The organism is Massilia sp. IC2-476, from assembly GCF_020707295.1.
GTDB lineage: Bacteria > Pseudomonadota > Gammaproteobacteria > Burkholderiales > Burkholderiaceae_D > Telluria.
In genome coordinates, this window is record NZ_JAJFER010000010.1 from 1 (window position 1) to 57,671 (window position 57,671).

General features: G+C 66.5%; 39 protein-coding genes, 3 tRNA genes, 1 pseudogene and 1 riboswitch (1 of these 44 running past the window's edge). Of the genes and pseudogenes, 17 read left to right on the forward strand and 26 right to left on the reverse strand.

Annotated features, from left to right (window positions below; genetic code table 11):
- From LK539_RS21915 to LK539_RS21950, 8 genes are all read right to left on the reverse strand, one after another.
- On the reverse strand, window positions 1–124 hold a 124-nt coding region (locus LK539_RS21915; protein ID WP_227803300.1), incomplete at its 3' end, for a GTP-binding protein.
- Between the two features lie 86 nt (window positions 125–210).
- A tRNA-Thr gene (locus tag LK539_RS21920) sits at window positions 211–285 on the reverse strand.
- A 35-nt stretch (window positions 286–320) separates the two neighbouring features.
- Window positions 321–394 (reverse strand) — tRNA-Gly (locus tag LK539_RS21925).
- Window positions 395–428: 34 nt separating this feature from the next.
- A tRNA-Tyr gene (locus tag LK539_RS21930) sits at window positions 429–513 on the reverse strand.
- A 264-nt stretch (window positions 514–777) separates the two neighbouring features.
- Complete coding sequence (locus LK539_RS21935; RefSeq protein WP_307729129.1) at window positions 778–2,334, reverse strand: HDOD domain-containing protein; 1,557 nt, start codon at window positions 2,332–2,334, stop codon at window positions 778–780.
- 15 nt (window positions 2,335–2,349) lie between these two features.
- Window positions 2,350–4,002, reverse strand: coding sequence for a response regulator (locus LK539_RS21940; protein ID WP_227803193.1), 1,653 nt, complete (start codon window positions 4,000–4,002; stop codon window positions 2,350–2,352).
- A gap of 150 nt (window positions 4,003–4,152) precedes the next feature.
- A complete protein-coding gene (locus LK539_RS21945; RefSeq protein WP_227803194.1) occupies window positions 4,153–5,142 on the reverse strand; it encodes a J domain-containing protein in 990 nt (329 codons plus the stop codon).
- A gap of 90 nt (window positions 5,143–5,232) precedes the next feature.
- On the reverse strand, window positions 5,233–6,381 hold the full coding sequence (locus LK539_RS21950) for a class I SAM-dependent methyltransferase (protein ID WP_227803196.1): 1,149 nt from the start codon (window positions 6,379–6,381) through the stop codon (window positions 5,233–5,235).
- Window positions 6,382–6,427: 46 nt separating this feature from the next.
- On the opposite strand from LK539_RS21950, the gene LK539_RS21955 reads away from it, so the two are divergent.
- From LK539_RS21955 to LK539_RS21980, 6 genes are all read left to right on the forward strand, one after another.
- Entirely contained in the window at window positions 6,428–7,216 is a 789-nt protein-coding gene (locus LK539_RS21955; RefSeq protein ID WP_227803199.1) for an SDR family oxidoreductase, read from the forward strand.
- Between the two features lie 14 nt (window positions 7,217–7,230).
- Window positions 7,231–7,629 carry a dihydroneopterin aldolase gene (locus LK539_RS21960; protein ID WP_227803200.1) on the forward strand — a complete coding sequence of 133 codons (399 nt, stop codon included), beginning with the start codon at window positions 7,231–7,233 and terminating at the stop codon, window positions 7,627–7,629.
- Entirely contained in the window at window positions 7,626–8,549 is a 924-nt protein-coding gene (gene ttcA, locus LK539_RS21965) for a tRNA 2-thiocytidine(32) synthetase TtcA (RefSeq protein WP_227803201.1), read from the forward strand. Before LK539_RS21960 ends, ttcA begins: the two co-directional genes overlap by 4 nt.
- Before the next feature lie 98 nt (window positions 8,550–8,647).
- Window positions 8,648–9,157: a histidine phosphatase family protein gene (locus tag LK539_RS21970; RefSeq protein ID WP_227803202.1), complete on the forward strand. Its 510-nt coding sequence runs from the start codon at window positions 8,648–8,650 to the stop codon at window positions 9,155–9,157.
- 122 nt (window positions 9,158–9,279) lie between these two features.
- Window positions 9,280–10,494: a helix-turn-helix transcriptional regulator gene (locus LK539_RS21975; RefSeq protein WP_227803203.1), complete on the forward strand. Its 1,215-nt coding sequence runs from the start codon at window positions 9,280–9,282 to the stop codon at window positions 10,492–10,494.
- Window positions 10,494–11,456, forward strand: a complete 963-nt coding sequence (locus LK539_RS21980; RefSeq protein ID WP_227803204.1) for a GlcNAc-transferase family protein — start codon at window positions 10,494–10,496, stop codon at window positions 11,454–11,456. Before LK539_RS21975 ends, LK539_RS21980 begins: the two co-directional genes overlap by 1 nt.
- A 78-nt stretch (window positions 11,457–11,534) precedes the next feature.
- Here LK539_RS21980 and LK539_RS21985 read toward each other — a convergent pair whose 3' ends face one another.
- The 5 genes from LK539_RS21985 to LK539_RS22005 all read right to left on the reverse strand — a co-directional run bounded on the left by LK539_RS21985 (window position 11,535) and on the right by LK539_RS22005 (window position 34,063).
- Complete coding sequence (locus LK539_RS21985; protein ID WP_227803205.1) at window positions 11,535–24,842, reverse strand: hypothetical protein; 13,308 nt, start codon at window positions 24,840–24,842, stop codon at window positions 11,535–11,537.
- A gap of 151 nt (window positions 24,843–24,993) precedes the next feature.
- Complete coding sequence (locus LK539_RS21990; RefSeq protein WP_227803206.1) at window positions 24,994–26,583, reverse strand: hypothetical protein; 1,590 nt, start codon at window positions 26,581–26,583, stop codon at window positions 24,994–24,996.
- A 330-nt stretch (window positions 26,584–26,913) separates the two neighbouring features.
- Window positions 26,914–28,674, reverse strand: a complete 1,761-nt coding sequence (locus LK539_RS21995; protein ID WP_227803207.1) for a M14 family metallopeptidase — start codon at window positions 28,672–28,674, stop codon at window positions 26,914–26,916.
- A 104-nt stretch (window positions 28,675–28,778) separates the two neighbouring features.
- Window positions 28,779–30,386, reverse strand: coding sequence for a S41 family peptidase (locus tag LK539_RS22000; RefSeq protein WP_227803208.1), 1,608 nt, complete (start codon window positions 30,384–30,386; stop codon window positions 28,779–28,781).
- A 122-nt stretch (window positions 30,387–30,508) separates the two neighbouring features.
- Window positions 30,509–34,063 carry an indolepyruvate ferredoxin oxidoreductase family protein gene (locus LK539_RS22005; protein WP_227803209.1) on the reverse strand — a complete coding sequence of 1,185 codons (3,555 nt, stop codon included), beginning with the start codon at window positions 34,061–34,063 and terminating at the stop codon, window positions 30,509–30,511.
- A 192-nt stretch (window positions 34,064–34,255) separates the two neighbouring features.
- Here LK539_RS22005 and LK539_RS22010 point away from each other — a divergent pair, with 192 nt between their 5' ends.
- Entirely contained in the window at window positions 34,256–34,771 is a 516-nt protein-coding gene (locus LK539_RS22010; RefSeq protein WP_227803210.1) for an Lrp/AsnC family transcriptional regulator, read from the forward strand.
- Between the two features lie 191 nt (window positions 34,772–34,962).
- Here LK539_RS22010 and LK539_RS22015 read toward each other — a convergent pair whose 3' ends face one another.
- The 6 genes and pseudogenes from LK539_RS22015 to LK539_RS22040 all read right to left on the reverse strand — a co-directional run bounded on the left by LK539_RS22015 (window position 34,963) and on the right by LK539_RS22040 (window position 42,342).
- On the reverse strand, window positions 34,963–35,610 hold the full coding sequence (locus LK539_RS22015; protein ID WP_227803211.1) for a GNAT family N-acetyltransferase: 648 nt from the start codon (window positions 35,608–35,610) through the stop codon (window positions 34,963–34,965).
- A 52-nt stretch (window positions 35,611–35,662) separates the two neighbouring features.
- Window positions 35,663–37,210, reverse strand: a complete 1,548-nt coding sequence (locus tag LK539_RS22020) for a diguanylate cyclase (protein ID WP_227803212.1) — start codon at window positions 37,208–37,210, stop codon at window positions 35,663–35,665.
- A 135-nt stretch (window positions 37,211–37,345) separates the two neighbouring features.
- Window positions 37,346–38,578, reverse strand: coding sequence for a multifunctional CCA addition/repair protein (locus LK539_RS22025; RefSeq protein ID WP_227803302.1), 1,233 nt, complete (start codon window positions 38,576–38,578; stop codon window positions 37,346–37,348).
- Between the two features lie 14 nt (window positions 38,579–38,592).
- Window positions 38,593–39,312 (reverse strand): glutathione S-transferase family protein, encoded by a 720-nt coding sequence (locus LK539_RS22030; RefSeq protein ID WP_227803213.1) that lies wholly within the window; start codon window positions 39,310–39,312, stop codon window positions 38,593–38,595.
- Window positions 39,313–39,330: 18 nt separating this feature from the next.
- Window positions 39,331–40,292, reverse strand: a pseudogene (locus tag LK539_RS22035) (complex I NDUFA9 subunit family protein).
- A gap of 28 nt (window positions 40,293–40,320) precedes the next feature.
- Window positions 40,321–42,342, reverse strand: coding sequence for a lytic transglycosylase domain-containing protein (locus tag LK539_RS22040; RefSeq protein ID WP_227803214.1), 2,022 nt, complete (start codon window positions 42,340–42,342; stop codon window positions 40,321–40,323).
- Between the two features lie 110 nt (window positions 42,343–42,452).
- Here LK539_RS22040 and LK539_RS22045 point away from each other — a divergent pair, with 110 nt between their 5' ends.
- Window positions 42,453–42,989 carry a 5-formyltetrahydrofolate cyclo-ligase gene (locus tag LK539_RS22045; protein ID WP_227803215.1) on the forward strand — a complete coding sequence of 179 codons (537 nt, stop codon included), beginning with the start codon at window positions 42,453–42,455 and terminating at the stop codon, window positions 42,987–42,989.
- Between the two features lie 106 nt (window positions 42,990–43,095).
- Here the strand turns inward: LK539_RS22045 and metF are convergent, their stop codons facing one another.
- From metF to metK, 4 genes are all read right to left on the reverse strand, one after another.
- Window positions 43,096–43,926, reverse strand: a complete 831-nt coding sequence (gene metF / locus LK539_RS22050) for a methylenetetrahydrofolate reductase [NAD(P)H] (RefSeq protein WP_227803216.1) — start codon at window positions 43,924–43,926, stop codon at window positions 43,096–43,098.
- Window positions 43,913–44,269, reverse strand: a complete 357-nt coding sequence (locus LK539_RS22055) for a phage holin family protein (RefSeq protein WP_227803217.1) — start codon at window positions 44,267–44,269, stop codon at window positions 43,913–43,915. Before LK539_RS22055 ends, metF begins: the two co-directional genes overlap by 14 nt.
- 119 nt (window positions 44,270–44,388) lie before the next feature.
- A complete protein-coding gene (gene ahcY / locus LK539_RS22060; RefSeq protein WP_227803218.1) occupies window positions 44,389–45,804 on the reverse strand; it encodes an adenosylhomocysteinase in 1,416 nt (471 codons plus the stop codon).
- Window positions 45,805–45,832: 28 nt separating this feature from the next.
- Window positions 45,833–45,905, reverse strand: a riboswitch (S-adenosyl-L-homocysteine riboswitch).
- Window positions 45,906–46,104: 199 nt separating this feature from the next.
- On the reverse strand, window positions 46,105–47,271 hold the full coding sequence (gene metK / locus LK539_RS22065) for a methionine adenosyltransferase (protein WP_227803219.1): 1,167 nt from the start codon (window positions 47,269–47,271) through the stop codon (window positions 46,105–46,107).
- 189 nt (window positions 47,272–47,460) lie between these two features.
- On the opposite strand from metK, the gene LK539_RS22070 reads away from it, so the two are divergent.
- The 4 genes from LK539_RS22070 to lpxD all read left to right on the forward strand — a co-directional run bounded on the left by LK539_RS22070 (window position 47,461) and on the right by lpxD (window position 51,235).
- Window positions 47,461–48,312, forward strand: a complete 852-nt coding sequence (locus LK539_RS22070) for a lysophospholipid acyltransferase family protein (protein WP_227803220.1) — start codon at window positions 47,461–47,463, stop codon at window positions 48,310–48,312.
- Window positions 48,309–49,172 carry a lipid A biosynthesis acyltransferase gene (locus LK539_RS22075; RefSeq protein ID WP_227803221.1) on the forward strand — a complete coding sequence of 288 codons (864 nt, stop codon included), beginning with the start codon at window positions 48,309–48,311 and terminating at the stop codon, window positions 49,170–49,172. Before LK539_RS22070 ends, LK539_RS22075 begins: the two co-directional genes overlap by 4 nt.
- A gap of 51 nt (window positions 49,173–49,223) precedes the next feature.
- The gene (gene dapF, locus LK539_RS22080) at window positions 49,224–50,075 is read left to right on the forward strand and encodes a diaminopimelate epimerase (protein ID WP_227803222.1); all 852 of its coding nucleotides are present in this window, start codon (window positions 49,224–49,226) and stop codon (window positions 50,073–50,075) included.
- Window positions 50,076–50,176: 101 nt separating this feature from the next.
- The gene (gene lpxD, locus LK539_RS22085; RefSeq protein ID WP_227803223.1) at window positions 50,177–51,235 is read left to right on the forward strand and encodes a UDP-3-O-(3-hydroxymyristoyl)glucosamine N-acyltransferase; all 1,059 of its coding nucleotides are present in this window, start codon (window positions 50,177–50,179) and stop codon (window positions 51,233–51,235) included.
- On the opposite strand, the gene LK539_RS22090 is transcribed toward lpxD, so the two are convergent.
- Window positions 51,232–52,083 (reverse strand): oxygenase MpaB family protein, encoded by an 852-nt coding sequence (locus LK539_RS22090; RefSeq protein ID WP_227803224.1) that lies wholly within the window; start codon window positions 52,081–52,083, stop codon window positions 51,232–51,234. The genes lpxD and LK539_RS22090 overlap by 4 nt on opposite strands.
- Window positions 52,084–52,351: 268 nt before the next feature.
- The gene (locus LK539_RS22095; protein ID WP_227803225.1) at window positions 52,352–52,489 is read right to left on the reverse strand and encodes a hypothetical protein; all 138 of its coding nucleotides are present in this window, start codon (window positions 52,487–52,489) and stop codon (window positions 52,352–52,354) included.
- 9 nt (window positions 52,490–52,498) lie between these two features.
- Here LK539_RS22095 and LK539_RS22100 point away from each other — a divergent pair, with 9 nt between their 5' ends.
- The 3 genes from LK539_RS22100 to LK539_RS22110 are packed head-to-tail and all read left to right on the forward strand — an operon-like array spanning window position 52,499 to window position 54,160.
- Window positions 52,499–53,257: a substrate binding domain-containing protein gene (locus LK539_RS22100; RefSeq protein ID WP_227803226.1), complete on the forward strand. Its 759-nt coding sequence runs from the start codon at window positions 52,499–52,501 to the stop codon at window positions 53,255–53,257.
- Between the two features lie 9 nt (window positions 53,258–53,266).
- Complete coding sequence (locus tag LK539_RS22105; RefSeq protein WP_227803227.1) at window positions 53,267–53,731, forward strand: hypothetical protein; 465 nt, start codon at window positions 53,267–53,269, stop codon at window positions 53,729–53,731.
- A 27-nt stretch (window positions 53,732–53,758) separates the two neighbouring features.
- Window positions 53,759–54,160, forward strand: a complete 402-nt coding sequence (locus LK539_RS22110; RefSeq protein WP_227803228.1) for a hypothetical protein — start codon at window positions 53,759–53,761, stop codon at window positions 54,158–54,160.
- A gap of 24 nt (window positions 54,161–54,184) precedes the next feature.
- Here LK539_RS22110 and LK539_RS22115 read toward each other — a convergent pair whose 3' ends face one another.
- Complete coding sequence (locus LK539_RS22115) at window positions 54,185–55,768, reverse strand: hypothetical protein (protein WP_227803229.1); 1,584 nt, start codon at window positions 55,766–55,768, stop codon at window positions 54,185–54,187.
- A 472-nt stretch (window positions 55,769–56,240) separates the two neighbouring features.
- Between LK539_RS22115 and LK539_RS22120 the strand changes: the two genes are divergently transcribed.
- Both LK539_RS22120 and LK539_RS22125 read left to right on the forward strand, forming a co-directional pair.
- Complete coding sequence (locus LK539_RS22120; protein ID WP_227803230.1) at window positions 56,241–57,293, forward strand: porin; 1,053 nt, start codon at window positions 56,241–56,243, stop codon at window positions 57,291–57,293.
- A 220-nt stretch (window positions 57,294–57,513) separates the two neighbouring features.
- Window positions 57,514–57,671, forward strand: partial view of a porin gene (locus LK539_RS22125; protein WP_227803231.1) — the 5' portion only. The gene runs 1,123 nt beyond the window's last position; only the first 158 of its 1,281 coding nucleotides appear in the window; its start codon is at window positions 57,514–57,516; its stop codon lies off the right edge, out of view.

Consider the following 57,671-nt stretch of genomic DNA (forward strand, 5'->3'; position numbering starts at 1 on the left):
CGCCGAACTTCTTCGACAGAACGGTTGCGATTGCAGCCGTCAGGGTGGTTTTGCCGTGGTCAACGTGACCGATGGTGCCGACGTTGACGTGCGGCTTGGTCCGTTCGAATTTTTCCTTTGCCATTTCAGACTCCTAAGATCTAACGATTTTTTTGAGAATTACCAGGCACACCTGACGGACGAGTGCTACGCGACTGCCGTACAAAATTCTGGTGCCCTTGACGTGGATTGAACACGTGGCCTCTCCCTTACCAAGGGAGTGCTCTACCACTGAGCTACAAGGGCTTATTTTTGCGGTTGAAAACTACACCGCACTTAACTGGAGCGGGTGAAGGGAATCGAACCCTCGTCGTAAGCTTGGAAGGCTTCTGCTCTACCATTGAGCTACACCCGCGAGGTACAAATTCAATTCCTTCGACTCTTCTTTTTGGTGGTGGGGGCTGGATTCGAACCAGCGTACTCAGAGAGGGCAGATTTACAGTCTGCTGCCTTTAACCACTCGGCCACCCCACCGCGAAGAACCGCAGAGTATGAAGCAAGCTCAACGTACTGTCAACTAAGTTTCGGCAGACTTTGTCCGCTTCGCATAGCAGCGTTGCTTCGGGGCGTGATTGTAACGGGCGGGATGCAAAACCACAAGGGTGATTTGCTGGGATTTATGGAGATCTGTTTTTCGTAGGGTGGGCGGGTCCACCGCCCACGCGGTCGACGGTTGCCGGCAATGCCACGAACACTCAAATTTCGCCTATCACCGCGTGGGCGGGGAACCCGCCCACCCTACGGGGCCAACGCTGCCAATACCTGCCCTTTGAGCGCCTTGATAAGCGCCGTCTCATCTGGCGGCACGCCCTCTTCCGCGGTTGCGCTGCGGTCCGCATAGAACAGCCCCAGCTGCACCTTGCCCACCACCAGCGGCAGCACGATGAAGCTCCTGGCGTCCGGCAGCAGCTTGCGGTGCCACTCGGGCAGCAGGTCGCGGATCTTGGGGCTGCCGGCGTCCGAGATCATCAGGTCAGCGTCGTTCTCCATCGCCAGGTGGAACAGGTCGCGGTGTGGGGCCAGGGGGAAGGCGAAGCCGGCCTGCAGGCGGGCGCTGTCTTCGCCCAGCGCCACGCGCGCCCGGTACTGGCCGCTCTTCGCGTCCTTCAGGCACACGGTCGCGAAGCGGAACCCAAGCGCGCTGTACAGGGTCTCGAGCACGGCCAGCACCACGTCGTTGACCTTGCCCTGGCCGGAGGCGCGCAGCAGGGTCACGTCCTGCACGCCGGCCAGCAGCAGGTCGCGCGCATTCTTCGGCTTGCCGCTCGGGTGGCTGCCTTCCTGCTCTTCCTCGCCGGCATCCAAGGTGGCCAGCAGCAAGACGTTCGGCAGGCCGCTGCCTTCATCCTTCGGCTCGCTCTTGGGCGTCGGCTGCATGTTCATGCTCTCGAGCAGGCCGCGCATGCCTTCCTGTACCGAGGACATCAGGTCCAGCATGCGTTCCCGGTCGAGGTCGAGCGCTTCGCCATAGCGCGCCAGCAGCGCCTGCGCTTCCAGCGAATTGGCCGGCTCGTGGGTCCGGCCCAGGAGGCGCGCCACGTCCAGGCCGAAGGAGGCCACCTGGCGCATCCATTCGCCGCGGTTGGCGGCCACCCGCACGCCGCCTGGCGGCAGCGCGGCCTGGGCGCGCACGATCAGGTCCGGGATCTTCCATTCGCCCAGCACCGCCTGCGACAGCGCGTCGTAGCTGCAGCCCAGGATCATCTGCGAGGCCTGCCCCACCGTGTGCTTGCCGCCCGCGACCAGGGCGCTGATCTCGCGGTAGCGGTCGTGTTCGTGGCTGGCCACCAGCAGCGGCGCCACGTTCTTGAACAGCGCGCAGATCGCGGCTTCCTCGGCGCCCTGGAAAAAGCTGTGGCGCGCCATCTCGCGGCCGACCAGGCTGGCGCACAGGGAGGCTTCCAGTTCGACGCGCACGCTGGCGGCATGCTCGCTGCTGGCGAGGGCGTCGACCAGCAGCATCGCCAGCGCGGTGGTCTTCACGTTGTCGAAGCCGAGCAGCGAGATCGCGCGCGAGATCGTGGTCACCGGCGTGCTCGCCACGGGGCGGTACTGGATGGTGTTCGACAGGCGCAGGATGCGCTGGGTGAGCGCAGGGTCGGAGACCACGTAATAGGCCAGGTCGTGGGTGCCCTGGTCGTCGCTCGAGGCCATCTCGACCACGCGGGCGATCGAGGCGCCCAGGGCGAACATCTCTTCGTCGCCGCAGACCTTGTGCATCAGGGCCGCGCGCACGCGGCGGGTCGCGGTTTCCGGCGGAACCGAATTTGTCAGTGCGTCAAGCATTGCGGCCATGGCCTTGTGTCTTTCTTATGCGGTCTTCCGGGCCGGCTTGAGCTGGCGCCCCTGCGCGTTGCGTTCGTATTTCTTCAGGATCTGGTGGTGCAGCGCCGACAGCGCGCCCAGCTTCGGGTTGCCCGGATCGAGCTTGCGCACGTTGCCGATCAGGCCCACCACTTGCAGGCCGAGCTTGTCGTCCCAGCCGTCGTGCTCGAGGCAGCGCAGGGTCGCCAGCGCGGCATTGAAGGCCACCGACGGGTTGTTCGGCAGCTTGATCGCCGCTTCCTGCATCAGGCTGACGGCGCCCTTGTAGTCGCCGCTCTTGGCGCGGGCAGCGCCGTCGGCCACCAGGTCGACCACGTGCTGGCGGCTTTCCTGCGCCAGCGTGCGCGCCAGGTCGGGGAAGCCCGCCTGCTCCAGCACGCCCATGGCGCGCGCCATGCCGGCGTCGTTCGAGACGTTGCGCATCACCTCGCGCACCAGCTCGGCACCGCCCTCTTCCATGTTGTTTTCCAGGCAGCTGCGCGCCAGCTCGAGCTTCAGGTCGCTCGAGAGCGAGGGCATGTCCTGGCAGGCTTCCAGCGCGGTGGCGAGCGATTCATTGAGCCGGGTTTCGTTGCCCGTGTATTCATGCAGCAGGGCCGAGGAGATCGCGCTGCACAGGGCGGTGGCGGGACGTCCGCCCATCGAGCGGTCGAGGTCGCGGATGACCGACGCGGCCGCCACCGGATCGCCCTTCTTGACCAGGGTGCGCACCAGCTTAACGTGGTCTTCGGGGTCGCGGAATTCCGAATACTTGGCCTTGGCCACCACCTGCTTGAGCGCCTTTTCGGCGGCTTCCGTGTCGCCCGCCTCGAAGGCGGTCTCGCCCAGGGTGCGCAGGCGCCGCACGGCATGCGGCGACACCGCCACCGCCTCCGTGAGCACCGCCTGCGACTTTCCCAGGTCGCCCACCGCCGCATGGGTGCGCGCCAGCCAGTCGTAGGCGTCGACGAAGTTGCGGTTGTCGTCGACCAGCTCTTCCAGCATCCCTTTCGCATCCTCGTACTGCTTGCGCAGGAACAGGGTCTTGGCCAGGCCCAGGCGCGCCCAGGCGATGGTCTTGGCCTCGATGAGCTGGCGGTAGATCGGTTCGGCCTGGTCCGGCTCGCCCAGGAACACGTGCAGCTCGGCGCGCAGGCGCAGGAAGTCGACCGCGTAGCGCGGGTGCAGGCGCTCGCCCTCGATGCAGGCGTCGACCGCTTCACGCTGGTCGCCCGCCTCCATCAGGGTGTAGACCGGCATGAAGGCGCTGCGCTTGTCGAGGGCGCGCGCGATGCGGTCCAGCAGGCGGTCGGCGGTGAAGGGTTTCAGGATGTAGTCGGTAGGCGCCAGCTCGGCGGCGCTGACCACCTTGCTGTGGTTGCCTTCCGCGGTGACCATGAAGAACATGGTCGACAGCGACATCAGCTTGTGGTGGCGCAGGTCCTCGAGCAGCTGCTGGCCATCCTGGCCGCCCTCGAGGTCATATTCGCACAGCACCATGTCGAAACTGCGCAGGCCGAGGTGCTTGACCGCCAGGTTGGAGGAACTGGCGTGTTCGATACGCGTCAGGCCACACATGTTGAGCATGCTGTGGACATTGGCGCGCATGCCCGCGTGGGGCTCGATGATCAGGGCCGTAAGGCCTTCCAGTTCGTTCATGAAGTTCCGTAAGCCTGCGTTGGGCGTGGGGGCGGCCGCTGCATGGGCGGCCGTATGCACGGTCCAGTATATTACGGCAGGGAACTAAAATAGTTGAATTGGGTAAAGTCTCAGCGCAAAGATTGGTCGTTGCGCGGAAAAAACCACAATTCAAGGACTAGAGCTGAAGGCGGCGGCCTGGCGCAGCGGGACGCGGCGCCCGTTCAGGCACTCGGTCTTGCCGTCGTTGACGACGATGTTCTGGTAGCGCACCTCGTATTTTCCAACGCTGAGCTTATCGATCAGGAAACTCGCGCGTGGCTGCACGTAGGCGTGGCGCACGTTCGAGCGGCGGTCGAGGTCGTAGAGCTTGACGAATACCGGCGAGGCATTGGCGCTGTTGTCGACCAGGACCTGCATCTCGTTGCCGGTATTGCCGACCGGGTAACCCGGCAGGTAGCCGGAGCTTTCCGGCCATGGATCGCCGCTGGGGGCGACCAGGGTCTGCAGGTCGGTGCCGCAGTCGGGCGCGGAGGCCGGCACCACCAGCTGGGTCACGCCCAGGGCCTTGATCTGGGGCGGCTCCTTGCCCTCGCCGCCGGAGCGGCGCGCCCAGCCTTCGGTACTGGCGTCGGCGCCCAGTTCGTCGGGGCGGTCGGCTGCCGGCACGTGGGCTGGAGCCGGATCCGCCTTGCCGACCCAGGCCAGCGCCGCCGGCAGTTTTGCGCGCGGCTGCTCGCCCAGGTACCAGGCCGCAGCCGCGCCGGCCACGAAGCAGGTCGCCAGACCCAGCCACCAGCGCGGGTCGCGCATCAGGCGCGGCCGGGGACGGGCCGTGGTTTCCGGGACGCGCGGTTCCCAGTTGTCGGGGCGGGAACGGTTGCCCGCCGCCGGATTGTCTTCGGCGCCGGTGCTTTCCAGCCACTCTACTTCCCACTCTTCCGAAGCGATCCACTCGTCGTGCTCCTTGCGGCGCACTGGGTCGGACAGGGTGTTGTAGGCGGTATTGACGATCGCCATGATCCGGGCGGCTTTTTCGTCGCCCGGGTTTTTGTCAGGATGGTATTTCTGGCTGAGGGCCTTGTACGCCGCACGAATGACTTCCGCCGGCGCGCCGCGCGCGACCTTCAGGTTGTCATAGTGGGTGTGGATTCTGGCCATGTTCTCGAGAATGCGCCTGTTCCGCCATGGGAACAAACCGGTGGTACAGCTTAGCCGGATTTGTGTCTCTAGCGCAAGATGTCAAAAATTCTACAGGCGGTGGGTCTTGTCCGCCCGCACGATTGCTTCCGGCAAGTCTACATCCCTGCCGACCACCAGCACCTTGAACAGTTCGCCCATCTCGGCCGGCGATACCAGCTTCTGCACTGCCTTCGATTGCGGCAGGAAGCGCAGCGTGTCCTCGGGGTCGGTTTCCATCAGGAGTTCGCCAATGCCGCAGGCCAGCAGGAAGGAGGACTGGTTCATGTACGCCAGCACCGGCAGCCCCGCTTCCTGCGAAGCCAGCGCCATCGCAGTAAAGTCGACGTGGGCGGTGATGTCCTGCAGACCCGGCAGGTAGAAGGGATCCGGGTGCGCGTGGTGGCGGTAGTGGCACATCAGGGTGCCGCCCATGCGCTGGTCGAGGTAGTACTCGTGCGCCGGGAAGCCGTAGTCGAACAGGAAAGCCGCGCCGCGTCCGCCCTCCATCATGCGGGCGAGCGAGGCCATGAAGCCTTCGGCCACCGGGTGGATCTCGGTGAGATAGCCGTCCGGCAGGGAGTCGGCGTCCGGGATCTGGCGCGTCACCTGCGCCGCCAGCGCGTCGGGCAAGGGCTGCTGGACGAAAGCGAAGGCGCCGTTCTCCACGGTGACCATCTGGCGCATCCAGCGCCCGTCCTTGCGGATCACCAGTTCGACCGGCATCGCGTCGAGCACCTCGTTGGCCAGCACCACGCCGCTGAAGCGCTCCGGCATGCCGTCCAGCCAGCGCACCTGCGGCAGATCCTTCAGGGCTTCCTGCTGGCGCGCGCGCAGCTCGCCCGAGAGTTCGATGATGGTGTACGAGTTCACCCCCACGCCCAGCCCGTCCAGCGCGCCGAGCACGTCGCGCGCCAGCTTGCCGGTGCCGGCGCCGAATTCGATGATGTCGGGCGCGCTTTGGGCGATAATAGCGGCTGCCGCGCGCGCCACGCTGGCCCCGAACAGCGGCGAGATTTCGGGCGCGGTGGTGAAATCGCCGCTTGCCCCCAGCTTGGAGGCGCCGCCGCTGTAATACCCGAGCCGCGGCGCGTACAGCGCCAGTTCCATGAACCGTGAAAACGCTATCGCTCCGCCGAGCTGTTCGATCTCGGTGGCGATCAGTTGTTGCAGGGATTGGGACGCGGCGAGGGCGTCGGGAGCAGGTAGAGGCAGTGACATGCCCGCATTGTAGCGAAACGGAGCCAACACGAATGTGTTTAACGATATGACCGCTTCCACGACTGTGCACAAGCTGGCGCTGGTCACCGGCGCAGGCCGCCGCCTGGGCCGCGCGATCGCGCTCGGCCTGGCTGCCGCCGGCTGGGACATCGCCGTGCATTACCGCCATTCCGAGCGCGAAGCGCAAGAGACCGCCGAGGCCATCCAGGCCCTCGGCCGCCGCGCCGCGCTGTTCCAGTGCGAGCTGCTGGACCAGGATGCGGTGCGCGCCCTGCCAGGTCGCGTGGCGGCGGAACTGGGCCTGATCAACTGCGTGGTCAACAATGCGTCGTTGTTTGAATACGACAGTGCGACCACGTTTTCGCCGGGCCTGCTGGCCACCCACATGGGCGCCAATGTGACGGCGCCGCTGCTGCTGGCGCAAGCCCTGCATGCCGCCACGCCGGCGGGATCGCAGTCGGTGGTCATCAACCTGCTGGACCAGAAACTGTACAATCTCAACCCGGATTTTCTGTCGTACACGCTGTCGAAAGCGGCGCTGCACGCGGCCACCACGATGCTGGCCCAGGCGCTGGCGCCTACCGTGCGGGTGGTCGGCGTGGCGCCCGGCATCACGATGGTGTCGGGCGAGCAGACCGAGGAAGGCTTCGCCCAGGCGCACCGCATGACGCCGCTGGGCCGTTCCTCGACCCCGCAGGACATCGCCGACGCGGTCGTGTATGCCGCCGGCGCCCGCGCCCTGACCGGCACCACCCTGCTGGTCGATGGCGGCCAGCATTTGGCGCCATCCAACCGCGACGTGATGTTCCTGACCGAACCTACCAACCATTCATAAATAAGGTTTACCCCATGTTATCCGCCCTGATTCACCCGAGCTTGCGCGACTGCCGCCGGCTGTTCCTGCGCAATTACGAAGTGATGATCAACATCGGCGTGCATGACTTCGAGAAGAAGGCGGAACAGCGTGTCCTGATCAACGTCGACCTGTACATCCCGCTCGAGCAGTCCACCCCGAAGGCCGACCAGCTGTCGGAAGTGGTCGACTACGACTTCATGCGCGAGACCATCGCCAAGCGCATCTCGAAGGGCCACATCCACCTGCAGGAAACCCTGTGCGACGACGTGGTCAAGGCGATGCTGACCCACCCGCGCGTGCGCGCCGCGCGCGTGTCGACCATGAAGCCGGACGTCTACCCCGATTGCGAAGGCGTGGGCGTCGAAGTGTTCCAAGTGAAGGAAGAAGCATGAGCGAAGCGGATCTCGACCAACTGAACCCGGACGCGAACGCCAAGAAACTCGAGAAAATCGCGTACGAGAACAACAAGCTGCACAAGCGCCTGTGCCGCCTGGTGGGCCAGGCCATCGGCGACTTCAACATGATCGAGGACGGCGACAAGGTGATGGTCTGCCTGTCCGGCGGCAAGGACAGCTACGCCCTGCTCGACATCCTGATGACCCTGCGCGAGCGCGCGCCGATCCACTTCGACATCGTCGCGGTCAACCTCGACCAGAAGCAGCCGAACTTCCCGGCCGAGGTGCTCCCAGCCTACCTCGAGAAGCTGGGCGTGCCCTTCCACATCGAGAACCAGGACACCTACAGCATCGTCAAGCGCCTGGTCCCGGAGGGTAAAACCACCTGCTCGCTGTGCTCGCGCCTGCGCCGCGGCATCCTGTACCGCGTGGCCGATGAACTGGGCTGCAACAAGATCGCCCTCGGCCACCACCGCGACGACATCCTCGAGACCTTCTTCCTGAATATGTTCTTCGGCGGGAAGCTGAAGGGCATGCCGGCCAAGCTGGTGTCGGACGACGGCAAGCACATGGTGATCCGCCCGCTGGCCTACGTGAAGGAAGCCGATACCGAGCGCTATGCGGAAGTAAAGGGCTTCCCGATCATCCCGTGCGACCTGTGCGGCTCGCAGGAAAACCTTCAGCGCAAGCAGATCAAGGCCATGCTGCGCGACTGGGAAAAGAAGCATCCGGGCCGTGTGGAGAACGTGTTCTCCTCGCTGTCCACCGTGGTGCCCTCGCACCTGCAGGACCGTAACCTGTTCGGCTTCGTCGACCTCAAGACGGATGGCGTGCCGAACCCGCTGGGCGACATCGCCTTCGATGAAGAGCCATGCTCGACGCCGGCGGCGAATACCATCTCGCTCACCCAACTGTAGGGTGTTCGGCTTCGCCGACCACCTTACAACGGCAGCGTTAACAGAAAGGCAGGGGCATGCTACCCTGCCTTTTTTTCGTCCCTACCAAAGAGGATCCCATGAGCCTGCCCGCCCGCCTGTTCCGCTGCCTGTCCCTCAGCCTGGCCATCCTTGCGCCCGGCGTGGCCCTGGCCGAGCCCAGCGCCATCTACCTGGTGCGCCATGGCGAAAAGGCGGCCGTGGGACAGGATCCGGAACTGACTCCGCAGGGCCAGGCGCGGGCGCAGGCAATCGCCACCATCCTGGCGCGCACCGGTATCACGAGCATCCACAGCACGCCGACCCAGCGCACCCGCCAGACCGCCCAGCCGCTGGCCCAGCGCCTCGGGCTCGACGTACAGCTGTACGACCCGCGTGCGCCCAAGGCCCTGGTCGAGAAAGTGAAGGGCCTGTCCGGGCCGGTGCTGGTGGTGGGACACTCGAACACCCTGCCGGAACTGGTGCGCCTGTTCGGCGGCGCGCCCGGCAGCGACATCGGCGACGAGGAATACGACCGCCTGTACCAGCTCACCCCCATGTCCGGCGGCGCGGTACGGACGGTCCTGTTCAGCACACCATCGGCACCATGACAACCGCTCCGGCGTTAGCATCATTGCCACATTGAAACATTGTCGTGGCGGGCTAACAACCAGTAGTTCCAATGCTTGTCCTCATCAGTTACGATGCATGGAATTATTGAACGGAGTTAATTTTGAACCTCTCGCAGGCGCAGTTCGATCGCGCCGTCAACCTCATCTACGATACGCTCGACAACCGCGCCGCCTGGCGCAGCGTACTCGAATGCATGCACGAAGCGGTCGGCGGGCGCGCCATCCATTTGCTCGCCTTCGACGCCGAGCATGGCGCCCTGTCGTACAGCGAAGGCGCCGACATGGCGCCGCAGATCGACCTGGAATACATCCAGAAATTCCAGTTCATCGATCCGCGCGTGACCCTGATGCGCACCGAGTGGCAGGGCGACTGGCTGCACTGCCACGAGCATTTCGCCGAAGACTTCGTTGCCAATGATCCGTTCTACCAGGAGTTCCTGATCCCGCACGGCGCGCGCTACCTGACGGCCTGCAAGCTGGTGGAGAACGGCGAGGCGACCGTGCTGCTGGCCTGCCTGCGCCGCCCCGGCGAAGGACCGATGCCGCCTGACGCCCAGGCCTTCCTCGAGCGCCTGCGCCCGCACCTGCAGCGCGCCGTGCGCATGGGCCTGACCCAGTTCGTGTACTCGGCCCAGGCCCTGGTCGGCCACGCGCTGGTCGACAGGCTGCGCCAGCCGGTGATGCTCCTGACCACGGGCGGCGAGCTGGTACTGGCCAACGAAGCGGCGCGCTGCCTGCTCGGCTCGACCAGCCTGGTGCAGGTGGTCGACAACCGCGTCGTGCTGCCCCAGGCCTACCGGCGCGCCTTCCTCGAACAATGTGCAGAACTCGAACACCAGGTGCGCAGCGGCGTCGGTTCCGCCGAAGCCAACGGCAAGGCCTTCCGCTCCCTGCACATGGCGAGCAGCCCGGGCGCGGCGCCCGACGTGCTGTACGGCTTCTTCACCATGCTGGTACCGGAGCGCACCATGGGCAGCTTCGGCCTGCGCCCGCTGGTCATGCTGTTCTTCTACCACCCGACCTCGGCCCAGGAAATCGACTCGGCGCTGCTCACGGCGGCCTTCGGCCTGTCGCATGCCGAATGCCGCGTCGCTTCGCTGCTGGCCGACGGCATGCCGCTCAAAAACATCGCCGACACCCTGGGCGTGCAGTACGACACGGTGCGCAAGCAGCTGATGTCGATCTACCAGAAGACCTCCACCAACCGCCAGCCGGAACTGGTGCGCCTGTTGATGAACCTCCCCGCATCGGCCGTGCAGCGCGCGCTGAAGGCCGACGGCACCCCCTTCGGAAACCTCAGCGCTCCACCACGATAATGTCCCCTACCGCGCCGCCGACCATCTTCCTCAGCATCGCCTCCTACCTGGACCCGATGCTGTTCTTCACCCTGAACGACGCGGTGGCCAAGGCCACCCGGCCGGAGCTGATCTCGCTCGGCGTGGTCGACCAGCACATCGAGGACCAGCGCGGCGCGATCGCCGCCCTGCCCTTCGCGCGCCAGGTGCGCTACGTGCACCTGCACCCGCAGGACACGCTGGGCGTGAGCTGGGCGCGCAGCACCGCCTTCTCGCTGTACGACGGCGAAGCCTTCCTGCTGCAGGTCGATTCGCATACCCTGTTCGAGCCGGGCTGGGACGAGCAGCTGCGCAAGCTGCATGCGCAACTCCGGGAACGCTCGGCCAAGCCGATCGTCAGCACCTATCCCTACCGCTTCGACATGGTCGATGGCGTCCCGCAGTACACCCCGAGCGAGGGCCGCACCGCGCTGGTGCTGCGCCCGCACCCGGAAAAGAACCTGGCGCCGGATGACGCCGTGCTGCGCTTCATGGCGCGCCACCTGTTCACCACCGAGCCGGTGATGGGCTGCCACATCTCGGCCGGCTTCCTGTTCGCGGCCGGCAGCTTTGTCGAGGAAGTGCCCTACGATCCCTACCTGTACTTCCACGGCGAGGAGCAGAGCCTGGCGGTGCGCGCCTTTACCCGCGGCTGGGACATCTTCCATCCGCTCACCACCCCGGTCTACCACCTGTACAAGACCGAGGGCACGCCCTACGAGAGCCACCATTGGCACGGCGAGGCGGATGCGAAACGCGCCTTCCAGTCGGCCTACCTGACCGAGCGCGCCAAGCAGCGCCTGAACCGGCTCCTGATGGGCGACGGCCTGCCCGGCGCCTATGGCCTGGGCAGCGCGCGCACGATGGCGCAGTATCGCGAGCTGAGCGGGATCGACTACGCCAACCAGACCATCAGCGATCCCTTCGGCGGACAGCTCTGCTGACCGCATCTCCGCCGCACGCATGAAAAAACGGCGCCGCAGCTTTCGCTGCAGCGCCGTTTTGCATGGCGCCGCGCCGACTCAACCCTGCGGCATGCCGATCACCACGATGCCCTGGGCGTCCAGATCCGGCGTCACCCAGATCTGCTCCGAGATCTCGTTGTCTTCGCGCTGGCCGTTGCCGTTGGCGTCGTTCCAGACGTTGAGCGCCAGCTGCTCGACATTGACCACGTAGTCGATCTGGTCCTGCGCCACCACCTTGAACTTGAAGCCCTCGGCGTAGGCGTGGGCGTCCTCGCCGCTCATGCCGGCGGTCAGCACCTGGTAGGTGATGGCCTGGCGCTGGGCCAGGGTGGCGACGTTGATTTCGAGGACGTCGATGGCCGCATTGCCGTTCGGCGCCGTGCCCAGGTTGGTGCCGCCGTCCACCCAGTTCAGCCCCTTGCCGACATTGATGTTGTCGCCGTAGATGGTGGCGGCGACCACGTCGTTGCCGTCGCCGAGGTTGACCCAGGCGCCGCGCCCGTACTGGTTCATCAGCTGCAGCTCGCTGCTGCTCAAGCGATGCTCGACGATGACCCAGTCGTCGCCCTTGAAGCCGCTGGCCCAGGCGAAGTGCCACTGGTCCGCCAGCACCTGGCCGTTGACGTCCGTGGGCGCCCCCGGAGCGCTGACCTGCCTGCCCGAGACGTGGGTGCGGAACTGGATGTTATGCAGGTAGGTCCCCTCGACGCCATCCACGATGCCGTTGCCGTTGGTGTCGGTCCACAGATGCACCGATACCTGCTCGACGTTGCGGATGTAATCGACCTGGCTGCCGCTGACGATCTTCGCTTCGTAGCCGTCCAGGTAAGCCTGGGCATCGGCGCCGGTGGACAAGGGCGTCAGCATGTTCGCCGTGACCGCGTCGGCCGCGGCCTGGTTCGGCACGTAGACGATCAGGGTGTCTTCGCCGGGGCCGCTGCCGTAAGGCGAGCTGCCGGCATTGGCGCCGCCGTCCACATGGTTGACGCCATTACCCAGGATGAACTCGTCGCTGAAGCCGGTGCCGGTCACGGTGTCGTCGCCGCCCATCATCTGGTAGGTGGCGCCGCGGCCGAATTCGGCCATCAGTTGCTTCACTTGCGGCGACAGGTCGCCCGCCGTGAAAGTATCGCTGTTGCGGGAGCCGGTTACGCTGGCAAAGAAGTCGAGGCTGGACAGCGGGCGATTGTCGTAGCTGAGTGATGGGTCTTGCCAGCTGCGCTTGACCTCGCTGGCAACCGCTGCGAATTCGACCGTGGTCTGGCCCTGGGCGACACCGATGCCGCCACCGCCCTGCCCCCTGTCGTCATTGCCGTCTTCGAAGCGCCAGCCGATCGTGACCGACGCCGGCGGAGTGGCCGTCTTGTTGGCGTAGGCGATGCCGTGCAGCGCGCGGTTGACCAGCCCCTGCGTAGCACTGTCGCTGAACTCCAGGCGCAGCCTGCCGGGCTCGATGACCACGGTCCCGATCACGACACCACCGACGGACAGCTGGCCGCCGCTGGCGCTGACTTCACCCGTCAGCGAGAACACGTCGTCGGTATTGCGGCCACCCTGGCGCTCGACAGTGAGCGACGCGCCGCCGTAGTTGCCGCGCTCGACCAGTTCGGCGTCGTAGATCATCGCATTATGGTCGAGAACCACCGGGATGGCGCCGCTGGCCTTGACCATGCCGCCCAAGGTATCGAACTGCCCCGGTGCGAAGCTGGTGTCCAGGCTGCCGTCCGCATTCAGGCGCGCCAGCAGCAGGCTGCTGTCGGCATCCGTGTTGAAGAAGGCCGGAATTTGCAGGACGATCTTGTCACCGTCGAGCACCGCCGCGGTTGCATAGTCGCGAATGCCCCGGATGCTCATGAGGAAGCGGCCACCGTCGGCGAAGCTGGTATCCAGCGAGCCGTCCGCGTTGTAGCGGGTCACCGCCAGCTGCTGGTCGTGTCCCCACTGTCCGACCACCACAATCTTTCCATCTGGCTGAATCAGGGTCGCACGCGCGCTGTCCGGCGTCGCGTCGGGTGCGTACACCTTGCCGTTATTGCCGAAGCCGCTCGCCAGGTTTCCGTTGGCGTCGAGCTTGACCAGGGCAAGCTGTTGGGCGCCGTTATGGTCGGCGTTCCCCGTCAGCAGGATGGCACCGCCCGGCAACACGTTGACCGCGGCGATGGCGTCGCTACCCGCGCCAATCGGCACAACGACCTTGCCGCCGTTGCCGAAACCGCTATCGAGCGTTCCATTGGTGTTCACCCGCACCACCGCAAAGTCATTGGTGGCGCTGGATGTGCCGCTGCGGGTGGTACCGCCGAGCACCAGCTTGCCGTCCGCCTGCAGTTCGGCGCTGGACACGGAGTCGACGTACTGCGACAGCGCGATGGTCAGCTTGCCGTTGCCATTGAAGCCGGTATCCAGGCTGCCGTTCGCGTTCATGCGCACCACGCCGAAATCATTGGAACTTCCGGCGACAGCCGTGCTGCCGGTGACCGTCACCGCACCATTCTGTCCGACCAGCACCCCGGTCGGTATGAAGGCGGAGGCGAAGCCGACCGTGGTGGCGCCGTCGGTGCCGAAGCTGGTGTCGAGGCTGCCGTCGGCGTGGTAACGCGTCACCTTGAGGCCCGAGGTCCCGGCGCCTGTCAGGCCTGTGGCGACGAGCAGCTTGCCGTCGGCTTGCACCTTCATGGAGATCCCGACGCCGGCAATGGAGTCGGCCGCCAGCGGCACGAAGCCGGCGCCATTGCCGAAGCTGGTGTCCACCGAGCCGTCGGCGTTGTGACGCGCCAGGAAGGGGACGTAGAATTCATCGTCCACCCCCGGGTCGTAGGAACCCATGATATAGAGCTTGCCGTCAGGGCCGCGCTCCATGTCGCCCGGCGTGAAATCCCAGCCGTGGTCGACCACGGCAATGCCTTGCGGCGGGGCGAAGCGCGGTGCGCTGTTCTGCTCGACGTCGATCAGGCGGCCGAAGCTCACCTCGGGGTTGTGGTCGATCTCGCCATCGCCGTCCGCATCGTTCCAGATGCCGACGTAGACCTGCTCGACGTTCTTGATGTAGTTGACCTGGTCCGGACCGGTCACCTTGTAGACGTAGCCTTCGCTGAAAGCGATCGCATCCTCGCCCGTCATGGCGGCGCTCAGCTTGACGACCGTGACGGCGTCGGCCTCGGCCTGGCTGCGCACGTGCAGTTCGACCACGTCGAAGATCGGCGAACCATCCGGCCGGGTGCCGATGTCGGTACCGCCGTCGAAGCGGTTGACGCCTTTGCCGAGGTCGATGTTGTCGCCGTAGGCGGAGCCGGTGACGCGGTCGTTGCCGTCGCCGAGCATGCCCCACATGCCGCGTTTGTGCTGGTCCATCAGGCTGCGCGTCGGCTGCGAGATGCTGGCGGCGTCGATCACGTCGTCGCCGGCGGTGCCACGGGCCCAGGCGAAGTGATAGGAGTCCGCCAGCGGCCTGCCGTCGATATCCTGCGCCGCGTTGTTCGGGTTGACCCGGATCTCGTCAATGCGGCTCTCGAACGCAATCTGGCGCGCATAGGTGGTCTCGCCATTGTCGCGGACCCCGTTGCCGTTGGCGTCGTTCCACACCGTGATGTTGACCGCCTCGATGTTCCTGATGTAGTCGGTTTCCTGCGCGGACACCACCTTCCAGCGGTAGCCGGCGGCATACGCGCCGCCGTCCTCGCCCGTCATGGAAGACGTGAGCGCGGTCGCCACGACGGCGGCCGCTTCCTGGCTTGTGCGCACGTAGACGTCGAGGATGTCCTCCGCCCTGCCGCCATGCGGCGGGGTACCGGTGTTGGCGCCGCCGTCGACCCGGTTGGTGCCGGGGCCGGCGACGATGCTGTCGCCATAGCTCGACGCGACGATGGTGTCGTCGCCGGCGCCCGTGTCGATGTACACGCCGCGCTGGTGGGTGTCCATCAGGGCACGGGTCGCTTCCGGCACATCGGTGGCGACATTGACGCTGTCGTTGCGCGCCCAGCTGTCGAGCCATGCGAAGTGCACGGACTCGGCCAGCGGGCGGCCGTCGGCGCCGGTACCGGGCGCACTGCCGAGGCCGATCGTGAAGACGCGCAGCTGCAGCGGCACGTCGCGCGCATAGCTGACTTCGCCGCCGTCGCGGATACGGTCGCCGTCGGCATCGTTCCAGACCGAGACGACCACCCGCTCGATGTTCTTGATGTAGTCGACCTCGGCGCCGTTGACCACCTTGGCCTCGAAGCCGGCCGTGAAAGCAGCGCCGTCGTCGCCCGTCATGCCGGCCTCGAGCTTGACCACCCGCACGGCGGCGGCCTGGGCCTGGTTCGCCACGTAGATGCTCAACTGGTCCTTGCCGGCGCCGCCCTGCGGATGGGTGCCGGCATTGGCGCCGCCGTCGATGCGGTTGACGCCCTGGCCCATGACGAATTCATCGCTGTATCCGGTGCCGGTCACGGTATCGCCGCCGCCACTCATCTGGAACAGGGCCCCGCGTCCATAGGTCGCCATCAGCGACTGGGCCACGCTGCCGATGTCGGCCGCGGCGTCGAAGGTTTCGCCGCGCGCGCTGCCGTTGATGGTGGCCATCCACTGCACCTGCGACATCTGCTGGCCGTAGATGGTGCGGGTCGGGTCGCTGACGAGCGGCGCCACTTCGAGCTTGAGCAGCCCGATCTCGACAGTGCTGGTGCCGGTCGCGGTGAGCGCGCCGCCGATGCCCTGCCCGCCCGTATTACCGTCCGAGAAGGTCCAGCCGAAGGTGACGCTGGCAGGCGGCGCGTTGCTGGCGCTGGCGTAGCCGATGCCGTGCATGGCGCGGTTGACCAGGACCTGGGTCGCGGACCCGTTGAAGCTCATGACCAGCTGGCCGCCGCTGTTGCTGACGGCGCCGATGTCGATGCCGCCCACCGTCACGCGGCCATTCGCGAAGCTGACGTCGCCGATGGCGCCGAACAGGTCGTCGGCCTGGGCCCCGCCCTGGCGCGCCACCGAGAGGGCGGCGCCGCCGTAGTTGCCGCGCGCCGCCAGTTCGGCGTCGAACACCGATACATTGGCGTCGATCGCGTAGAAATGGCGGCCGTCGGCGCGGACCGTATTGCCGAGGGAGGTGGCGCCCGGCTGGACGAAGGAGGTATCCAGGCTGCCGTCGGCGTTCAGGCGCACCAGCAAGGGGCTGGCGTCGCCGTCCGGGCCGTTGTACACCGTGCCGAACACCAGGATCTTGCCGTCCACGACGTGCAGCTCGGCAGCGTCGCCGCCGGCGCCGCGCAGGCCCAGGCGCACTTCGCCGCCGTTGCCGAATCCGGTGTCGCGGCTGCCGTCCGCGCGGAAGCGGTTGATCACCAGTTCCGAGTTCAGGGTCGAGTTGGTCGGGCTGGTCATGCCGTAGGTGATGATGCTGCCGTCGCCCTGGACCACGACTTCGTAGAGGAAGTCCTGCATGGCGCCGACCTGGGCGCGCACCGTGCCGCCCTGGCCGAAGCTGGTGTCCACGCTGCCGTTGGCGTTCAGGCGCATCAGGATGCCGTCGAAGCTGCCGAGCGTGGTGCCGCTGGCCGGGGCATTGGTATAGCCCCCGACCAGGATCTGGCCGTTCGGCAGCAGCTGCATGCTGGTGGCGACGTCGACGCCATCCATGCCGGTGCCGGCCTTGACGATGGTCTTGCCGCCGCTGCCGAAGCTGGTGTCCAGGCTGCCGTTCACGTTGAAGCGCATGGCGACGACGTCCTGGTTGAAGCCGCCCTGGCCATAGCCCACGATGAGCAGCTTGCCATCGGACTGCAGGGCGCCGGCGCGCATGGTTTCGCTGGCATTCGGGATCGCCAGGCGCAGCTGGCCGCTGCCGTTGAAGCTGGTGTCCAGGGAACCGTCGGCGTTCAGGCGCATCGCTACCATGTCGATGCCCGAGGCGCCGGTGGAGGCGTGACCGATCAGGGTCAGCTTGCCGCTGGCGTCGGCCATCTGGCGGTACACGGTCAGGCTTGCATCGGCGACCGACAGCTGGACTGCGCCATTGCTGCCGAAGCTGGTGTCGGCGCTGCCGTCGGCATTGACACGCACGACGCGGATCGTACCGCCCGCGGCCTGGCTGCTGATGAGCAGCTTGCCGTCCGCCAGTTCCACCGGTACGGCGGCGTTGCCGTACTGCGAAGACAGCAGCACACGGCCGCTGCCGCCGCCGAAACTGGTGTCCAGGCTGCCGTCCGCATTGCTGCGCTCGAGCACCAGCGAATAGACGTCGTTGGCATCGGCGATGTAGTTCACCGTCAGCAGCTTACCGCTGCGCAGTACCGTGCCGGCCAGGGTGCCGGCATCGCCCGCCTGGTCGCGCGCGATGATGCCGGCCGGCGCGCCGGCGAAGCTCGGGGCTGTGTTGGACACCAGGCCGACGCTGCGCGTGTAGCTGATTTCACGCGCCGGATCGGTGTCGCTCGAACCCCAGTCGCGCTGGCCGTCGCCGTCCTTGTCGGTCCAGACCATGACGTTGAGCTGCTCGATGTTCTTGATGTAGTCGGTCGACACCGCGCCGTTGACCACCTTGTAGCGGTAGCCGTCGTTCCAGGCGGCGGCATCGGCCCCCGTCATGCTGCTGGTCAGCGCGGTGACGGCCACCGCCTCTGCCTCGGCCTGGCTGGCGACGTAGATCTCCAGCATGTCGAAGGCGCCGCCGCCGGCCGGATGGGTGCCGCGGTTCTCGCCGCCATCGATGCGGTTGATGCCGGCGCCGGTGATGAAGTTGTCGCCGTAGGCCGAGCCGGTCACGGTGTCGTTGCCGGCATACGTCTCGACGAAGACGCCGCGCTGGTACTGGTCCATCAGGCCGCGGGTCGCGCTCGAAATGTCGGTGGCGGCAGTGAAGCTGTCGGCGCCGGCGCTGCCGTTGACCCAGGCCATGTGCATCGCGCCGGACAGCGGGTTGCCGGCGGCGTCCTTGGTCGGGTCGGTCGGGTGGCGGCCGATCTCGTTGACGCTGGCGGACAGGCGGATGTGGCGCGCATGCGGGCTTTCGCCGGCATCGCGGTCGTGGTCGCCGTTGGTGTCGGTCCAGATGAAGATGTTGACCGCCTCGACGTTCCTGACGTAGTTGACGGCGTCGCCGTCGACCACCTTCCAGGTGTAGCCGTTGGCGAAGGCCTGGGCATCGGCGCCGGTGGATGCGGCGTCGAGCACGATCGCCTGCACCGCGTCGGCGCGGGCCTGGCTGTCGACGTAGATCTCGAGCACGTCTTCCGGGCGCTGGCCATTCGGGGTGCTGCCGCCGTTGGCGCGGCCGTCGATGTAGTTGGTGCCGGCGCCGCCGATGAAGTTGTCGCCATAGGCCGAGCCGGACAGGGTGTCGTCGCCCGCGCCGCCGTCGACCCAGACGCCGCGGCCCTGCTGGGCCATCAGCTGCCTGGCCGCGGCCGAGACATCGGTGTCGGCGTCGAAGCTGTCGTTGCGCTGCCAGCCTTCGGCGCTGGCCAGGTGCCAGATGTCCTTCAGGAGGCGGCCATCGGTCGCCTTGGTCGGGTCGGTGCTGCTGACCGTGGTCTCGTACACGCGCAGGGCGACCGGGATCTCGCGCATCCAGGTCAGTTCATTGCCCTCGGCGGTCTTGTTGCCGTTGGCGTCGGCCCAGCGGAAGATCTTGATCATCTCCACGTTCTTGACGTAGTCGATCTCGCTGCCGTTGACCACCTTGACCTCGTAGCCGGCGGCGAAGGCCTCGGCGTCGGCGCCGGTCATGCCGGCCGTGAGCCTGGTGACGGCGACCGCGTTGGCCGCAGCCTGGTCGGCCACCAGCACATGCAGGGTATCGCGGCCCGGGCCACCGCCGAAGGGGTAGGTGCCGGCGTGGTCGCCGCCGTCGATGCGGTTGGTGCCGCTGCCGGCGTAGATCTCGTCGCTGCCGCTTGTTGCGACCAGGGTGTCGTCGCCGGCGCCCAGGTCGAAGCGGGCGCCGCGTCCGAGTTCGGTCATCAGGGCGCGCACGGAGGCCGACAGCTGGGTATTGCTGTCGAAGCTCTCGCCGCGGGCGCTGCCGTTGACGGTGGCCAGGAAGGGCAGGCTCGACAGCACCTGGCCATCGGTCGAATTGGCCGGCGTGCTCGGGCTGCGCACGACTTCACGCACGGTGGTGCCGATCAGGATTTCGCTGGTAGCGACGGTCGACAGCGCACCGCCGAAGCCCTGGTTGCCGCTGTTGCCGTCGCTGAAGGTCCAGTCGATCAAGACCGAGGCCGAGGGGTTGGCGCTGCCGTTGCTGTAGGCGATGCCGTGCATGGCGCGGTTGACCAGCCCCTGGGTCGCGGCGCTGTTGAAGGACAGCGTGAGCGTGCCGGCGGCCTGGGTGACGGTGCCGATCACGGTGCCCGCGACGCTGAGCTGGCCGTTGGCGAAGCTGATGTCACCACGGGCGGAGAACACGTCATCGCTGGAGGCGCCGCCCTGGCGCGCCAGCTTCAGGGTGGCGCCTCCGTAGTTGCCGCGCGCATGCAGCTCGGCATCGTGGATCGCCGCATTGGTGTCGAGCGCGACGGGGCGGATGCCGTCGGCCTGCACGCTGCCGCCCACCGAGGGGAGCGGCGCCGGGTAGAAGCTGGCGTCGAGGCTGCCGTCCGCATTCAGGCGCGCGATCAGGGGCTGGTAGCTGGTACCGGTAAGCTCGGTCATCGTGGTGCCGAAGATGACGATCTTGCCATCGACGAGCACCAGGCTGCCCGGGTCGGCGCCGACGCCGATCCCGTGGCCCGGCACACGGGTAGTGCCATTGGTGCCGAAGCTGGTGTCGAGCTGGCCGTTCGCCAGGTAGCGCATGACCATCAGTTCGCCGCCCACGCCTGCGCTGGACTGGGTGGCGCCGACGGTGCCGTAGGCGATGATCTTGCCATCCGGCTGCACGGCGATATGGGCGAATACGTCGTGGCCGTCGGTCAGGTGGGCCTTGACCACGCCGCCGCTGCCGAAGCCGGTATCGATGCTGCCGTTGGCGTTCAGGCGCAGCAGGAAGCCGTCGACGTCGTTGGCGGGCGAGCGCATGGTGCCGCCCAGAAGGATCTTGCCGTCCGGGAGCACCACCATCGAACGCGCATTGTCGGTGCCGATGCCGATCGCGCGCAGGAATACGCCGTTGTCGCCAAAACTCGTATCGAGGCTGCCGTTGCTGTTAAAGCGCAGAACGGCCGCATCGAGCGTGCCGTCGGCACCGCCCACGTAGCCCGACACCAGCAGCTTGTCGCCCTGCAGGGCCATGCTCGCCATGGTCGAGGCGACGTTCGCGAAACCGTACTGCAGCTTGCCGCCGGTGCCGAAGCTGGTGTCGAGCGAACCGTCGGTATTCAGGCGGGTCGCGACCATGAAGAAGGGGGCGACGCTGGCGTTGCCCCAGCCGGCGACGACCACCTTGCCGTCCGGCTGGACCAGGATCTCGGTCGGCAGGTCGGAGCCGGAATGGATATTCACGGTGGTCGAACCGCCGTCGCCGAAGCTGGCGTCCAGGCTGCCGTCGGCATTCACGCGCATGACACGGAAATCGAAGTTGCTGCCCGGGGTCGAGATCGCCAGCATGACCTTGCCGCCGGCCAGTTCGACCGGCGCCACGTTCGAGACGACGCCGCTGGTCGGCAGGACCACGCGGCCGGTGCCGCCGCCGAAGCTGGTGTCGACGCTGCCGTCGGCATTGTGGCGCGCCAGGATCGTCTGCGACGGGCTGCCGTCGCCCTGCACGAGCTGGCGCATCGACAGCAGCTTGCCGTTGGCCAGCACGGTGGCGCCCGTCTGGATGTAATGGGCGCCGACGCCTTCGATCGCCACGCCCGCCGGGGCGCCCGCGAAACTGGGCGCCGTGTTGGCCACCAGCGCGATGCCGCGCGCAAGCGTGAGCTCGTTGGCCGGATCGCTGGCCGGCAGGCCGTCGCGCTGGCCGTCGCCGTCCTTGTCGTTCCACAGCATCACGTTGACGTGTTCGACGTTCTTCAGGTAGTTGACCTCGGCCGTGGCGTTGGCCACCCTGAACTTGTAGCCGGCGTTGAAGGCGGCCAGGTCGGCGCCGGTCGACGCCGCGCTCAGGACCGTGACCGCGATCGCATCGGCTTCGGCCTGCGAGGCGACGAACATCTCGAGCACGTCGCGCGCCGCGCTGCCGCTTGCGGTGGCGCCCAGGTTGGCGCCGCCGTCGATGTAGTTGACCCCGCCGCCGCCGACGATGTTGTCGCCCCAGGCGCTGGCGACGATGGTGTCGTTGCCGGCGCCGCCGTCGATCCACGCACCCTTGCCGCGTGTCGCCATCTGCTGCGTGACCGCGGTCGACAGCAGCCCCCCCAGGTCGATGCTGTCGGCGCCGGCCGTACCGGTCACCCAGGCCAGGTGCTGGTAGCCGCCGATGTTCGGGTCGGTGGCCGCCGCTTCCTGCACCTGCACCGCCAGCGCGACGTCGCGCACCCAGGTGCTGCCGTTCAGCACGATGGAGACGCGTTCGACGTTCTTGAGGTAGTCGATCTCGTTGCCGGCGACCACCTTGTGGGTATAACCGTCGGTGAAGGCTTGCGCGTCCGCGCCGCTCATGCCGGCGGTGAGCGAAGTCACCTGCACGGCATTCGCCGCGGCCTGGCTGGCCACGCTCACCTGCAGCACGTCGGCGGGCTGGCCGCCCCAAGTCGTGGTGCCGGCGTTCGCGCCGCCATCGAAGTAGTTGGTGCCGCTGCCGAGGATGACGTGATCGCCGTAGCCGGAGCCGGTCACGGTGTCGTCGCCCGCGCCCATGTTGGCGTAGACGCCGCGGCCGTGCTGGGACATCAGCGCCTTGGTCGCGTTGGAGACCGAGGCCGCGTCGAAGCTGTCGGCGCCGCCGGTGCCCTGGGCCCAGGCGAAGTGCGAGGCATTCGCGAGGTTGGCGCCGGCGGAGATCTCGCTCGTTTCCACGACCAGCGGGATCCACTTGCCGGCGCTGCTGCCGCTGACGGTGATGGCGATCGCTTCGATATTCTTCAGGTAGTCCTTCTGGCCGTTGCCATAGGTGACCATGAGGCTGTAGGCCGGGTCGTCCGACGCCACCACCTGTACCGCATCCATCGCGGCGATGGAATCGACCGAGATCTCGAACACGTCCTTGCCGCCGGCGTTCGCGCCGCCATCGATCTTCGCGTTGCCGCTGCCGTTGCGGATGTTGTCGCCGTAGGCGGTGCCGGTGATGGTGTCGTTGCCGCTGCCGCCGTCGATCCAGACGCCCTTCTGCAGCTCGGCCATCTTGGCTTTCGCGCCGTTTGAAAGCAGGTCGGTGGCGTTGATGGTGTCGCCCCCGGCGGTGCCGTTGACCCAGGCCAGGTGCATGTAGTTGCTCAGGTTGCCGGAGAGTTCGGCCTCGTGCACCGCGGTTTCGAGCGGAATGTCGCGCGCCCAGGTGCTGCCGCCGTTGCCGGTGGCGACCTGCACGCTGACGCGCTCGATGCCCTTGATGTAGTCGATCTCGTTGCCGGCCACCACCTTGTGCGTGTAGCCGTTGGCGAAGGCCTGGGCGTCGACGCCGCTCGCTCCAGAATCCAGCTGGATCACCTGCACGGCTGCCGCCGCGCCCGTATTGGCGACGATCACGTGCAGCACGTCCTGCGGCTTGCCGCCCCAGGGCGTGGTGCCGGCGTTGGCGCCGCCGTCCGCGTAGTTGGTGCCGCTGCCGAGAGTGATGTCGTCGCCGTAGCCGGAGCCGACCACGGTGTCGTTGCCCGCGCCCATGTCGGCGTAGACGCCGCGGCCGTGCGTACCCATCAATGCCTTGGTCGCGTTCGAGACCGCGGCCGCGTCGAAGCTGTCGTCACGGTCGGTGCCCTGGGCCCAGGCGTGGTGCATCGAGGCGGCCGGGTCGCCGTCGGCCGAGATCTCGTGCAGCTGCACGGCAAGCGGAATCCACTTGCCGGCGCCGCCGCCGGCAACGCTGACCACGATCGCTTCGATGTTTTTCAAATAGTCCTTCTGGGTGCCGGCGCCGTAGCTGACCATCCAGGTGTAGGCCGGATCGTCCGATGCCGTTACCTGCACCGCGTTCATGGCGGCGGTCGAGTCCACCGAGATCTCGAACACGTCCATGCCGCCGGCATTCGCGCCGCCGTCGATCTTCGCGTTGCCGCTGCCGTTGCGGATATTGTCGCCGTAGGCGGTGCCGGTGATGGTGTCGTTGCCGCTGCCGCCATCGATCCACACGCCCTGCTGGCCCTCGGCCATCTTGGCCTTCACGCCGTTCGAGAGCAGGTCGGCGGCGTTGATGCTGTCATCGTTCGTGGTGCCGCTGACCCAGGCCAGGTGCATGTAGTCGGCCAGGTTCGGGTCGCCCAGGTCGGCTTCGTGCACCACCGTCTCGAGCGCGATGTCGCGCGCCCAGGTGCTGCCGCCGCTGCCGTCGGCCACCTGCACGGTGACGCGCTCGATGCCCTTGATGTAGTCGATCTCGCTGCCGGCGACCACCTTGTGCGTGTAGCCGTTGGCGAAAGCCTGGGCATCGACACCGCTCGATCCCGTACCCAGCTGGACCACCTGTACGGCCGCTGCCGCGCCCGCATTGGCGACGATCACGTGCAGCACGTCCTGCGGCTTGCCGCCCCAGGGCGTGGTGCCTGCGTTGGCGCCGCCGTCCGCGTAGTTGGTGCCGCTGCCCAGGGTGATATCGTCGCCGAAGCCGGAGCCGACCACGGTGTCGTTGCCTGCGCCCATGTCGACGTAGACGCCGCGGCCATGCGTCGCCATCAGGTCGCGCGTCGCGCTCGAGACGTCGGCCTGCGCATCGAAGCTGTCGGCGCGGTCGGTGCCCTGGGCCCAGGCGAAGTGCATCGCGCCGGCCACGTCGGCGGGGGCGATCTCGCGCACGTCGACCGCCAGCAGGATGGTGCGCACGTAGGCGTTGTTATCGTCGGCGCGGAACACGTTGATCTGCTCGACGTTCTTCAGGTAGTCGGTCTCGGCGCCGTTGCTGACCTTGATGCGGTAGCCGGCGGCATAGGCCTCGCCGTCGGCGCCGGTTGCAGCGGCGGTGAGCTCGATCACCTGCAGTGCGGCGGCCGCGGCGGCGTCGGCAGCGAATACGTTGAGCACGTCGTGCGCCTTGCTGCCGTCGGGCGTGGCGCCGGCGTTCGCCCCGCCGTCGATGAAATTGGTGCCGGCGCCGGCATTGATGGTGTCGCCGAAGCCGGAGCCGATGACGGTGTCGCTGCCGCCGCCCATCACGACCGAGATGCCGCGCCCGTAGGCCGCCATGCGGGTCTGGGTGGCGGTGCTGATATCGGCGGCGTCGAAGGTTTCGTCGGCGCCGGTGCCGTTCACCAGCACGAAGAAATACTGGGTCGCCAGGAGCGAGCCCCATGCGGTCTTGGTCGGGTCGGTCGAATCGACCGGAATCTCATTCTTGTTGACGGTGTTGGAAGTGGCCATTGTGTTGTCCTTGATGCGTCCGTGTCGGTTTGTCGGGTGCGGGCCTTCGAGCGGCTAACAAAACCCCCAGGGGCAAGGCGCATCGTTGAAGGCAGTACGCCAGTACGGCGAGACGATGCAACGCAGCCATGGGGGGAATTGTTAGGCGCTCTTAGCCGCCAGGGAAGGTGGTGGGCGGCACAGTCGGCGCGGACGTTGGCGCAGCCGTCGGCGCCTGGGTGGGCGCTGGCGTCGGGGCCTGGGTCGGGGCCTGCGTCGGGGCGGCAGTCGGCGCCTGGGTCGGCGCGGGCGTCGGCGCCAGGGTCGGCGGCGCGGTCGGTGGCGCGGTCGGCGCCTGGGTCGGCGCCGGCGACGGCGGCTGGGTCGGGGCTGGGGTCGGGGCCGAAGTCGGCGCCTGGGTCGGCGCTGCCGTCGGGGCCTGGGTCGGCGCCTGCGTTGGCGCCTGCGTTGGAGCCTGCGTTGGCGCCTGCGTCGGGGCTTGCGTTGGCGCCTGGGTCGGCGCCGTTGTCGGTGCCTGCGTCGGGGCCTGTGTTGGCGCCTGCGTCGGCGCCTGGGTCGGCGCCGGCGTCGGCTGCGTCACCGGCAGGCCCTGGACCGCCTGCAGCACGGCCGACATCAGGGGCGAGGGCACCGGGCTGGCCGGCGGCACGTTGGCCAGCGAACTGGTGGCGTTCACCAGCGCCAGCACGGCGGGCGACAGTCCGGCGCTCTGGGCCACCGCGGCCAGGCGCAGCGGCTGGCCGGTCGGGGCCTGGGTGATGGTGGCGGCCACCTGCTCGGCGCGGTTCTGGACATCGTCGACGATCTTGATCACCGGGTCGACGTACAGCGCCAGCGGCTGCTGCAGGGCGGCGCCGGTGGCGCCCGGGGCGGCCTGCATCACGCGGCCGACGGCGATCGACAGGCTGGCTTCGACCAGGTTGGCGACGTCGGCCGCCAGCGCCACCGTGCCACGCGCCGCGGCACGGTTGGTCAGGAAGCGGTCCTGGTTGGCGACGGCGCCCTGTACCAGGCTGCTGACCATGGTCGCGCCGCCGGTGGCGCCGACACGCGCGAATTCGGCGGCCATGGCCTGGGCCACGCGGCCGTAGGCGGCGTTCGGATCGGCTTCCTGAGCGGTCTTCTCGGTGCGCGCCATCACTTCCATGGCCTTCTGCAGCGCGACCATCTTCTGCACGAGGGCCGGCTCGGTCACGGCCAGGGTGAGCGGGTCGGCGTCGAGCACGAAGGCCGAGGTCAGGCCGATCACCCGCACCACGGTCTGGCGCGCCTGCGTGATCGAGGTGGCCGCGCCAGAAGCGACCATGGCTTCGGCGATGGTGGTGAGCGGCGTGACCACGAGCGCCGGCTTGCTGGCCGCGTCTTCGACCATGGCGCTCATGGTGTAGCCGAAGCCCAGCCCGGTCGAGGTATCGGTGCCGCCGGTGACGCGCAGGCGCTGGCCGTTGATCTGGGCCACGCTGGCGGCCACCGTCAGGTTGAACTTGCCGCCGCTGTCGGTGGTGGCGGACGGCTCGCCGGTGTCGCGCTGTCCGTTGTTGTTCTGGTCGAGCCAGACGGTGGCGCCGCTCAGGTAGCCGTCGATGACGATGCCCGTCAGCGCGGTGCTGGGTGGGGGCGGCTGGACCGGGCCGGGGTTGGACGGCGGCGGGGAATCGCCGCCTCCCCCGCCGCAGCCGCTCAGGGCAAGGGCGATGGTCAGGGCAAGGGTGGAACGTTGGGGCAGGCTTGGTTTGGACATGGTCTGGTCTCTCGGCGCGAATTCATCGGCACCCCGGCGACACGCCGACTAGGTGCGAGGGCACGCGCGACCATGCGCCGCCATGCAGGACGCATGGCGAACGGCGCCATGCCGCCCCTACGGCGGCATGGATCTCTTTCAGGTCGGTGTTTTCCCTCTCACCTGCGCGGTATGTCTTTTTTTGTAACCGGTGCGCAGTTGCTGCGAGACTAAGTGAATTTATTTACAACATCAATTCCCCAATTGGGGAACGTAATGACAATATCGCGAGGGAAAGAAAGAAATACGGCGCACCGTGGGATGCGCCGTAGCTTGTATGGCGGTCTGTGGTCAGGGCGCGACGTTGGCGCGGTACACCGGATACAGGTTGAAGCGCTCGTCCCAGGAGGCGTGGCGGCGTGCGAAGAACTCCAGGCGCGCATGCGGGTTCCTGGCGAAGGCCGGATCCGTCTCGACGCGGCGCTTGAATTCCGCGGCCAGCGCCGGGTCGGCGGCCATCTGCTCGCGCGCCACGTCTTCGGCCACGTATTCTTCCATGTACTCCTTGCGCTCATAGGCGTTGTTGAAGAATCCCCAGGCCAGCAGCGAGTCCGGCGCCTGCGGTTCCAGCATGGCCACCACCAGGCGCGCCTTGGGCTGGTTGACCGGCACGAACAGCGCGCCCGCGCTTACCTGCCGCGCCTCCGCTTTCCAGGCCCCGTCCACCGTCAGGCGCTGGTGCGATTCGAAGGAAGTGGCGCTGAAGCTCGCCTTGTCGGCACGGAAGGTCTCGACCTGGGCCTGGGCGATTGCCTTGTCCAGCTTGCGGAAGGCGATGCCGTGCAGCGTGAGCTTGCTGGACACGATATCGGCCCAGGCGGCCGGCACGATGTAGCCGGCGCGCGGTGCGGCGACCACGCGCTCCGCCACGACTTCTTCGCGCAGCGGCACGCGCCAGACCTGCGGCTTGCTTTCGTCGTAGCGGGTCATCAGGATGCCGGAGACATCAGACGGAGTGCGGGTGTATTCGTAGCCCTGGAAGTCGACCATCTGGGTCTTGTCGGTGGTGCGGTAGCTCAGCGCCACCTCCTGGCCGGCCAGCTTGCTGGCGCGCGCATCGGCGGCCAGCGCGGCCTGCTGCCAGGCCTTGCCGTTAGCGGCGACCTGCTCGAGGATCGAGATCACCGTGTTGTGGGTGACGCGCACGCGGGTCGGATAATCCTTCCACGAATGGGTCTCGACCAGCAGGGCCATGCGGTTACGCAGCGGGAAGTAGCCGGTCGAGAAGCGCGGGTCGGAGACGCTGTCCACGAAGCCCGACTGCGGATCGTCGGTCTTGGCGAAGGACATGTAGTAGGACTGCGGGGTCGACCCCTGCTTTGCGATGTCCTTGATGACGTTGGTGCGCAGGGCCAGGCCGGCCTGGCGGAATTCCGGGTCGCCCGAATACACCGGCTCGACCTGGATCGAGACGTCGTGCTGGAACTTGGCGCCGTCGGTAACGTGCAGGTCGACGTAGGTCAGCGGATCCCAGGCGTTCACCAGTTTCAGCATGGCCGCCATCTCGGGCGCATCGGCCTTCACATAGTCGCGGTTCAGGTTGAAGTTCTGGGCGGTGGTGCGCCAGCCCATCTCGACCGGGCCGCGCTGGTTCGGACGGTTCCACTTGCCGAAGCGCTCGTGGCCGTCGACGTTGAATACCGGGACGAACAGCAGCACCTGCTTGTCGAGGGCGCCCTTGGCGAGCTTGCCGTTCAGGGTCTCGCGCAGGGCCAGGAAGCCGGCGTCCTTGCCGTCGATCTCGCCGGCGTGGATGCCGCCCTGGATCAGGGTCACCGGCAGGCCCTGCTTGCGCGCCGCCTGCGGCGTGAAGGCGCCGGTGTTCGAGACGACCAGCGCCATCATCGGACGGTTCTCCGGCGTGCGGCCGAACTCGATGCACTTCACCTGCTTCGAATAGGCTTTCTGAAAGTCGGCGCACAGCTTGATGACTTCGTCGTAGCGGCCGGTGGCCTGGAAGCCCGAACGTTCGGAGATGGTGGTGAGCTCGGGGGCCGCATGGGCCAGGGGAACGGCGGCCAGCATGGCCAGCAGCAGGGCGGAACGGATCATCGGAAAACTCCAGCAATCGATCGGGTGGCAAAGCGAAGGATTATAGACCTGTTTCCAGAATGAAAACGGCCCGCACTGGCGGGCCGTTTTGTATCCTGCGAACCTTAATTACGCGGCCTGGTGTAGATCGAGATTTCCTTGGCCGGATGGCGTACGAGTTCCATCGGCACCTGGCGCGCGCGGGTGGCCGGCGGGCAGGTACCGGTCTCGCGGTAGCTCAGGGCCGCGGCCAGCAGGCCTTCGCTGCGGTCGCCCAGCGGCTTCGACAGGTCGTCGGCCACCTGGCAGGTGGCAGCCAGGCCGTCCGGGAAGTCGCCGAAGCCCTTGTGGTTCACGCCCTTGAACTCGATCGAGAAGTAGGTGGTGCCGCAGTTCGCCGTCGGCGTGAAGCCATAGGGCTTGCCGCAGGTCTGGCTGCCGATCACGTCGACCTGGACGTCGGCGCCGCGCAGGCCGTTGATCACCGCTTCGCTGGCCGAGCAGGTGCCCGGGGTCGTCAGGATGCTCACACGCTTCAGACCGAGGTAAGGCAGCGGCGTGCCCGAACGCACCGGGTTGGGCGAGCTGAAGCCGTAGGCGCTGCTCAGGAAGGGAATCGGGGCCTGCTGCGGCGTCTTGTCGTTGTACTGGAGGCGCTCGAAGGTCTTGCCGGTGGTCTGGGCCGGGCCGGCGATCATGTAGGACAACTCGCTGGCCACATACAGCAGGCCGCCGCCGTTGTAGCGCATGTCGAGCACCAGGTCGACCACGCCGGCTGCGCGGAAGGTGGCGAAGGCATCGACCAGTTCCTTTTCCGAGACGGCGTTGTGGGTCTCGAAGCTCAGGTAGCCCACCTTGCCGGTCGGGGTATCGAACACCTGCACCAGCTTGACCGGATCGACCACGACGTCGGCGCCGGTCATCGTCACGTCATAGGTGGTGCTGCCGCGCTGCAGGGTGAAGCTGTGCGGGGTGCCCGCGGTTTCCGGGAACAGGCCGGCATTGATCTTCTCCACCGTGGCGGCATCAGTGCCGTTGATGAAATCGACGCCGTCCACCTTGATCAGCTTATCGCCGCGCTGCAGGCCGGCCGCCGCCGCGGGCGAGCCCGGTTCCACCAGCGTCACCAGCCAGGTGCGCGGCGCGGTGGCGCTGTTGCGCTTCCAGGTGACGCCGTAGCCCAGGTCGATGCCCGAGTTCTGCAGTTTGTCCCACTCTTCGGTGGTATAGGTGAAGTGGTACTTGTCCTTCGGCTGGCCGGATTCGGTCAGGGCCGGCGACTTGAGCACCTCGAAGTAGTCGAGGGCGTTGGTGAACTCCGCCATCCGGTAGGTGTTCGGGATCTCGTTGTACCAGAGATAGTTTTCGTTGGCCCAGGCGCGCAGGAACTTCAGCTCGTCGAGCAGGGTGCCCTGCCTGTCCGGGAAGGGCCGGCCGAACAGGTCGACGCCAGTGCGCGGCTTGGCGCACATGTTGGCGTAGGTGGTCGACGCTGCCAGCAGGTTCGGATTGAGGTCTTCCGGGGACGGCGTGCCGACTGGCGGATTCGGATTGGCCGGCGGATTCGGATTGACCGGGGGAGTCGGCTGCTGGCCGGTCTGGTCCGGACGGGTGCCGATACCGGGCGAACCGCCGCCACCGCCGCAACCGGCGAGGACGGCAGCTGCGGCCAGCAGCGCAGCGATCAGGCGGGGAGCGGTCGACGAACGACCATGTGCATATGGCGATCTCATGCGCCTGATTATAGACGTCGCCATCGGGCCGGAGTGCAACCAACTGTAACAGTTGGGTCTGAGGAACAACAACAAATGCTAGGAAGATATGGCCGGCGCAACCGGCCATATCAAGCTGTCAATCAAGCAGCGCGCGGAGCCGATGCGGAAGGCTGGTGGAAGGCCGCCACCAGCGCCGCTTCCTTCTGCTTGGCCGCCTTCAGGTGGCGCTCCTTCACGTGGCCGTAGCCGCGGATGTCTTCGGGAATGCTGGCGATGGCCACCGCCTGCGCCACGTTTTCAGGCGTCAGCTTCGGCAGCAGCGCTTCCACGGTCTGGCGGTATTCCCCAATCAGCGCACGCTCGGTGCGGCGCTCCGCGGTATAGCCGAACACGTCGAACGCGGTACCGCGCAAGCCTTTCAGTTTCGCCAACACGCCGAACGCTTTCAACATCCACGAACCATATTCCTGCTTCAACGCGCGGCCTTCCTTGTCGTGCTTGGCCAGCAGCGGCGGCGCCAGGTGGAACTTCAGTTTGATGTCGCCTTCAAACATGTTGGCGATCTTCGCGCGGAACATCGGATCGGTGTGCAGGCGGGCGACTTCGTACTCGTCCTTGTAGGCCATCAGCTTGTAGAAGTAGCGCGCCACGGCTTCGGTCAGGCGCGAACCCTTGCCCAGCTTCGCTTCCTCGGCGCGCACCCGATCCACGAAGGCCTTGTACTGCGCGGCGTAGGCGGCGTTCTGGTAGGCGGTGAGCAGTTCGACGCGACGGTTGATGATGTCGTCCAGGCTCTCGCTGCGCTTGAACTCGATCACTTGGGCGGGCGTGGCCAGCTTCTTCACGGACGCCAGGTCGTGGGCGGCCGTGCGGCCCCAGTGGAAGGCGGCCTTGTTGAAGGCGACCGACACGCCATTCAGTTCGATCGCTTTCAGGAGCGAAGCTTCCTGCAGCGGCACGTGGCCCTTCTGGAAGGCGTAGCCGAGCATGAACATATTGGTCGCGATCGCGTCCCCCATCAGGGCGGTGGCAATCTTGCCGGCGTCCACGAAGTCGACCTGGTCGGCACCGCAGGCCTGCAGGATGGCGCCGCGCGAACCTTCGGCCGGGAACTGCCAGTCCGGGTTCTTCACGAAAGCGGCGGTGGTGGCGCCGGTCGAATTCACGGCGGCCCAGGTGCGGCCTTCGCCCATGCGGCTCAGGGCATCGCGGCTGGCGGTGACGATCTGGTCGCAGCCGATCACCAGGTCGGCGCTGCCGGTGCCGACGCGGGTCGAGTGCAGGTCGGCCTGGTGTTCGGCCAGGCGCACGTGCGACATCACCGGCCCCCCTTTTTGCGCGAGGCCCGATTGGTCGAGCACGACCGCGCCCTTGCCTTCCACGTGGGCCGCCATCGCCAGGATCTGGCCGACGGTGACGACACCGGTGCCGCCGACGCCGGCGATCAGGATGCCGAACGGATCGGCGACCGAGGGGATGGCCGGCATCGGCAGCTCGGGCGGCGTGGCATCTGCCGTTGCCGCTTTCTTTGGCTTCTTCAGGCCACCGCCTTCGACGGTGACGAAGCTCGGGCAGAAACCGGAGACGCAGGAGAAATCCTTGTTGCACGAGGACTGGTTGATCTGGCGCTTGCGGCCCAGTTCCGTTTCCAGCGGCTCGACCGACAAGCAGTTCGACTGCACCGAGCAGTCGCCGCAGCCTTCGCACACGGCTTCGTTGATGACGGCGCGCTTGGCCGGGTCGGGGAACTCGCCCTTCTTGCGGCGGCGGCGTTTCTCGGAGGCGCAGGTCTGGTCGTAGATCACGGCGGAGACGCCCGGCATCTCGCGCAGTTCCTTCTGCACGTCCATCAGCTCGGAGCGGTGGCGTACGGTGACGCCTTCGGCCCAGGCGTAATCGTCCGGGTATTTTTCCGGTTCGTCGGTGACGACGATGATCGGGCGCACGCCTTCGGCGGCGATCTGGCGCGTGATCATGCCCGGATCAAGCGGGCCGTCCACGTTCTGGCCGCCGGTCATCGCGACCGCGTCGTTGTAGAGGATCTTGTAGGTGATGTTGACCTTCGCGGCCACCGCGGCGCGGATCGCCAGGATGCCCGAGTGGAAGTAGGTGCCGTCGCCGAGGTTCACGAACACGTGCTTCTCGTCGGTGAACGGCGATTGGCCGATCCAGGTCGTGCCTTCCGCGCCCATGTGGGTGAAGGTCGAGGTCTCGCGGTCCATCCACAGGACCATGTAGTGGCAACCGATGCCGGCCATGGCGCGCGAGCCTTCCGGCACCTTGGTCGAGCTGTTGTGCGGGCAGCCCGAGCAGAAGTACGGGATGCGGTCGGTTTCCGGATTCGCCTTCGCCGGAATCGACTTCAGCACCAGCTCTTTCTGCTCCAGGTAGGCGATGCGCTGTTTCACGCGCTGTTCGACCGGATGGCCGGCGCAGTAGTGCGAGATGCGCGACGCGATGGCGCGCGCGATCTGGGCCGGGTTCAGCTCGTAGGTGGCCGGCAGCAGCCAGTCGCCGTGGCCCATGCGGTCCTTGTTGCTCCACTCGCCGGTGTCGTCGAACTTGCCGACCACGCGCGGACGCTCGCCGTCCGGCAGGTTGTACAGGGCTTCCTTGAGCGCGTATTCCATCACCTGGCGTTTTTCTTCGACCACCAGGATCTCGTCCAGGCCGCGCGCGAACTCGTGCACGCCTTCCGATTCGAGCGGCCAGGTCATGCCGACCTTGTACAGGCGCAGGCCGATGTCGGCCGCCGCCTGTTCGTCGATGCCGAGGTCGGCCAGGGCCTGGCGCGTGTCGACATAGCTCTTGCCGGCGGTGATGATGCCGATCTTCGGCTTCTTGCTGTCCCAGATGATGCGATTGAGCTTGTTGGCGCGCGCATAGGCCAGCGCCGCATACCACTTGAAGTTGCTCATGCGGACTTCCTGGTCCAGCACGGCGTCCGGCCAGCGGATATTCAGGCCACCCGGCGGCAGTTCGAAGTCGCTCGGCATGGCGATCTGCACGCGGTCCGGATCGAGGTCGACCACGGCGCCCGACTCGATGATGTCGGTGACGCACTTCATTGACACCCACAGGCCGGTATAGCGGCTCATGGCCCAGGCATGCAGGCCAAAGTCCAGGTATTCCTGCACGGACGAGGGGTACAGCACCGGAATGCCGCAGTGGGTCAGGATGTGGTCGGACTGGTGTGCGGTCGAGGAGGACTTGGCCGCATGGTCGTCGCCGGCCAGCACCAGCACGCCGCCGTGCTTCGAGGAGCCGGCATTGTTGCCGTGCTTGAAGACGTCGCCGCAACGGTCCACGCCCGGGCCCTTGCCGTACCACATGGCAAACACGCCGTCGTACTTGGCGTCCTTGTACAGGTTGGTCTGCTGGGTGCCCCAGACGGCGGTCGCCGCCAGGTCTTCGTTCATGCCCGGGTGGAACTTGACGTGGTGGGCGTCCAGGTGCTTCTTCGCCTTCATCGCGGTCTGGTCGACGGCGGTGACCGGCGAACCGCGGTAGCCGGTGATGTAGCCGGCGGTGTTCAGGCCAGCCTTGAGGTCGCGCTCGCGCTGGAGCATGGGCAGGCGCACCAGGGCCTGGGTGCCGGTCATGAACGCACGGCCGCGTTCGAGCGTCCACTTGTCGTCGAGGGTGATGTCGTGCTGGGGCAGCGCGAGATTGGCGCGCTCGAGGGGTGCATTCATGCGGTGTCTCCGTCAACTTGTGCAGGGCGCTGGCTCTTGATGGCTCTTGGTGCGCGCGGGATGGGCTGGCCAGCCCATCCGATCAGCCGCACAGTATAGTCCTGCCCCCAAAGCATTAAATTCCAAACAATTCCCCCGCCCAGTCAATTTGCGCAATAAAATTGCCGTGTTTGCGAATCTACCGAGGAAACCATGTCAAAAATCGAGCTGGACAAGACTGACCGCAAGATCCTGGCTGTCCTGCAGACGGACGGCCGGCTGTCGAACCAGGACGTGGCCGAGCGCGTCAACCTGTCCCCTTCCCCCTGCCTGCGCCGCATCAAGCGCCTGGAAGAAGCGGGCGTCATCCGCCAGTACGTGGCGCTGGTGGACCCGGACAAGATCGGGCTCGGGCTGCTGGCCTATGTGAATGTGCGCCTGGAAAAGCACAGTGAAGTGGCGGGCGGCGCGCGTGGGACCCCGGGACTGCCGGCGACGTCGCCGCGCAACGACTTCGCAGTGTCGGTCGGCACCTGGCCGGAGGTGGTGGCCTGCTATGCGATGACCGGAGAGATGGATTTCCTGCTGCGGGTGCACGTGGAAGACATGGACCACTTCTCGCGCTTCATGATGGGGACGCTACTGAAGCATCCGGCGGTGCTGGATGTGAAGTCGAGTTTTGCGTTGCAGAGGATTAAGGAGACGACGGCGCTGCCGGTGGCGGGGTGAGCTGGTTGGTGTTTGCGTCAACACCACCTGCGCTTTATTTTACCTCCAGCCTCAGAACCGTCATCCCGGCGTAGGCCGGGATCCAATTTCCCGTGCAAACCCGGGTGTACCCAAACGACTGTGGAACGCGACAAACTTGGGTTCCGGCCTTCGCCGGAACGACGTTGATTAGGGCCGCGTTTTATTCGGGATTACTTCTTCGGCGTCAGCCACTTCACCGCCGCCCGCGCATTCGCCTTGACGGTGTAATCAATCACCGCCCACTGCTCCTCCAGCGCCTCCGCCATCACGCTCGCCGGGCTCGGTGGCGGCAGTTGCAGGTAGGCATCCGCCTCACCATATTCGCGCTTGATCTCCATCCCCGCCTTCTTGGCGATATGCATCATGGTCTGGTTCGAGGTCAGGCACTGCATGTAGAGCGTGTCGACGTCGGCATTGCGGCAGTGAATCGCCGCGCGCTGGAACAGGCGCGAGCCGACGCCCTGCCCGCGTGCGGACTGCGAGACCGACACCCCGAACTCGGCCACCCGCTCCTTCGCGGTCGGCTTGCCCTTGTCCGCCTTGGCAAAGGCCAGGTGCCCCACCCCGACCAGCTGGAACACGCGGTTCACCACGCCGAACACGATGTCGTGCCTGAAGTCGATCTTGGCGACGTAGTTAGCGATCGCGTCATCGGGAATGACGCTGCCGAAGCGCAGCAGGCGATCGCTGTCGTCCAGCGCCAGGAAGTGGCGCAGGATGCGGCGGCGGTCGCGCTCGCCCAGTTCCTTGACGAGCACGGTGGGACGGCCGGGTTTGCCACGCAGGCCTTGCAGCCACCGTGTCAGCGGATTGTCCATGCGTGCGATCCTTTTGTGCAGTGCAACATAACACCCATTGTAGCGGATTCCGCTATTGCGCGCCGTCCTTTGCCGGCCCGGTCCATTGCGCTTCCGGGCTGACCACGAACACGCCCTTGCCCGCCTGCTTGGCCTCGTACATGGCCTTGTCGGCTTCGGCCAGCAGTGCCGCCGAGCCACGCGCGGCGCCAGCGTGGCCCCGGGCGCTGGAGATGCCGATACTGGCCGAGATCGAGACGGGATTGCCGTCCGCCTCGGTCACCGACTTGATCTGGTCGAGCGCCAGCTGGGCCACCCGCAGCGCGCCTTCGCGCGAGGCGACGTCTTCCAGCATGATCACGAATTCGTCGCCGCCCAGGCGCGCCAGCGCATCTTCGGCGCGCAGCTTTTCCTGCACCCGGCGCGCCACCATCTGCAGCACCAGGTCGCCGGTTGCGTGGCCATAGGTGTCGTTCACGGCCTTGAAGCCGTCCAGGTCGATGAACATGATCACCACCACCGAATCGCGGCGGGTGGCGCGGGCCAGCGCGCGCTCGAGCAGGCGGGTCAGCTGGCGGTAATTGATCAGGCCCGTCAGGCTGTCATGCTGGGCCAGGCGTTCGAGCTGCTTCGACTGCGCTTCCAGCTCGGCGGTGCGCTCGGCAACGCGGTGCTCGAGGTTTTCGTTGGCCGCCGTCAGCTGCTGGTTGACCACCCCGATGATGCGGTAGCTGCGCCGCAGCCGCATGCCGGCATAGGCCAGCAGGAGCAGCAGGAAGGCCGAGTAGGCGAACAGGTAGCCGCGGTAGCGCTCGCGCACCGCCTGTGCGGCGTCGAATGAACGGTCGAACTCGCGCCCCAGCCGGTCGAGCGCGGCGCCGGTGGCGGTGGCGGCGATCTGCGCTTCCAGCCGGTTTTCCAGCGGGCGCTTCTCCAGGATCACGCGCGAAGACTTGATGATGGCGTCCATCTTCTCGATCACGGCCGGCGAGAAGGCGATCTCCTGGGCCGCGATGTCGCCCAGGATCTCGTCGATGCGCGCCGCCAGCGGCGCGCCTGGTACGACGTTGTAGCGCAGGATCTCGGTCAGGAGGGCGTTGAGCGAGGCGTCCAGCCGGATCACCAGGCGTGCCGGCGCCAGTGCGCCTTCGATGCCGCCCAGCTCGGTCTTCAGGTCGGCCACGGCCGGCGGCAGGTAGGTCAGCGCCTCGCGCAGCGGCGGGTTGTGGCGCGCGAACTGGGCGGTGAGCAGCTCCTTGCGCTGCATGGCGTCGCGCAGCTGGCTGTAGGCGCTTTCCACGGCCGGGCTGGACGCTTCCGGTACCGCTTCGCCGATGCGCACCATCAGGTCCTGCATGCGCGGCAGCTGGGTGGTCAGCTGCGCGGTGGCGGGAGCGCGCCCGATGTGGGAGCGCAGGATGTTGGCATCCCATTCGGCATCGAGCTTTTCCAGCTCGCGCAGGTTGAGCATCACGTCGTTGCGGACGCCGGGATCGGTTCCTTCCGAACGAATATAGAAAAAGGCGAGCAGCAATGCCAGCACCAGCACCGCCAGGCCAGCGAGTTGCAGGCGGCGACGCGGTTTCAAGCTCGCTACGCGCTGCGCCAGCACGGCAACCATCCAACCTCCGTTACATCTTTACGTTGTTATCCGGAGAAGCATAGCAAAACCCGGCCGTTGTTGGGTGTTCGGCTCACGGATGCTTTGCCGATGCGCGCGCACTTGCTGGACGCGCGGTCGGGAAACCCGACCACCCTACGGTTCTCTTAGCGCCGCCTTGACCGCGGAGACGCGCGCCGCGTGCACGGCTTCCGGGATCTTTTCTTTGGCGTCCGCATAGCGCGCCGCCACCTCCCCCGCATTCACGGCGCGCGCCGCAGCGAGGGCGCGCAGTAGGTAAGCCCGCTGCGGATAGTCCTGGTGACGCATCGGGTGTTCTTCGTGCCCGCGTCCGCGCGCGTCGCACTCGGATGCCAGCAGCATCTGGGCGAAGCGCTCCGGTTTGCGGAAGGCGTCGCAGCGCTCGAACAGGGTGACGATGGTATTCGGCCGCATCTCCTGGGCGCGGCTGACGTTGCCGTGCTCGCGCGCCGTCATCTGGGCCAGGTCGCGGCATTCGTTGGGCACCTTCAGGCGCTTGCATACCGCTGTCACCAGCTTCATGCCGAGGAATTCGTGGCCATGGTGGGCCGGCCAGGTCTCGCTCGGGGTGGCGCCCTTGCCCAGGTCGTGCACCAGGGCGGCAAAGCGCACCTCGAGTGGCAGACCCTGTGACGCGGCGTAGTCGATCACCAGCATGATGTGCACGCCGGTGTCGACTTCCGGGTGGTGCAGCGGCGGCTGCGGCACGCCCCACAGGGCGTCGAGTTCGGGCAGGATGCGGGCCAATGCGCCGCAGTCGCGCAGCACGGCGAACATGCGCGAAGGCCGTTCTTCCATCAGGCCGCGCGACAGCTCCTGCCAGACGCGCTCCGGCACCAGCGCATCGACCTCCCCTGCCGCCACCATGCCCTGCATCAGCGCGAGGGTGGTCTCGTGCACCCGGAAATCCGGGAAGCGCGCGGCAAACCGCGCCAGGCGCAGGATGCGCACCGGGTCTTCGGCGAAGGCCTCGGAGACGTGGCGGAAGATGCGGTTCCTGAGGTCTTCCTGGCCATGGTACGGGTCGACGATGCTGCCGTCTTCCGCGCGCGCCATGGCGTTGATGGTAAGGTCGCGCCGCACCAGGTCGTCCTCGAGCGTGACCTCGGGCGAGGTGTGGAACACGAAGCCGTGGTAGCCGGGCGCGGTCTTGCGCTCGGTGCGGGCCAGTGCGTATTCCTCCTGCGTGTCGGGATGCAGGAAGACCGGGAAATCCTTGCCGACCGGGCGAAAGCCCTGCGCCAGCATCTCGCTTGGCGTGGCGCCGACCACCACGTGGTCGCGGTCTGTTACCGGGCGTCCCAGCAGCTCGTCGCGCACGGCGCCGCCGACCACGTAGCTGCGCACGCTGTTACTCATCCTTACTCCTGCGGCAGGTCGAGGTCGTGCGCCGGGGTCGGATCGTCTTCGCGCATGGCTTCGTCCACCCAGCGCGCCACCGCCGGGTGGGCCAGCACGCGCTCGCAGTAGGCCTGCAGCGCCGGCGCCAGCGCCACGCCATAGGTCTTGAAGCGGCACACCACCGGGGCGTAGAAGGCGTCGGCGATCGAGAAGTCGCCGAACAGGAAGCTGTGGTGGCCGAAGCGCGACAGGCAGTCTTCCCAGATCTCGCAGATGCGGCCGATGTCGGCCTGGGCGCCCGGCGTGCGCCCGCGCCCCGGCAGACGGGCCTGGATGTTCATCGACATCGCGCTGCGCAGTTCGGAAAAGCCCGAGTGCATCTCGGCCACGACCGAGCGCGCCAGCGCGCGCGCGGCGACGTCCTGCGGCCACATGTGCTTGTCCGGGAACTGCTCGGCCAGGTATTCGACGATGGCCAGGCTGTCCCAGATCGTCATCTCGCCGGCCAGCAGCACCGGCACCCGGCCCGCGTGCGAATAGCGCGCGATGTTGGCGGCGGTGTCGGGCTTGTCCAGCAGGACGCGGATCTCGGTGAACGGGATGCCGAACGCGACTGCGGCCACCCACGGCCGCATCGACCACGACGACACATTCTTGTTGCCGATGACGAGGGTCAGGCCCGGCTGGCGGGCGGCCTCGAGGGTGGAAGACAGGGTCGGGTCGAGTTCGATGGTCTGCATGGTGTCCTGTAATAGTGGTTAGCGGCCGGCGTGCTCACGGTAATCGTCCAGGCCCTTGGGCGTCGCCAGGTAGTGCGGCGCCGCGGCCTCGAGCGCTGTGAGCTTGATTCCCAGCGCCTCGGCTGTCAAGGCTTGTGTTTGCGGATCGACCACATTATCGGTCTTCATGGTGGCGAGGTTGTCGCGCGAGATGAGCGGGTCGCCCGGCAGCAGCTCGAACAGCCGGGCCTCCAGCCGTGCGGCCCAGTCCGGCAAGGGCAGCACGTGGCGTTCGTGGCCGGCATAGCGGCCGGCCAGCTGCACCAGCTCGGCCAGGGTGTAGACCTGCGGCCCGCCCAGCTCGATCTCAAGGCCGCGCGTGCGCGGTTCGCGCAGGCCAGGGCAAAGGCGGCGGCGACGTCCTCGACGTACACCGGCTGGATGCGCGCCTGCGCACACGCCAGCGGCAGCACCGGGAGGTGGCGCTGCAACCTGGCGAAGACGGTCAGGAAGTGGTCGCCCGGCCCGAACACGATCGAGGGACGGAAGATGGTGGCGGCCACGCGCGGGTCGCTGCGCGCGGCCAGCTCGCCGTCGGCTTTCGAGCGCTGGTACATTGACGCGCCCGTGGGGCTGGCGCCGAGCGCGCTCATGTGCAGGTAGCGCGGCACGCCCAGCTCCGCGCAGGCCTGCACGATGCGGCGCGGCAGCTCCACGTGCAGGCGCCGGAAGCCCGGACCATAGGGCTCGCCATGGCCGCCGTTCAGCACCCCGACCAGGTTGATCACGGCGTCGCGCCCGGCCAGCAAGCGCCGCAGCGTGGCGTCGTCGTGGATGTCGGCCACTTCCAGGTCGAGGTAGGGCAAGGTGGTCAAGCCCTTGGCCGCTTCGTAATGGCGCGCCGGGACGACGGTGCCGACGCCCTCCTCCGCCAGGCGCGCTACCAGGTGGCCGCCGATGAAACCGGTTCCTCCGATGACCACCACGTTCTGTGCGCGCATGGTCTTTTCCTCCGTGCTGTTACAACACTCAGGGCAGGATGGCGGAGCGCTCGCGCGGCTGTACCGGGCGCACCCGGGTGCGGATCGACTGCGGCTTGTTCTCGAACACGGCGGCGTAATTGGTGGCGTTGGCCAGCACGTTGCGCACGTAGTTGCGCGTTTCCGAGAACGGGATCGATTCGACGAAGACCGCGCCTTCCATCGGCTGGTCGAGCAGGCCGCGCCAGGCGCGGGCACGCGAAGGCCCGGCGTTGTAGGCGGCGGTGGCGAGGATTTCGTCGCCGTCGAAGTTTTCCAGCACCATGTTCATGTAGTTGGCGCCGAGCGTGATATTGGTCCGCAAATCGTTCAGCATGCCGTGCACGAAGTTATCCATCCCGATCTTGGCCGCCACCCACTTGCCGGTGGCCGGCATCACCTGCATCAGGCCGGAGGCGCCGACGCCGGAGCGCGCATCGCTGATGAAGCGCGATTCCTGGCGGATCAGGCCATAGACCCAGGCTTTATCGAGGCCCAGGCCCTGCGCGGTCGGGTGCAGGACGTCCAGGTGCGGCGCCGGGAAACGCTGCGAGTAGTCGAGTTCGGTGCGGGTGCGCAGCGAGGTCTCGACCGTGCGGTCAAGCAGGTCGTTGCGGCGAGCGATTTCGCCGGCAGCCAGCAACTGACGGTCAGACATGCCGCGCAGCGCCCAGTTCCATTCGCGGTTGCCTTCCGCGCGCAGGCGCAAGGCATAGAACTTCAATGCGCGCTGCAGGCTGGGGTTGGCGTTCACCGATGCCAGCTCTTCCGTGCTGAGCGGCATGATGGGCGGCGGCGCCACCACCTGGCGGCCCAGGTCGTCCAAGGCCAGCTGGCCATAGAAATGGTGCTGGCTGGCGACGCGCTCGAGTGCCGCCGTGGCTTCGGCCTGCCTGCCCTCCTGCCGGTCGGCGCGCGCCAGCCAGTAGACCCAGACGTTCTCGGCGCGCAAATTTGACGGCATCGACTCGATCGTGGCGCGCACAAGTTTCCAATCGCCGCGGCGCAGGGCGATGCGGGTCTTCCACTGCAGCTGCTCGTTGGTCAGGCGCGCGCCATTTGTGCGCTGCCAATAGTTGTAGGCCTCGGGCGAGAGCGCGATCGAGGCCGCATGCGCGATGCTGGCCCAGCCGATGGCGCGTTCCTCGCTGCTCAGTTTCGGGCTGTTCTTATCCAGTGCCACCGTCGCCAGCTTCAGGCTGGTGCGCGCCATGCGGCCGACCGCGACAAGGTAGATGGTACGTTCGGCGCGGGTGTTGCCGATGCCGCGCGCCATGGCCACGGCCGGCACGTCGACCGCCTGGGCGGCGCGGGTGTCGGACGCGCCCAGCAGCAGCGCGATGCGGCGCGCCGGGCCGGTGGCGTCGGCTTCGCCGGCCAGGCGCAGCTGCCACACGAGGTCGTCCTCGTTGAACTGGCCGGTCTGGATCAGCTGGGCCATCAGGGCCGTGCAGGCTTCGCCGTAGCCGGCCGGATTGACGAGTAAGGCCCGCGCTTCCTGCCCCACCTGTTCGCCGCGGCTGGCGCGCGCCAGCAGGGCGTAGCAGCGGATCTGCAGGTTGTCGCCGCGCGCCAGCTGGCCGGCCTCGCGCTCGAAGCCGGCGAAGTCGCGGCGCCGGCCCAGGTCGAGCAGCCATTCGGTGCGCAGCTGCTCGGCCACCGCCGTGCCCTCGTGGCGGCGCAGGACCTCGCGGATCTCGTCGGCCGTGGCGTCGCGCATCCGGGTTTTCAGACGATAATAGTCGACGTAGGACGCCAGCGGATAGGACGGCGGCAGGCGCGATGCGAGCGCGTTGACGCGCACGGCATCGTTCTGGCGCGCGGCCTCGCGTAGCAGCATGAAGGTATCGTCGTCGGCGCGGTTGTCGACTGCGGGCGCACCGGGAACGGTGGGGGCGCCGGCAGGTACCGGCGGCACGGCCTGGGCGGCCGGCGGGGCCTCAGGCGCAGACTCGGCGTGGACCGTGCCTGGGTACAGCGTCCACGATGCAAACACAATGGCAAGGGCGGCCGGCAGGGAGCCGGTTGTCAAACTCGATTGAAACATCCACAACTCTCAATGTACGCTGCATTCATACCATGACCGGCGAATCAAGAATACCATGTGCCCCCGGGCTCCTGCCAGCCACTGGCGCAAGCGCCATGGTCGAGAAACCACAGTTGCGCCGGATGCTGAAGGAACGGCGCCGCGCCATCGACCATGCTACCCGGCGCAGCTGGGACGACCGCATCGGCGCGCGCGTGCTGGCATGGTGGCGCGAGCATCCCGGCGCCGTGCTGGGCGTGTACTGGCCACTGGCCGGCGAACCGGACCTGCGTCCAGCCTACGCGGAATTGGCAGAGGCAGGCGTACGGCTGGCCCTGCCTGTCGTCTTGGCGCGCGACGCGGCGCTGGGCTTTGCCGAATGGGTGCCCGGAGAGCCGACCGTGGCGGACAGCCTGGGCGTGGGGGTGCCGGCGGAACTGCGCATGGTGGAGAGGCCGGATGTGCTGCTGGTGCCCTGCCTCGGTTTCGATGCGCGCGGCTACCGGCTGGGGTATGGGGGTGGGTTTTATGACAGGACGCTGGCTACCGAGCCACGGCCCAGGACCCTGGGGATTGCGTACGCGTGCCAGCAGGCGGAGTTCGAGATCGGGGAATATGACATTCCGCTCGATGAGATAGTCACGGAACTGTAGGGTGGGCGGGTCCTCCCGCCCACGCGGTCAACGGTCGCCAGCGCAGCCGCGACAGATCACATTGTGGTGATCACCGCGTGGGCGGCGCAGCCGCCCACCCTACAAGTCACTTCACCAGCCGCTGCCAGATTGCGGTCGTCGCCGCCGCCTGATTCATGCTGTAGAAATGCAGCCCCGGCGCCCCACCCGCGAGCAGGCGTTCGCACAGGCTGGTGACCACGTCGAGACCAAAAGCCTTGATCGAGGCCGAGTCGTCGCCGAAGCTGGCCAGCTTGTTGCGCACCCAGCGCGGGATCTCGGCGCCGCACATGTCCGAGAAGCGCATCAGCTGGGTGTAATTGGTGATCGGCATGATGCCCGCCACCACCGGCACGTCCACGCCCAGTTTGCGCGTATTGTCGACGAAGTCGAAATAGGCGTCGGCGTTGTAGAAGTACTGGGTGATGGCCGCATTCGCGCCGGCCTGCACCTTGCGGGCAAAGGCCTGCAGGTCGTCCTGGGGCGAACGCGCCTGCGGGTGCATTTCCGGGTAGGCCGCCACTTCGATGTGGAACCAGTCGCCGGTTTCCTTGCGGATGAATTCGACCAGCTCATTGGCGTAGCGGAATTCGCCGCCGGCGCCGTAGCCGCTCGGCAGGTCGCCGCGCAGGGCGACCAGGCGGCGGATGCCGTTGTCCTGGAACTGCTGCAGGATGGCGCGGATCGATTCGCGGCTGCCGCCCACGCAGGACAGGTGCGGCGCGGCCTGGTGGCCTTCGGATTTGATCTCGAGCACGGTCTGCAGCGTGCCCTGCTGGGTGGTGCCGCCGGCGCCGAAGGTCACCGAGAAATACTTCGGCTGCAGCTCGGCCAGCTTCTGGCGCACGACGCGCAGTTTCTGCGCGCCTTCGTCGGTCTTCGGCGGGAAGAACTCGATACTGAAATTAGGAGTTTCCATCGTTGTCTTTGAGGAGCAAGGTAGAAAGCGCCCACGAAATGATGCTGTACAGGATGGCTGCCAGGAAGGCGGAGCCGAATCCCCTGACGTCGAAGCCCTCGATCCAGTGCGACACCATCCAGAACAGGAGGGCGTTGATGACGAGGATGAACAGGCCCAGCGAGACGACGGTGACCGGCAGGGTCAGGATCACCAGCACGGGACGGATCAGGGTATTGACCAGCCCAAGCACGAGCGCGGCGATCAGCGCGGTCGTGAAATTGGTGACGTGAACGGACGACATCAGGAACGGCAGGGCCATCAGGGCCACGGCATTGATCAGCCAGGTAAGCAGCAGGCGCATTGCATCGACTTTCGTGGTACGCGGGCGTGCCTTCACAGGATCGTGAAAGGACGCCCGGCTGTTGAAAAAACGGGCGCTGGTTTTGGTTAAACTCAGCGCCCGCATCAGCTACCTAAGGATTAGTAACGGTAGTGGTCCGGCTTGTACGGACCTTCCTTCTGCACCGAGATGTAGGCAGCCTGCTCGTCGGTCAGCGTGGTCAGCTGGGCGTTGAGCTTCTTGAGCTGCAGGCGGGCGACCTTTTCGTCCAGGTGCTTCGGCAGCGTGTAGACGCCGACCGGGTACTTGTCGGTGTTGGCGTACAGCTCGATCTGGGCGATGGTCTGGTTCGCGAACGACGAGCTCATCACGTACGACGGGTGGCCGGTACCGCAGCCGAGGTTCACCAGGCGGCCTTCGGCCAGCAGGATGATGCGCTTGCCATCCGGGAAGATCACGTGATCGACCTGCGGCTTGATGTTTTCCCACTCATACTTCTTGAGCGCGGCGACTTCGATCTCGTTGTCGAAGTGGCCGATGTTGCAGACGATCGCCTGGTCCTTCATGCGCTGCATGTGCGCTTCGGTGATAACGTGGTAGTTGCCGGTGCAGGTGACGAAAATGTCGCCGTGTTCGGCAGCGTAGTCCATGGTCACGACGCGGTAGCCTTCCATCGCGGCCTGCAGGGCGCAGATCGGGTCGATCTCGGTGACCCACACTTGCGCCGACAGCGCGCGCATGGCCTGGGCCGAGCCCTTGCCCACGTCGCCATAGCCGGCGATGACGGCGATCTTGCCGGCGACCATGACGTCGGTCGCGCGCTTGATGCCGTCGACCAGCGATTCGCGGCAGCCGTACAGGTTGTCGAACTTCGACTTGGTGACCGAGTCGTTGACATTGATTGCCGGGAAGGCCAGCTTGCCTTCCTGGTGCATCTGGTACAGGCGGTGCACGCCGGTGGTGGTCTCTTCGGTCACGCCCTTGATGCAAGGCAAGCGCTTGGAGTACCACGACGGATCACGCGCCAGGCGGCCCTTGATCGAATTGAACAGGCAGATTTCTTCTTCCGAGCCCGGCTTGTCCAGCACCGAGATATCCTTTTCCGCGCGCACGCCCAGGTGCAGCAGCAGCGTGGCGTCGCCGCCATCGTCCAGGATCATGTTGGCGTGGTTGTCGCCCGGCCATTCGAAGATGCGGTGGGTGTATTCCCAGTACTCGTCCAGGGTCTCGCCCTTGACGGCGAACACCGGGGTGCCGACTTGAGCGATGGCGGCGGCAGCGTGGTCCTGGGTCGAGTAGATGTTGCACGATGCCCAGCGCACCTGGGCGCCGAGGGCTTCCAGGGTGCGGATCAGGACCGCGGTCTGGATGGTCATGTGCAGCGAACCGGCGATGCGCGCGCCCTTCAGCGGCTGGGCGGCGGCGTATTCCTCGCGGATCGCCATCAGGCCCGGCATTTCGGTTTCTGCAATGCGGATTTCCTTCTCGCCCCACAAGGCAAGGCCGATGTCGGCAACGAGGTAATCCGGGGAAGTGTCTTTGAGTACGGCGCTCATCACGCCCTCCTTTCAATGGTTGAAAAAAGTAACGTGAGCGCGGTGTTGATTATCCGAGCCTGGCGAAGATGGGAATCTTCGTCGCAACGCTCCTCGGAATGGGCTAGTTTAACACGAAGGGCGGTGTGTGGAAACCGCAGGTGTTGTGGTGCAACGGTGTTGTGTTGGTACGCTACGAAATTGGATCCCGGCCTTCGCCGGGAGTCATGGGCGCCAGTGGCGCGCATGACGGCTCATCGTTAAGTGGTACTCTCAGCACGTCGTCCCGGCGCAGGCCGGGACCCAAGTTAACACCTTCGATTACGACAGCCCCGCTTCCGCACGCAGCAGCGCCGCCTTGTCGGTACGCTCCCAGGTGAACTCCGGCTCTTCGCGGCCGAAGTGGCCGTAGGCGGCGGTCTTGGCGTAGATCGGGCGCAGCAGGTCGAGCATCTGCACGATGCCTTTCGGGCGCAGGTCGAAGTGTTCCATCACCAGCTGGGCGATCTTCTCGTCCGACACCACGCCGGTGCCTTCGGTGTACACGGTGATGTTGATCGGGCGGGCCACGCCGATCGCGTAGCTGACCTGCACCTGGCACTGGCGCGCCAGACCGGCGGCGACGATGTTCTTGGCGACGTAGCGGGCGGCGTAGGCGGCCGAGCGGTCGACCTTGGACGGGTCCTTGCCGGAGAAGGCGCCGCCGCCGTGCGGAGCTGCGCCGCCGTAGGTGTCGACGATGATCTTGCGACCGGTCAGGCCGCAGTCGCCCTGCGGGCCGCCGATGACGAAGCGGCCGGTCGGGTTGACCAGGAACTTGGTGTTCTGCAGCCACTCGCGCGGCAGGGTCGGCTTGATGATCTCTTCGATGACGGCTTCTTCGATCTGCGAGTGCGACACGTCCGGATGGTGCTGGGTGGACAGCACGACGGTGTCGACCGAGACCGGGCGGCCGTCGACGTAGCGCAGGGTCACCTGCGACTTGGCGTCCGGGCGCAGCCATGGCAGGCGGCCGTCCTTGCGCAGCTGCGACTGGCGTTCGACCAGGCGGTGCGAGTAATAGATAGCGGCCGGCATCAGTTCCGGGGTCTCGTCGCAGGCATAGCCGAACATCAGGCCCTGGTCGCCCGCGCCCTGGTCGAGATCCAGGCCCGCGCCTTCGTCCACGCCCTGGGCGATGTCCGGCGACTGCTTGTCGTAGGCGACCAGCACGGCGCAACCCTTGTAGTCGATGCCGTAGTCGGTGTTGTCGTAGCCGATGCGCTTGATGGTGTTGCGTGCGACGCCGATGTAGTCGACGTTGGCGTGGGTGGTGATTTCACCCGCCAGCACCACCAGGCCGGTATTGCACAGGGTCTCGGCGGCGACGCGCGCGCGCGGATCCTGTTCCAGGATGGCGTCGAGGATGGCGTCGGAAATCTGGTCGGCGACCTTGTCGGGATGGCCTTCGGAGACGGATTCGGACGTAAAGAGGTAGTCGTTGGACATGGAGGCTCCATTACTGCTGTGTTATGTATACATGCCGCAGCAAGGGTTGCCTGCGACGCTTTAGCGACATTTATATTCCGCTTCGCAAGTTGTCTATTAACTCGGCGGATCCTGCATAAAGTGGTATTTTACGCTTCCTTCGAGAATTTTGCTCTACCACGCCTCCGTCTTTCAACCTTAGTCAATCGCATGTTAGTTTCTTTATTCCGGGCACTATCGGTATTTCCATTGCCGTTTTTGCATGCCCTTGGTGCGGCCCTCGGCTGGCTCGTGTATTTACTGTCCGGCTCCTACCGCCGCCGCCTGCGCGCCAACCTGGCCCAGGCCGGTTACGAAGCCCACCTGAACGCGGCCGTGGCCGAAGCCGGCAAGGCCATCATCGAACTCGCCTTTGTCTGGTGCGCCGACCCCAAACGCGTGGCGCGCCACGCCAGCGTCGAGAACTGGGAACTGGTGCAGCAGCGCCTGGACGCCGGCCGCGGGATCGTGTTCCTGACGCCACACTTGGGCTGCTTCGAGATGACCGCCCAGCAGATCGCCCTGCAGACGGCGCTGACCGTCATGTACCGCCCGCCGAAGAAGAACGCCCTGAAACCCCTGGTCGAAGGCGCGCGCGCCCGCCACAACCTGAAACTCGCCCCGGCCACCCTGTCCGGCGTGCGCATCCTGGCCAAGACCCTGAAGAGCGGCGAGCCGATCGGCCTGCTGCCGGACCAGGTGCCGCAGGAAGGCGAAGGCGTGTGGGCGCCGTGGTTCGGCCGCACTGCCTACACGATGACCCTGCCCGCCAAGCTGGCCCAGCTGGGCAAGGCCGACATCCTGCTGGTCTACGCCGAGCGCCTGGCGCGCGGCCGCGGCTACGTGGTGCGCTTCGTGCCCTTCGAGGGCAGCCTGGAGGGCAGCGCCGCCGACCAGGCCGCGTCCATCAACCGCGCCATGGAGCAATTGATCGCGCGCTGCCCGGCCCAGTACTTCTGGAGCTACAACCGCTACAAGCAGCCGGAAGGCGTAGCCGGGCCGGAAGCTGAGGTGGCGGCATGAGGCTCCTGCTCGGTACCCTGTGGCTGCTGCACTTCCTGCCGCTGCCCATCCTGGGCCGCCTCGGCGAAGCGATCGGCAGCCTGATGTTCCTCATCATGGGCAAGCGCCGCCGCATCACCTTGACCAATCTGCGCCTGTGCATGCCGGAAAAGTCGGAGGGCGAACGCCATGCGATCGCGAAGCAGCACTTCCGTGCCTACGCGCGCAGCATCTTCGAGCGTTCGATCCTGTGGTGGGCGCCTGAGGAACGCGTGCGCAGCTATATCCATGTCGAGCCAAGCGTGCCCAAGGGCGAGATGGAAGCCGGCCCGACCATCCTGCTGTGCCCGCACTTCGTGTGCCTGGACGTGGCCGGCGTCGCCTCGCGCGTGATCCCGGTGTGCAGCATGTATGTGCCGCAGAAGAACGAAGCCTTCGACAAGCTGCTGCGCCACGGCCGCGAGCGCTACGGCCCGGTGCGCCTGGTGACGCGCAAGGAAGGCATCAAGCCGATCCTGCGCGCGCTGCGCGACGGCCTGCCCTACTTCATGCTGCCGGATATGGACTTCGGCGAAAAGGACGCGGAATTCGTGCCCTTCTTCGGCATTCCGGCCGCAACGCTCACCGCGCTGGGCCGCATCGCGGCCACGACCGGCGCCAAGGTGATCCCGGTGATCGCCACCTACCTGCCGAACTACCAGGGCTGGCGTGTGCGTTTCTATCCGGCGTGGGAGAATTACCCGGGCGACGACATGGTCGAGGCGACCCGCCGCATGAACGCTTTCATCGAAGAGCGCGTGCGCGAAGCGCCGGCGGAATACTTCTGGACCCACAAGCGCTTCAAGACGCGGCCGCCGGGCGAGCCTTCATTCTACGAATAATTAAGCTGAGCTAATCTATTCAGGATTTGGTTAAGCTGGACTGAAACAGACATGAAACTGACATTCACCAAGATGCACGGCGCCGGCAACGACTTCATCGTTGTCGATGCGATCAACCAGGACGTGAACCTGAGTCCGGAACAATGGCGCCGGCTGGCCGACCGCCGTTTCGGCATCGGCGCCGACCAGATCCTGGTGGTCGAACGCCCCGTGACCGAAGGTGTCGACTTCCGCTACCGCATCTTCAATAGCGACGGCGGCGAAGTCGAGCAGTGCGGCAATGGCGCGCGCGCCTTTGCCCGCTTCGTCAGCGACAAGGGTTTATCGGGCGAACGCAGCATCCGCGTCGAAACCATGAAGGGCGTCATCGCCCCGCGCCTCGAAGACGACGGCAGCGTGACGGTCGACATGGGCGCGCCGCGCCTCGATCCTGCCGAAGTGCCCTTCGATGCCGCCGGCCTGGACGGCGCGCCCGAAGGCGAGGACACGACCTGGCCGCTGTCGGTCGGCGACCAGACTGTGTTCGTATCGGTGGTCTCGATGGGTAATCCGCATGCGGTGCAGGTGGTCGAGAATGTCGATACCGCGCCGGTGGAAAGCATGGGCCCGGCGATCGAAACCCATCCGCGCTTCCCGCAGAAAGTGAATGCCGGCTTCATGCAGGTGGTGGACCGTCACCATGTGAGGCTGCGCGTGTTCGAGCGCGGCGCCGGCGAGACCCTGGCCTGCGGCACCGGTTCCTGCGCCGCCGTGGTGGCCGGCATCCGCCGCGGCCTGCTCGATTCGCCGGTGCGTGTATCGGCCCGTGGCGGCGAGCTCAGCATCGCCTGGGACGGCGTCGGCCAGCCGGTCTACCTGAGCGGTCCGGCGGTGACCGTGTTCGAAGGCGAAGTCGAGATCTGATCCTTCGCTGCTTGATCCAGCTTAGGGAGCGTTGGTAGCGCTGGAACCGCCCATCCGGACACCTGTCGAAAACCCGGACAGTGCCACATGAGGCGGACAGCATGGGAACCCGATTAGGCGAGCTGGTTGAGCGTTTCGGCGGACGACTGGAAGGCGATGCCGACATCGAAGTCACGGCGATCACCCCGCTCGACCGCGCCGGCGCCTCGGACCTCAGTTTTCTCAGCAACAGCAAATTGCGCGCGCTGGCCGCGCACAGCCACGCCGCGGCGCTGATCCTCGCGCCCGCGGACGACCCCGAAGTGGCCGCCAGCTTCGCGGGCGCGCGCATCGTCACCGCCAATCCCTATGCCTGGTTCGCCCGGGCCGCGCAGCACTTCGCTTCTGCCCGGTTGCCGCCACCCGAACCGGGCATCCATCCTACCGCCGCGGTACACGCCACCGCACAGATCGACCCCACGGCCCATATCGGCCCGCACGTGACGGTCGAGGCAGGTGCTGCCATCAAGGCCGGGGCCGCCGTCGATGCCGGCTGCTACATCGGCGTCGATGCAGTCATCGGCGAAGGCACCCACCTATTCGCCAACGTGAGCTTCCATGCCCGCTGCATCATCGGCGCGCGCGGCATCATCCATTCGGGGGCGGTCATCGGCGGCGACGGTTTCGGCTTCGCCGTGGAAGACGGCGTGTACATCAAGATTCCGCAGACCGGCCGCGTCCTCATCGGCGACGATGTCGACATCGGCTCGAATACGACGGTCGACCGCGGCGCGCTCGACGATACCGTGATCGAAGACGGGGTCAAGCTCGACAACCAGATCCAGATCGGCCACAACTGCCACATCGGCGCCCACACGGCCATGGCCGGCTGCGTCGGCGTCGCCGGCAGCGCCAGGATCGGCCGCCACTGCACCTTCGGCGGCGCAGCCATGATCAACGGCCACATCGAGATCGCCGACAACGTCCACATCACGGCCGCCACGATGGTGCCGAACTCCATTACCGAACCTGGCCGCTACACGGGCTATTTCCCGGTCGCCAGGAATGCCGACTGGGAACGCGTCGCCGTGCTGGTGCGCAAGCTGTCCAGCATGCGCGAGAAAATACGTGCGCTGGAGAAAGCAGTGAAAGCGCTGGCGGGAGAGAATCAAACGACCTAGCCCAACGCGGCTAGCCGCCGCGCAGCCTGCACCGGCGGCGTATCGCCCAGGGGCAGCAGCGCTGCCATCCGTGCCAGCGCACGTACCAGTACTGCCTCCCCAGGCCGCAGTCCGCGGCTGCGCAGTTGCGGCAATGCGCGCACCGGTTCCGGCACGATCTCCACCGCCGCACGCACCAGCAGCGATTGCAGCCGCCTCAGCGGCGCCGGCGCGATCGGCGCTGCCGTCATGGTCTGCAGGAACTCGTCGAGCGTGTCCGATCCTTCCAGGCGCGGCGCGGTCGCCGCCAGCAACGCTTCCCACTCCGGCCAGCTGCGGGGCGTGCCGGTTGCACCGTACAGCTGGGCAGCCGGCCGGCCTTCGGCAAACGCGGCATCCCGCTCGGCCGCCGACAAGCTGCGGACGTAGTGGTGATAGGCCTCGGTGAAGCCGAAGCCGGCGGTCGCGTGCACCCAGTCGAGCAGCTGCGGATCGTTGGCGCGGTAGGCCAGCCCAGCGGCGGTGCGGCCTTCCACCCTGCCGTGCATGCGCACCACGCGCGCGATCAGCTTCTCGGCTTCGGAACGCGGACCGTAGACGGTCATCATGGCGGCAGCGCCGGTGCGTCGCAGGCGCATCACCGGGTCGCGACGGAAGCTGCTGTGTTCCCATACGCCGGCGCGTACCGCCGGTTCGGCCAGTTCCAGCAGCACCGCCGTCACGCCACCGACGAACAGGGCCACCGGGTTGGCGAACACTTCCCAGGCCACGCCGCCCTGCGGCGCCAGCGCCGGCTCTCCCGCGGGCTGGCTGAAGTCGAAGGCCATGCCCGGAGGCGGCTGCATCAGTTCCCGTATCGTTCCCAGCATCGATCCTCTTCTTTCTCCCTCTTGCTGCGCCTGACTGCCGGCGCATTCGCGGCGAGGCGCTACTTCATGAAGAAGCTCCTCCGCTTGCGCGTTCGCGCAGGCCTGTTCGTTCGCCCGAGGGTACGAGCACTTCACGCCTGCTGTCGCCACGTTCGACGCCAGGACCGATGGCGATGGCGTCGCCTTCCTCCCGGCGCCGCAGGTCGCTGCGATCGAGCTCAAGCGGGGAAGCGGCGGGCCGGAGCGCTGTGCGGCGACCTCATCCAGTTCACCAAGGTAGCGGAATCGCTTCGCCGTGCTCGTCGACGACCGGGACCGGCGACACCGCCAGGATGCCGTACAGACGCAGGTCTTCGCTGCCATTGTTGACGATCTGGTGCAGCTCGTTCGGCTGGCACAGCAGCACCGTGCCCGCATGGCAGGGAGTGTCGACCCCATCATGGCGCAGGATGCCGTTACCGCCCGTAAATATGAGACCGCGCGCGGCCAGCAGGCCTTCGAGGCGTGGAGCGAACTGATCCTGCGGCTGGACCAGGTGCAGCAGGAACTGGCGGCGCCGGACGGGCTGGCCGGCCAGCTGGCGCTGTCGATCCCCAGCGGCTGCCTGTCCTGGCTCGCGCCCCTCCTCCACCGCTACCGTGCCGCCTGGCCGCGCGTCCAGCTGTGTCTGAACATCGCCGACGGCCGCAGCGACCTGGTGCGCGACCGGAACGACCTGGCGCTGCGCTTCGGTCAGCTCAAGGACAGCAATTTGCGCGCGCTGAAGCTCACCGACTCGCCCCTCGTCGTGTGTGCGTCACCCGGTTACCTGGCGCAGGCCGGAACGCCGCGCGTGCCGGCCGACCTGGCGGAGCATGAGGGCGTGTTCTTCCGCCGGCCGGACATCGGCCGGCCGCGTCCGGTGGAGCTGGCGCCCGAGTCCGCCTCCTGGCAGGCCGGGGCGATCATCAACGACGGCCAGGCGCTGGTCCAGGCAGCGCTGGCCGGCTTTGGCCTGATCCAGGCGCCGCTGCTGCTGGTGCAGAGAGAGATCGATGCCGGCCAGCTGGTGGAAGTGCTGTACGCGCATCGGCCGGCGCCGATGGAGGTGAACCTGGTGTTTTCCGGTGCACCCTGGCTACCGGCCCAGACGCGGGCTTTCGTCGATATGGCGAAGGAGATGTTTCGGGGCTAGAACGTCCTGATGCGCGAACTTTTTAAGGAGCGTTTTTTGAAAAACATTCTCGCTGGTATTCTGCTGTTGGGATTGTGCTGTGGTGAAGCAGTAGCATGTAAATGCGTAACGAGGTCGCTCGACGAGTTCGTGACGGATGCTGACGCAATCTATGTTGCGACACTTGAAGAAGCCAGGACCGTAAGGGATGCTGCTGGTAGCAAATGGCCGTTTGTTGAAGGGCGGTTCTCGGTAAGCCGGACCTTGAAAGGAGCGGCACGTGCTCGAAACCTGGTGTTGCGGACCGGCTTGGGCGGAGGCGACTGCGGGATTCCAATGACGATCTCCCATCGGTACATCATCTTTAAAACGACGAACGTGGACGAGATCCACGACTGCGACGGTTCGCGCGAAATTTACGAGCCTGAAGAAGTGATTGCGGCCAAAGTGAAGGCGGCGATGAAAAAAAGACCTTCCAAGCCATCGGGAAAGTAAGGTCTTCAACGCTTGTCAGGAGGTGTTATGGCGAACTCTCAACAGCAGGCCGCAAATTGGCTGAGCTTCTTGCTGACGCAAGATGTGCCATTCAACGAGTTATTGCGAAGCCATGTTGCCATCGGCAAGATCAGTGAGCTTTGCAATTGTGGCTGCCATGGATTCGGGTTTGAAGTACCTGCTCAGGCCACGGTTCGACCATTGCAAGAAGGGGCAGGCGTTTTTTACGAACTGGCGTTCGCGTCTAACCACCCCGAGGAGATCACCATGCTTTTGTTCACCGATGAACGTGGCTATCTAAGCTGGATAGACGTCACTTATGGCGCATGCAATATCGACCCTATGCCCGACGGAATCGCCCCGGCAAATAAAATTGGCGTCTGGCCCGGTACCCGACACGATCTGCCAAGGGTTGACGCAGCAGACTGACCTCATGCAGCTCCGTGAGATAACTCAGGCCGCCAGGCCCATTTCGCCAGGGCCTTCGCCCTCGTCGTCTCCTTTAGTGCCCGCACCCACCAGGGTCCGCAGCCGGTACAGCCGCTGCCGGTAATTCCCCTCCGGCCCCGACGGCCCGCAATCGATCCCTTCGAACAGCCGCGCGATGCGGTCCAGCGCGTGGCGTTCCTGGGCCGTGTCGACCAGCACCAGGCGGCGCTTGCTGCGTCCGTAGCTGGCGCGGATGTCGATCACGAGGCAGTGGCCGTGGTCGGCGGCGGGAACGTCGAGCAGCAGCGCTTCCGCGCGCGACAGGCCGAACAGTGCCGCCAGTTCGAGCCGGGCGTGCAGCAGCGGATGCGGCGCCAGCGCCCCTTCGTGCCCGGCCAGCAAAGCGCCGGTCTCGACATAGGCCGGCGCGGACAGGCGCGGAGCGATCTTGCGCAGCAGCGCCACCGCTTCGGCGCAGCCCTGCGCCGAAGCCTTCTGTAGCCAGTAGACGGCGCGGACGTCGTTGTTCTCGTTCTCGCGGCGCGCGCGCCAGGCGTTGTGGCCGCACTCGAGCTGGGCGTCGCGGTAGCCCATCTCGGCCGCGCGCTCGAGGTAGCGCTGGGCGTCCGCCACGTTGCGCTGCGAGAACTCGGGTTTGATATAGATGCGCGACAGGGCATACCAGGCCTGGGCCAGGCCCTGCTCGCCCGCCAGCGTCAGCCAGCGGATCGCCTTCTTGAAGTTGGCGGCGCCGCCCGCGCCGGCGATGCGGCGGCCGTCGACGCCCATGCGCGCGCAGCGCAGCCCCATGGCCAGCTGGGCGTGGCGGTCGTGTTCGGCTGAGGCGAGTTCCCAGAAGCACAGCGGTTCGTCCGGCGCGACGGCCAGGCCGTTCTTGGCGAGCTCGTCGTTGTGACTGCCCCCGTCGAGCAGGCGCGCCACGCGCGACAGCAGCGCGATGTCGCCCGGGGCCAGCCGGTGCACGCCTTCCTGGCTGGCCGTGGTGCTCACCAGCGCCCGCGCCAGGGGCAGCGCGCGTATCAGGTAATCGATCCAGTGCCCGTCTTTCCAGGCCTGGTCGAGCACGGCGGACTGGGCCTCGGCCACGCCGTTGTCGGCGGCACGCCGCAGCCAGCCCTGGGCCGACACCGGGGCCGGACCGCTGGCCGCCGGCGACACCGGCGCGGCGTCGCGGCGGCGCGCCAGCAGCCACTGGGCTTCGGGGAATCCGGCACGGGCCGCATCGTCGAGCGCGCGCAGGGCCTTGGCCGACAGCGGCGTGGCAGGCGGGGCGGTGCCGTCGCCCAGCACCAGCTGGGCGAACACCAGTCCGGCGTGCACGCTGCCGTCCTCCCAGGCGCGCTCGTACCAGGGCGCGAGCGCCGTGGCGCTGGGCTGGGCCAGCGCCAGGGGAATATGGTTGCCGATCAGCTGCCAGGCCTGCCGGCAATCCTGGCGCGCGGCGCGCTCGAGCCAGTGCAGGGCCGTCGGCAGGCTCTGCGGCAAGCCGGCGCTGCCAAACAGGTAGAGCTTGCCCAGCTCGAGCTGGGCAGCGGCCTGCCCGGCGCGGGCGTTGCGGATGATCGCCAGTTCTTCGCGGTTAGCCATTGGAGCTTGTCATGGTGTGGATCGGCCGGTGCAGCGGCGACGGAATATGGCGGACATCGAGCGGACCTAATGGCAGCGCATCGGGCAACAGGATGCATCGCCCGTCAAAATGTTGCCAATATACAAGAAATCCCGGAATGCCGTTGCCGTGCACCTTGGTTTGACGCTGAGTCTACGGCGTCGTCGCTGGCGCTCTGGTTCAATCCCATTCTTCCTTGAGGCCGCGCAAACGGTTTCGTCTGGCGGACACATCCTTATTCATGGTGGATTTGTTACATGCTTTTTGACACGCGTTTCAAAAATACAACAGCACGATTCGATTTATTGGCTTTCGACCAACTCGGCCCGTCATAATTGACAAAACCGACAATCTTGACGACTCAAGCATTTAAGGTGCAGCTATCCCGGCATTCGGTGTTGACCCTCAATGCCAGGGATAGCTGAGATTCACTTAAGAAAAGGAACACGAATAATGAAACAATCCCTCATGGCTATCGCACTGCTTGGCGCATTCGCTGCCGGCACCGCGCAAGCACAGACCTCGGTCCAGATCTACGGCACCATCGACGCCGGCGTCATCAAGCGCAGCGGCCAGACCCTGAACATCGGCAAGCGCGCTTCGAACACCCTGGGTTTCAAGGGCACCGAAGAACTGGGCAACGGCCTCAAGGCACTGTTCCAACTGGAAATGCGTTACGAGCCGGACACCGGCACCAATGAAATCGGCGGCAACGGCACCCAGCGTCCGCTGTTCCAGGGCCAGAGCCGCGTCGGCCTGCAGGGCGACTTCGGTATGGTCCGCATCGGTCGCGGCCTGACCCCGTACCACGAAACCGTCGGCGCCTTCGAGCCCTTCCATGCTTCGCCGAGCCCGGCCGGCTTCTGGACCGACCTCGCCGTCGCAGGCTACACCTCGCAGCCGCTGGACGTGGCTGGCTACTCGAACAACCGCTTCTCGAACGCGGTCTGGTACAACTCGCCGACCACCAGCGGCTTCCAGCTGAACGCTGCTGTCGCCACCAAGGAAAACGGTGGCGGCCCGGCCGTGATCGGCCGCGGCACCGCAGCCAACCCGCAGTTCCCGGTCGGCGCACAAGCTTCGTCGAACCCGTTCTCGATCACCGGCACCTACAACAACGGTCCGGCAGCCTTCATGGCCGGCTACGAGCGCAACGCCATCGAATCGAAAGTCTGGTCGATCGGCGCATCGTTCGCCGCCACGCCTGAACTGAAGCTGATGGGCCTGTACTCGAAGCAGGACCAGGAAGAGAACCGTTTCGCCAACGCCAACACCAACGCATGGGTGCTGGGCGCGAACTACACCATGGGCCCGGGCAAGTTCCTGGCTGGTTACGGCCAGAAGGACACCGACGGCCTGCAGAAGGTCAAGCAGTTCTCGCTCGGCTACGAGTACAGCCTGTCGAAGCGTACCTACCTGTACGTGGACGCATCGCGCAAGAAGGGCATGACCGCCCTGCCGTCGACCGTGAACCACTACGACGTCGGCGTGAACCACTCGTTCTAAGCTGACACAGCCGGGTACGGGCCTGCGGGCCCTACGCGAACAAGGGCGGACATGGGCAACCATGCCCGCCCTTATCATTTCAAGTCATTTTGTAGTATTTAAGCAACGATACTACACACAGCTATCGCTCCTGCATTGGGAGTCTGTACAGTGCACCGAAGCAATGGCATATTGGCATGCGAGTAAGAAAACGCTCGTTCGCAAATTACATGGAGACGCAATGAAGAAAAGTATCTTGGCCGCACTGCTCGGCACCTGTTTCGCAACTTCGGCCTTCGCGCAGACCAGCGTGCAGATCTACGGTATCGCCGATGCCGGCGTGATGTGGCAGAAGGGCGGCCCGACCAAGATCTACAGCGGCGGCGCCGACGGCTCGCG

Bases quoted from the DNA above. Each gene is read 5' to 3' on its own strand.
- LK539_RS21935 (WP_307729129.1), bottom strand. From the start codon at position 2,334: ATGGCCGCAATGCTTGACGCACTGACAAATTCGGTTCCGCCGGAAACC.
- LK539_RS21940 (WP_227803193.1), bottom strand. From the start codon at position 4,002: ATGAACGAACTGGAAGGCCTTACGGCCCTGATCATCGAGCCCCACGCG.
- LK539_RS21945 (WP_227803194.1), bottom strand. From the start codon at position 5,142: ATGGCCAGAATCCACACCCACTATGACAACCTGAAGGTCGCGCGCGGC.
- LK539_RS21950 (WP_227803196.1), bottom strand. From the start codon at position 6,381: ATGTCACTGCCTCTACCTGCTCCCGACGCCCTCGCCGCGTCCCAATCC.
- LK539_RS21955 (WP_227803199.1), top strand. From the start codon at position 6,428: ATGACCGCTTCCACGACTGTGCACAAGCTGGCGCTGGTCACCGGCGCA.
- LK539_RS21960 (WP_227803200.1), top strand. From the start codon at position 7,231: ATGTTATCCGCCCTGATTCACCCGAGCTTGCGCGACTGCCGCCGGCTG.
- ttcA (WP_227803201.1), top strand. From the start codon at position 7,626: ATGAGCGAAGCGGATCTCGACCAACTGAACCCGGACGCGAACGCCAAG.
- LK539_RS21970 (WP_227803202.1), top strand. From the start codon at position 8,648: ATGAGCCTGCCCGCCCGCCTGTTCCGCTGCCTGTCCCTCAGCCTGGCC.
- LK539_RS21980 (WP_227803204.1), top strand. From the start codon at position 10,494: ATGTCCCCTACCGCGCCGCCGACCATCTTCCTCAGCATCGCCTCCTAC.
- LK539_RS21985 (WP_227803205.1), bottom strand. From the start codon at position 24,842: ATGGCCACTTCCAACACCGTCAACAAGAATGAGATTCCGGTCGATTCG.
- LK539_RS21990 (WP_227803206.1), bottom strand. From the start codon at position 26,583: ATGTCCAAACCAAGCCTGCCCCAACGTTCCACCCTTGCCCTGACCATC.
- LK539_RS21995 (WP_227803207.1), bottom strand. From the start codon at position 28,674: ATGATCCGTTCCGCCCTGCTGCTGGCCATGCTGGCCGCCGTTCCCCTG.
- LK539_RS22000 (WP_227803208.1), bottom strand. From the start codon at position 30,386: ATGAGATCGCCATATGCACATGGTCGTTCGTCGACCGCTCCCCGCCTG.
- LK539_RS22005 (WP_227803209.1), bottom strand. From the start codon at position 34,063: ATGAATGCACCCCTCGAGCGCGCCAATCTCGCGCTGCCCCAGCACGAC.
- LK539_RS22010 (WP_227803210.1), top strand. From the start codon at position 34,256: ATGTCAAAAATCGAGCTGGACAAGACTGACCGCAAGATCCTGGCTGTC.
- LK539_RS22015 (WP_227803211.1), bottom strand. From the start codon at position 35,610: ATGGACAATCCGCTGACACGGTGGCTGCAAGGCCTGCGTGGCAAACCC.
- LK539_RS22020 (WP_227803212.1), bottom strand. From the start codon at position 37,210: ATGGTTGCCGTGCTGGCGCAGCGCGTAGCGAGCTTGAAACCGCGTCGC.
- LK539_RS22030 (WP_227803213.1), bottom strand. From the start codon at position 39,312: ATGCAGACCATCGAACTCGACCCGACCCTGTCTTCCACCCTCGAGGCC.
- LK539_RS22045 (WP_227803215.1), top strand. From the start codon at position 42,453: ATGGTCGAGAAACCACAGTTGCGCCGGATGCTGAAGGAACGGCGCCGC.
- metF (WP_227803216.1), bottom strand. From the start codon at position 43,926: ATGGAAACTCCTAATTTCAGTATCGAGTTCTTCCCGCCGAAGACCGAC.
- LK539_RS22055 (WP_227803217.1), bottom strand. From the start codon at position 44,269: ATGCGCCTGCTGCTTACCTGGCTGATCAATGCCGTGGCCCTGATGGCC.
- ahcY (WP_227803218.1), bottom strand. From the start codon at position 45,804: ATGAGCGCCGTACTCAAAGACACTTCCCCGGATTACCTCGTTGCCGAC.
- metK (WP_227803219.1), bottom strand. From the start codon at position 47,271: ATGTCCAACGACTACCTCTTTACGTCCGAATCCGTCTCCGAAGGCCAT.
- LK539_RS22070 (WP_227803220.1), top strand. From the start codon at position 47,461: ATGTTAGTTTCTTTATTCCGGGCACTATCGGTATTTCCATTGCCGTTT.
- LK539_RS22075 (WP_227803221.1), top strand. From the start codon at position 48,309: ATGAGGCTCCTGCTCGGTACCCTGTGGCTGCTGCACTTCCTGCCGCTG.
- dapF (WP_227803222.1), top strand. From the start codon at position 49,224: ATGAAACTGACATTCACCAAGATGCACGGCGCCGGCAACGACTTCATC.
- lpxD (WP_227803223.1), top strand. From the start codon at position 50,177: ATGGGAACCCGATTAGGCGAGCTGGTTGAGCGTTTCGGCGGACGACTG.
- LK539_RS22090 (WP_227803224.1), bottom strand. From the start codon at position 52,083: ATGCTGGGAACGATACGGGAACTGATGCAGCCGCCTCCGGGCATGGCC.
- LK539_RS22100 (WP_227803226.1), top strand. From the start codon at position 52,499: ATGGCAGGGAGTGTCGACCCCATCATGGCGCAGGATGCCGTTACCGCC.
- LK539_RS22105 (WP_227803227.1), top strand. From the start codon at position 53,267: ATGCGCGAACTTTTTAAGGAGCGTTTTTTGAAAAACATTCTCGCTGGT.
- LK539_RS22110 (WP_227803228.1), top strand. From the start codon at position 53,759: ATGGCGAACTCTCAACAGCAGGCCGCAAATTGGCTGAGCTTCTTGCTG.
- LK539_RS22115 (WP_227803229.1), bottom strand. From the start codon at position 55,768: ATGGCTAACCGCGAAGAACTGGCGATCATCCGCAACGCCCGCGCCGGG.
- LK539_RS22120 (WP_227803230.1), top strand. From the start codon at position 56,241: ATGAAACAATCCCTCATGGCTATCGCACTGCTTGGCGCATTCGCTGCC.